At 48.0% G+C, this 57671-nt stretch carries 48 protein-coding genes and 1 tRNA gene (2 of these 49 cut by a window edge); 12 read left to right on the top strand and 37 right to left on the bottom strand.

The window, feature by feature from the left end; all coding sequences use genetic code 11:
• From JXQ28_09475 to JXQ28_09455, 5 genes are all read right to left on the bottom strand, one after another.
• On the bottom strand, positions 1 to 71 hold the 5' end (the start) of the coding sequence (locus JXQ28_09475) for a response regulator (protein ID MBN2277963.1). 361 nt of this gene lie to the left of the window's left edge; 71 of the gene's 432 nt are visible here — the first part of the coding sequence; its start codon is at positions 69 to 71; its stop codon lies off the left edge, out of view.
• A 51-nt stretch (positions 72 to 122) separates the two neighbouring features.
• Positions 123 to 797 (bottom strand): hypothetical protein, encoded by a 675-nt coding sequence (locus JXQ28_09470; protein ID MBN2277962.1) that lies wholly within the window; start codon positions 795 to 797, stop codon positions 123 to 125.
• Positions 794 to 1159: a response regulator gene (locus JXQ28_09465; protein MBN2277961.1), complete on the bottom strand. Its 366-nt coding sequence runs from the start codon at positions 1157 to 1159 to the stop codon at positions 794 to 796. The genes JXQ28_09470 and JXQ28_09465 overlap by 4 nt, the downstream gene beginning before the upstream one ends.
• Positions 1160 to 1161: 2 nt before the next feature.
• Entirely contained in the window at positions 1162 to 2889 is a 1728-nt protein-coding gene (locus JXQ28_09460) for a two-component sensor histidine kinase (GenBank protein MBN2277960.1), read from the bottom strand.
• A gap of 80 nt (positions 2890 to 2969) precedes the next feature.
• Positions 2970 to 4196, bottom strand: a complete 1227-nt coding sequence (locus JXQ28_09455) for a response regulator (GenBank protein MBN2277959.1) — start codon at positions 4194 to 4196, stop codon at positions 2970 to 2972.
• Between the two features lie 387 nt (positions 4197 to 4583).
• Between JXQ28_09455 and JXQ28_09450 the strand changes: the two genes are divergently transcribed.
• Positions 4584 to 6824: an STAS domain-containing protein gene (locus JXQ28_09450; GenBank protein ID MBN2277958.1), complete on the top strand. Its 2241-nt coding sequence runs from the start codon at positions 4584 to 4586 to the stop codon at positions 6822 to 6824.
• Between the two features lie 114 nt (positions 6825 to 6938).
• Here the strand turns inward: JXQ28_09450 and JXQ28_09445 are convergent.
• Together JXQ28_09445 and JXQ28_09440 are read right to left on the bottom strand one after the other, a co-directional pair.
• Positions 6939 to 7022, bottom strand: a tRNA-Leu gene (locus JXQ28_09445).
• A 70-nt stretch (positions 7023 to 7092) separates the two neighbouring features.
• Positions 7093 to 9240, bottom strand: coding sequence for a PBP1A family penicillin-binding protein (locus JXQ28_09440; GenBank protein MBN2277957.1), 2148 nt, complete (start codon positions 9238 to 9240; stop codon positions 7093 to 7095).
• Between the two features lie 230 nt (positions 9241 to 9470).
• Between JXQ28_09440 and JXQ28_09435 the strand changes: the two genes are divergently transcribed.
• The 3 genes from JXQ28_09435 to JXQ28_09425 are packed head-to-tail and all read left to right on the top strand — an operon-like array spanning position 9471 to position 14030.
• A complete protein-coding gene (locus JXQ28_09435; protein MBN2277956.1) occupies positions 9471 to 10691 on the top strand; it encodes a tyrosine--tRNA ligase in 1221 nt (406 codons plus the stop codon).
• Between the two features lie 37 nt (positions 10692 to 10728).
• Positions 10729 to 12336: a tetratricopeptide repeat protein gene (locus tag JXQ28_09430; protein MBN2277955.1), complete on the top strand. Its 1608-nt coding sequence runs from the start codon at positions 10729 to 10731 to the stop codon at positions 12334 to 12336.
• Positions 12333 to 14030, top strand: coding sequence for an Ig-like domain-containing protein (locus JXQ28_09425; GenBank protein ID MBN2277954.1), 1698 nt, complete (start codon positions 12333 to 12335; stop codon positions 14028 to 14030). The genes JXQ28_09430 and JXQ28_09425 overlap by 4 nt, the downstream gene beginning before the upstream one ends.
• A gap of 31 nt (positions 14031 to 14061) precedes the next feature.
• Here the strand turns inward: JXQ28_09425 and JXQ28_09420 are convergent, their stop codons facing one another.
• The 5 genes from JXQ28_09420 to JXQ28_09400 form a co-directional block, all read right to left on the bottom strand.
• Complete coding sequence (locus JXQ28_09420; protein MBN2277953.1) at positions 14062 to 15048, bottom strand: zinc-dependent alcohol dehydrogenase family protein; 987 nt, start codon at positions 15046 to 15048, stop codon at positions 14062 to 14064.
• Positions 15049 to 15199: 151 nt separating this feature from the next.
• Positions 15200 to 15793 carry an OmpA family protein gene (locus JXQ28_09415; protein ID MBN2277952.1) on the bottom strand — a complete coding sequence of 198 codons (594 nt, stop codon included), beginning with the start codon at positions 15791 to 15793 and terminating at the stop codon, positions 15200 to 15202.
• Between the two features lie 100 nt (positions 15794 to 15893).
• Positions 15894 to 16697, bottom strand: a complete 804-nt coding sequence (locus JXQ28_09410; GenBank protein ID MBN2277951.1) for a carbohydrate ABC transporter permease — start codon at positions 16695 to 16697, stop codon at positions 15894 to 15896.
• Positions 16694 to 17557: a sugar ABC transporter permease gene (locus tag JXQ28_09405; protein MBN2277950.1), complete on the bottom strand. Its 864-nt coding sequence runs from the start codon at positions 17555 to 17557 to the stop codon at positions 16694 to 16696. The genes JXQ28_09410 and JXQ28_09405 overlap by 4 nt, the downstream gene beginning before the upstream one ends.
• On the bottom strand, positions 17554 to 18795 hold the full coding sequence (locus JXQ28_09400; GenBank protein MBN2277949.1) for an extracellular solute-binding protein: 1242 nt from the start codon (positions 18793 to 18795) through the stop codon (positions 17554 to 17556). The genes JXQ28_09405 and JXQ28_09400 overlap by 4 nt, the downstream gene beginning before the upstream one ends.
• A 68-nt stretch (positions 18796 to 18863) precedes the next feature.
• Here JXQ28_09400 and JXQ28_09395 point away from each other — a divergent pair, with 68 nt between their 5' ends.
• From JXQ28_09395 to JXQ28_09360, 8 genes are all read left to right on the top strand, one after another.
• Positions 18864 to 19745, top strand: coding sequence for a hypothetical protein (locus tag JXQ28_09395; protein ID MBN2277948.1), 882 nt, complete (start codon positions 18864 to 18866; stop codon positions 19743 to 19745).
• Positions 19746 to 20363: a hypothetical protein gene (locus tag JXQ28_09390; protein MBN2277947.1), complete on the top strand. Its 618-nt coding sequence runs from the start codon at positions 19746 to 19748 to the stop codon at positions 20361 to 20363.
• Positions 20363 to 21169, top strand: coding sequence for a hypothetical protein (locus JXQ28_09385; protein MBN2277946.1), 807 nt, complete (start codon positions 20363 to 20365; stop codon positions 21167 to 21169). Before JXQ28_09390 ends, JXQ28_09385 begins: the two co-directional genes overlap by 1 nt.
• An 8-nt stretch (positions 21170 to 21177) precedes the next feature.
• Complete coding sequence (locus tag JXQ28_09380) at positions 21178 to 21783, top strand: hypothetical protein (protein MBN2277945.1); 606 nt, start codon at positions 21178 to 21180, stop codon at positions 21781 to 21783.
• A gap of 143 nt (positions 21784 to 21926) precedes the next feature.
• Positions 21927 to 22694 carry a DUF72 domain-containing protein gene (locus JXQ28_09375; protein MBN2277944.1) on the top strand — a complete coding sequence of 256 codons (768 nt, stop codon included), beginning with the start codon at positions 21927 to 21929 and terminating at the stop codon, positions 22692 to 22694.
• 55 nt (positions 22695 to 22749) lie between these two features.
• Entirely contained in the window at positions 22750 to 23679 is a 930-nt protein-coding gene (locus tag JXQ28_09370) for an ATP-binding cassette domain-containing protein (GenBank protein MBN2277943.1), read from the top strand.
• On the top strand, positions 23679 to 24980 hold the full coding sequence (locus tag JXQ28_09365) for an ABC transporter permease (protein ID MBN2277942.1): 1302 nt from the start codon (positions 23679 to 23681) through the stop codon (positions 24978 to 24980). Before JXQ28_09370 ends, JXQ28_09365 begins: the two co-directional genes overlap by 1 nt.
• Complete coding sequence (locus JXQ28_09360; GenBank protein ID MBN2277941.1) at positions 24962 to 25924, top strand: D-alanyl-D-alanine carboxypeptidase; 963 nt, start codon at positions 24962 to 24964, stop codon at positions 25922 to 25924. Before JXQ28_09365 ends, JXQ28_09360 begins: the two co-directional genes overlap by 19 nt.
• Positions 25925 to 26214: 290 nt before the next feature.
• On the opposite strand, the gene JXQ28_09355 is transcribed toward JXQ28_09360, so the two are convergent.
• From JXQ28_09355 to JXQ28_09235, 25 genes are all read right to left on the bottom strand, one after another.
• On the bottom strand, positions 26215 to 28707 hold the full coding sequence (locus JXQ28_09355) for a leucine--tRNA ligase (GenBank protein MBN2277940.1): 2493 nt from the start codon (positions 28705 to 28707) through the stop codon (positions 26215 to 26217).
• A gap of 91 nt (positions 28708 to 28798) precedes the next feature.
• Complete coding sequence (locus tag JXQ28_09350; protein ID MBN2277939.1) at positions 28799 to 29524, bottom strand: polysaccharide deacetylase family protein; 726 nt, start codon at positions 29522 to 29524, stop codon at positions 28799 to 28801.
• Positions 29525 to 29600: 76 nt separating this feature from the next.
• The gene (locus JXQ28_09345; GenBank protein ID MBN2277938.1) at positions 29601 to 30887 is read right to left on the bottom strand and encodes an insulinase family protein; all 1287 of its coding nucleotides are present in this window, start codon (positions 30885 to 30887) and stop codon (positions 29601 to 29603) included.
• A gap of 27 nt (positions 30888 to 30914) precedes the next feature.
• Entirely contained in the window at positions 30915 to 32996 is a 2082-nt protein-coding gene (pnp, locus tag JXQ28_09340; protein MBN2277937.1) for a polyribonucleotide nucleotidyltransferase, read from the bottom strand.
• Between the two features lie 20 nt (positions 32997 to 33016).
• On the bottom strand, positions 33017 to 33286 hold the full coding sequence (gene rpsO / locus JXQ28_09335) for a 30S ribosomal protein S15 (protein ID MBN2277936.1): 270 nt from the start codon (positions 33284 to 33286) through the stop codon (positions 33017 to 33019).
• A gap of 14 nt (positions 33287 to 33300) precedes the next feature.
• The gene (locus JXQ28_09330) at positions 33301 to 34230 is read right to left on the bottom strand and encodes a bifunctional riboflavin kinase/FAD synthetase (GenBank protein MBN2277935.1); all 930 of its coding nucleotides are present in this window, start codon (positions 34228 to 34230) and stop codon (positions 33301 to 33303) included.
• Positions 34227 to 35165: a tRNA pseudouridine(55) synthase TruB gene (gene truB, locus JXQ28_09325; protein ID MBN2277934.1), complete on the bottom strand. Its 939-nt coding sequence runs from the start codon at positions 35163 to 35165 to the stop codon at positions 34227 to 34229. The genes JXQ28_09330 and truB overlap by 4 nt, the downstream gene beginning before the upstream one ends.
• Positions 35152 to 36132, bottom strand: a complete 981-nt coding sequence (locus JXQ28_09320) for a bifunctional oligoribonuclease/PAP phosphatase NrnA (protein ID MBN2277933.1) — start codon at positions 36130 to 36132, stop codon at positions 35152 to 35154. Before JXQ28_09320 ends, truB begins: the two co-directional genes overlap by 14 nt.
• Positions 36119 to 36487 carry a 30S ribosome-binding factor RbfA gene (rbfA, locus tag JXQ28_09315; protein MBN2277932.1) on the bottom strand — a complete coding sequence of 123 codons (369 nt, stop codon included), beginning with the start codon at positions 36485 to 36487 and terminating at the stop codon, positions 36119 to 36121. The genes JXQ28_09320 and rbfA overlap by 14 nt, the downstream gene beginning before the upstream one ends.
• Positions 36488 to 36497: 10 nt before the next feature.
• Positions 36498 to 36779, bottom strand: a complete 282-nt coding sequence (locus JXQ28_09310; protein MBN2277931.1) for a DUF503 domain-containing protein — start codon at positions 36777 to 36779, stop codon at positions 36498 to 36500.
• Positions 36780 to 36789: 10 nt separating this feature from the next.
• Complete coding sequence (gene infB / locus JXQ28_09305; protein MBN2277930.1) at positions 36790 to 39006, bottom strand: translation initiation factor IF-2; 2217 nt, start codon at positions 39004 to 39006, stop codon at positions 36790 to 36792.
• Between the two features lie 16 nt (positions 39007 to 39022).
• Positions 39023 to 40435, bottom strand: coding sequence for a transcription termination/antitermination protein NusA (gene nusA, locus JXQ28_09300; GenBank protein ID MBN2277929.1), 1413 nt, complete (start codon positions 40433 to 40435; stop codon positions 39023 to 39025).
• Between the two features lie 13 nt (positions 40436 to 40448).
• Positions 40449 to 40889 (bottom strand): ribosome maturation factor RimP, encoded by a 441-nt coding sequence (locus tag JXQ28_09295; protein ID MBN2277928.1) that lies wholly within the window; start codon positions 40887 to 40889, stop codon positions 40449 to 40451.
• A 93-nt stretch (positions 40890 to 40982) separates the two neighbouring features.
• Entirely contained in the window at positions 40983 to 42704 is a 1722-nt protein-coding gene (locus JXQ28_09290; protein ID MBN2277927.1) for a proline--tRNA ligase, read from the bottom strand.
• Between the two features lie 131 nt (positions 42705 to 42835).
• Positions 42836 to 43408: a serine acetyltransferase gene (locus JXQ28_09285; protein MBN2277926.1), complete on the bottom strand. Its 573-nt coding sequence runs from the start codon at positions 43406 to 43408 to the stop codon at positions 42836 to 42838.
• A gap of 45 nt (positions 43409 to 43453) precedes the next feature.
• Positions 43454 to 45907, bottom strand: a complete 2454-nt coding sequence (locus JXQ28_09280; GenBank protein MBN2277925.1) for an AsmA family protein — start codon at positions 45905 to 45907, stop codon at positions 43454 to 43456.
• Between the two features lie 75 nt (positions 45908 to 45982).
• Complete coding sequence (locus tag JXQ28_09275; protein MBN2277924.1) at positions 45983 to 46663, bottom strand: metal-dependent hydrolase; 681 nt, start codon at positions 46661 to 46663, stop codon at positions 45983 to 45985.
• A 64-nt stretch (positions 46664 to 46727) separates the two neighbouring features.
• On the bottom strand, positions 46728 to 47828 hold the full coding sequence (gene mnmA / locus JXQ28_09270; GenBank protein MBN2277923.1) for a tRNA 2-thiouridine(34) synthase MnmA: 1101 nt from the start codon (positions 47826 to 47828) through the stop codon (positions 46728 to 46730).
• Between the two features lie 60 nt (positions 47829 to 47888).
• The gene (gene nifS / locus JXQ28_09265) at positions 47889 to 49055 is read right to left on the bottom strand and encodes a cysteine desulfurase NifS (protein ID MBN2277922.1); all 1167 of its coding nucleotides are present in this window, start codon (positions 49053 to 49055) and stop codon (positions 47889 to 47891) included.
• A 99-nt stretch (positions 49056 to 49154) separates the two neighbouring features.
• Positions 49155 to 51065, bottom strand: a complete 1911-nt coding sequence (locus tag JXQ28_09260; GenBank protein MBN2277921.1) for a BamA/TamA family outer membrane protein — start codon at positions 51063 to 51065, stop codon at positions 49155 to 49157.
• Position 51066: 1 nt separating this feature from the next.
• Complete coding sequence (locus JXQ28_09255) at positions 51067 to 54591, bottom strand: translocation/assembly module TamB domain-containing protein (protein ID MBN2277920.1); 3525 nt, start codon at positions 54589 to 54591, stop codon at positions 51067 to 51069.
• Positions 54575 to 55285 carry a hypothetical protein gene (locus JXQ28_09250; GenBank protein ID MBN2277919.1) on the bottom strand — a complete coding sequence of 237 codons (711 nt, stop codon included), beginning with the start codon at positions 55283 to 55285 and terminating at the stop codon, positions 54575 to 54577. Before JXQ28_09250 ends, JXQ28_09255 begins: the two co-directional genes overlap by 17 nt.
• A gap of 147 nt (positions 55286 to 55432) precedes the next feature.
• Positions 55433 to 56134: a zf-HC2 domain-containing protein gene (locus tag JXQ28_09245; GenBank protein MBN2277918.1), complete on the bottom strand. Its 702-nt coding sequence runs from the start codon at positions 56132 to 56134 to the stop codon at positions 55433 to 55435.
• The gene (locus JXQ28_09240) at positions 56091 to 56696 is read right to left on the bottom strand and encodes a sigma-70 family RNA polymerase sigma factor (GenBank protein MBN2277917.1); all 606 of its coding nucleotides are present in this window, start codon (positions 56694 to 56696) and stop codon (positions 56091 to 56093) included. Before JXQ28_09240 ends, JXQ28_09245 begins: the two co-directional genes overlap by 44 nt.
• Before the next feature lie 99 nt (positions 56697 to 56795).
• A protein-coding gene (locus JXQ28_09235; protein MBN2277916.1) for a DUF401 family protein crosses the window boundary here: on the bottom strand, positions 56796 to 57671 show its 3' portion. 345 nt of this gene lie beyond the right edge of the window; the window shows 876 of its 1221 coding nt (coding positions 346-1221); the start codon falls outside the window, past its right edge; the stop codon is at positions 56796 to 56798.

Genomic DNA, 57671 nt, shown 5'->3' with positions numbered 1-57671 from the left:
TCGATTCGCGCGGATAGAACGTCGCGAAAATCCTGCTCATCATCAACCAATAATACTCTGGCTTTTGCCATTTGTATCTCCCCGATAAAATTAATTACGCATATACTACCGGCCGAAGGATATCAATCCTTCAGTCCCGGAATTAATATTTTTATTTTGGTCATATTGTCTTCGAATTCAAATTGCACATTACCCCTGAGATCGTCAACCAACATATTGATATGTTCGATCTCGCCCCGCTCGCCGCCGAATCCTTCCGGTCCGTGTATTTCTATAAGGGCCATGTTATCCTCACGACCGATTTGTATCTGCACCGCATCATTCTTGCCGGAAGCGGCCAGAATCCGTTTTACAACCAGGTAAACAATCTGCTGGACAATAAACGGATTGCCTTTGATTTCCATGGGTTCATTATAGAAATCAATTTTAATCTCCGCGCCTTTGATTTTGGCCAGCCGATCAATCAAAGAAGTGAGATTCTCGAGCAAGTCGTTGAGTTCGAAAGCAGTTGTCGGGTAATCGGCACTGTGGGCAAATCGGTTGAGGCGTTTGATAATTTTGATTCCGCGCTCGGTTTGTCGAGCGATCTTTTCTGAAACGCGCTGGAGCTGCTCCTCGGTTATCGGTCGTCCCTGGATAGCCCCGACCAACAGGTCATCCAGAAGGCCGGCCGACTGGTCAATAATCGAAATGACATTGTTCAACTCGTGAGAGACCGAGGCCGTTATAGCGCCGAAAAAGGCCACGGCATCATGACCCGGTTCGGTTCCATCGATGGCGTTTCTATCATGAGTCATTTCGATTCGACCGCCTCCCGCATCTTTTTGACAAGGATATCAAGATCAATCGGTTTCGGTAAATAATCAAAAGCCCCCCGGGGAATATCTTCCATATTCAATGGCGAACCATGACCGGTGATCAATATAATCGGCGTATCCGGGTGTTCCTTTTTGATTACTCTCATGGTCTCCAGACCGCTTATTCCGGGAAGTTTCAGATCCAGGATAACCACATCATATTCCTTTTCGCGCATTTCCTGGATCGCCGTCGCACCGTTAAGACTGTAGGCGGCATCAATACCACGATACTGAAGCCTTTCAACCAGCGTGGTGACCAGTTCTTCTTCATCATCGACAAGCAGGACTCTGAATTCGGCCATAATCACTCCTGAAAGGCAACCCGCCGGCAGAGGCAGGGCAGTTTAACGACGAAACTCGTACCTTTTCCGAGTTCGCTGTTCACATTGATATTTCCACCAAGCTTTTGCACGATATCGAGAGTAATCGACAATCCCAAACCGGTTCCGAATTTTCCTTTGGTTGAATAAAATGGTTCGAAGATATGGCGAAGATTATCCTCGGATATTCCCATACCGTTATCGATAATGGTTACGGCGATCTCCTTTGATGAACATGGCGCCGCCGAAACATCGATATTGCCTCCGTCATCAACGGCGGCCAGGGCGTTGCTGACGATATTCAAGAAAACCTGTTGCAGCTGGCCGCGATCGCTTTCGATGGCCGGCAGATTTTCCGGGAAATTCAAGCTGATATTCAGATTACGATGGTTTATTTCACTCTGTTGAAACCCGACAACTTCTTCGAGTAAAATCTTGAGATCGACAACCTCGAAATTATCATCCATACGCTTGGCAAAACCCAGCAGGCGGTGTGTGACTTTGCTGCATCGTTCAACGGAACCGATAATCGACTCGGCCAATTTGGTCACCTTTTCCTTATTGGGGAAATTCTCGGTATGATGAGCCAGATCTTTGAGGAGTCCGGCTTTCTCATTGATAATGGCCAGGGGATTATTGATTTCATGCGCCACTCCGGCCGCCATACGTCCGATGGTGGCCATTTTATTGGTATATTCGATATTATGAAATATCTTGGCCCGCCTTTTATCCAGTTCTCTCAAGCGCTTGACGGTATGACTGGATCCGTATATTACCGCTGCCAGGATCAGGGTAACACTCAGAGCCAGGAACCACAACAGCCCGGTGCGGCGGTAAAACCAGTGAAGAAACGGGTTTTCCCGTTGTTTGATGACCATGAGGATAAAGGGAGAATCCCCAATAAAAGCATAACCGGAGGTCAGCCATTTACCGTTTTCATGGTACTCATCGACAACTTCGCGATGCCGGAAACGCTCCGGGACTCTAATCGACACCTTATCCAGAACATTGCCATAAAAACGGGATGCGGTCTGGAGAATCCCTTCCTGGTTAATTATAAAAGCATCCGTATTTTTTTCGAGGTCGAGAGAATATATCAGTCGATTGACAAGTTCCATATCGATGGTGGTTCTTATCACATAGAAGTCACCCTGTGGTTTTTCGTGTTTGAAGGCGATAATAAAATGGGGGAGATTCCGATGTCCCAGGAAGACATCGCTTACGTAAACGCCCCTGACCAGGACTTCGTTGAACCACTGCTGATCCTTGTATTTCTTGCCTCTCAGATCGTACGGGCCGACATAATAATTCTGATCACCATTGGATTCGATCAGGCCAATATCGACAAAACCGCCGAAAGCGTTTTTAAGATTCTGAAGAGCCGATTTCAATCCCTCCTGACTGCTCAACTCCTCATAGGAACGCTCATCGATCATTAATGAGAGAGCCGAGCGCCGCTCCTGAATGACGAATTCAAGAGTTTTCTGAGTATTACCCAGGACTCTCGAGATGGCATACATCGTTTCGGCGTGGTAAGCATCCTGATCCTGGTAGTAATTGATTATGACCAGTACCGCCAGGGGGATAAGCGCAACCAGTGAGGTCAGGATTATCGAGAGACGTTTCAACCTCCGGTACCGGGGAAGTCCCCCGGACGCCGATAAATCCTGCGATTCCAGTAATATCTCCGGATTATCGCCCGAAAGAGTCATAAAAATCTTTCCTTCAAACAGCCAGTTATTTCCATAAATAAATCAAGGCCGCCATTGATTGCCCCGGTTTCCAATCGGTTTTATTCTTCCTTGCTATTCGCACCCGATCCGGCAAGTTTCTGATAAGCCTCATTCATAACCTGCGCCAGAACATCGATGTTAACCGGCTTTTGCAGATAAGCAAAGGCTCCCAGTTCCTCGGCCATTTTTTCTTCCCGGTCCGAGCCGTGACCGGTCAGAATAATTACTTCCACCCGGGGATGATCACGTTTGATACGCCTTAATACCTCGATACCGTCAATGCCCGGCATCATCAGATCGAGGACCATGACATCGGGCGCATCTTTGCTGACGAAATCAAGAGCCTGTTCGCCGTCATACACCACCGATGAGGCGATATTCCGGGTTTGCAGTCTTTCCGAGAGAGTATGCACGAATTCTTTTTCATCATCAACCAGAAGAACCTTGGGAGGAACCTCGATATTCGCCCAGGGGTTGACCGCCGAGGCCTTGAAATCCGGGCCTATTTTCGTTTGAACGTCATTAACGCCGCTGACTTTGCCGGTGATTTTTTTCAATTCCTGTTCATATTGTTTCATGCGGACGACTTCCTTATTGATGGTCAGGATAACCCGCCCTGTTTCAGAAAATACATCGACATCGTGGCCCTCTTCGGTCAGGGCCAGATTGACCCGGGCGGATAAAATGAAGTCGCGGGCCATCTGCGTCGATCTCTCGTCCGAGGCCACCTGATCGCTCCCGGCGTGTTTTATAATCGTCCCCACCGCCTGATCGATATTCGAGGAATGCATCGGAATAACAATATCGTACAGGTTTTCGTCGTACGGTTCCCGGTTGTGAAGGAAACCGGTCCACTGAAGGTTGAGATTGTCATTTTCATGGATGAGTTTTTCGGCCGTTTTCTCGGACAGCGAATGCTTAAGCATGGCCTGTTTGATACGGTAATCATGATTGGCAATAATACAAATTTTTAAAACATTCGGAATGTGGGCAGGAAACAGATGGGTCGCAAAGCCGAAGAAAACCTTGTTATCCTCGGCCATTATTTCACTGAGAACGACCTTGAGGCAGGCGATGTGTTTTTCTCTGGCCCTGGTAAAGCGGTTGAACATCGGTACCGGGCCGTTAATCGATTTCAGGAGTTTTTCTTCGGGTATTTCGAACCTTTGCGCCGTTCTGGTCAATAGCTCCTTTTCAACGAATTCATAACCAAGGGTTACGGCTGTTTTCCCGGCAATGATATCGGCCTCGCAGAAGGAGCCGCCGAAGATTGCAATAATAGCCAATACGGATATCCTCCGTTTATATTCTCAACAATAATTTCTTTTATAAAATAACATGACCACACCATTTGGACAAGCTTATATGTAAGCTATGTATTAACAACAGGCACGGCAAGTCAAAAATTTATAATACGCCCGTGATATTTTCGATAAAAACCATGAATCCGTATAAGCAAATAAGTCTTGCAATAGTCCGGTCAATCTCATAACTTGGCCTTGTTGGATATATGGCTGATAATAAAAATCTCATTTGATAAAGACTGCTGAAATTGCGGTTTTGTAAATGGGTGGTTTTGTTCTGGTAGGGGGGTATATGGGCGGGACGCACCACCGATAAACTTTATGCCTGGTAGAGACAAGAATAACGAAATGAGAGGCCGGGCGGCCAATATACTCTCTGTCCTGTTTCCCTTTCTCAGGTGGTTCAAGAATTATAATACCGGTAGTCTTCGGGCCGATTTTATTTCCGGTTTGACCGTCGCGCTGGTTTTAGTTCCGCAATCGATGGCTTATGCACAGCTGGCCGGTCTGCCGGCCTATTATGGCCTGTATGCTGCCTTTTTGCCACCCCTGATAGCCTCCCTTTTCGGCTCCAGCCGCCAGCTGGCCACCGGCCCGGTTGCGGTGGTTTCGCTTATGACGGCGGCCACGCTGGAACCGCTGGCGACGGCGGGAAGCGGGAGTTTTATTGCTTATGCCATTTTACTGGCCCTTCTGGTTGGCCTTTTCCAGTTTATGCTGGGCGTATTCAGACTCGGATTGGTGGTCAATTTTCTCTCCCACCCGGTGGTCAATGGTTTTACCAATGCCGCCGCGCTGATTATCGCCACTTCTCAGCTGTCGAAGTTATTCGGCGTTTATGTCGATAATGCGGAACATCATTATATGACGGTCTATAATGTTATAAAGGCCACCATATCATATACTCACTGGCCGACCCTGGCCATTGCCATTCTGGCTTTTGCCGTAATGATAAGTCTGAAGCGGTTTAATCCGCGCATTCCCAATGTGCTGGTTGCGGTTCTGATCACAACAATCATTTCCTGGGCGATTGGATATGAGTATAATTACCGAACCGATATCGGACATATTGAGGATAGCAGGGCCATTGAGACAATCGGGGATTTTAATAGCGCGGTTGCCAGGATTAATGAGAAGAGCGAAAGGCGAGTCCAACTCGGAACTGAATGCGAACAGATCGGGGAACGTTACGGGCTTCAATCGGTCGAACATGTGGAGCTTCAAAATAGACTATGTTTGCTGAACCTGGAAATCGAGGAATCCAAAGGCGATGCCCGCTGGCTTCGGGAAAAGCTGAGAGGAATGCAATTTCTCGCGACCAGGGGTATCGGCGACCAGTTGGAGTTTCATAATCGCGGTAATGCGCAGGATAATCTGGAATATGACGGAAGAATCTGGAGAATTAAGGTCGGAAATAATCCGATTGATACCAATGCGGTGTTTTTCATGGGCGGCGGGGCCGTTGTCGGTAATATTCCGCGAGGCTTGCCCGGCTTTAAGATCCCCCAATTCAACTGGAGTATTGGCCTTAATCTTTTTCCGATGGCGATTATTATATCGCTGCTGGGCTTTATGGAAGCAATTTCCATCGCCAAGGCCATGGCTTCGAAAACCGGGCAAAGACTTGATCCCAATCGGGAATTGATCGGGCAGGGGCTGGCCAATATGGTCGGTGCCTTCAACCAGAGTTATGCGGTGTCAGGTTCGTTTTCACGGTCGGCCGTCAATATCCAGGCCGGTGCGGTCAGCGGGCTCTCCAACGTTTTCAGCAGTATGGTGGTGGTTCTCACTCTGCTTTTCTTTACGCCTCTTTTGTATCATCTGCCCCAGGCGGTTCTGGCGGCAATTATCATGATGGCTGTGATCGGACTGGTCAATGTCAAAGGATTTGTACATGCCTGGAAGGCCCAGAAATATGATGGTGTCATCGGCATTATCGCCTTTATTTTCACTCTTGTTTTCGCACCGCATCTCGACTATGGCATTATGATCGGGGTCGGGTTGGCCTTGATTCTTCATCTGCTCCGGGGCATGAAACCGGATATCGCCATGCTGTCCAAGCATCCCGACGGTTCCTTCCGGAACCGGCGCCGATTCGGGCTGGCCCAGTGCCGGCATATCGCCCTTATCAGATACAACGGCTCTCTTTTCTTTGCCAATGTCAACTACCTGGAGGAGCAGTTACTGGATAGAATTACCGCTATGCCGGAACTGAAACATGTTATTCTGGTTGGCAATGGAATCAACGAACTGGATGCCTCGGGAGAGGAAATGTTGTCTTTGCTGGTGACCAGGATGCACGAGCTGGGGTTTGATTTTTCGTTGAGCGGGTTGAATGATTCGGTTATCGATGCCCTCAAACGGACCCGTCTGTATGAGCGAATAGGGGAAAGGAATTTCTTCCGAAATGCCACCAACGCCGTGGCCGCGGCATATGAAAAGGCTCATGCCGGTTCGGATGAGAATCCGTGTCCCCTGATCGAAGTCATCAAGGTTAAGCCGACTCTTGATTATGAACTGGATAAATCCGAATCTATTTTATACCGGGCTTATAAATTCCACCGGGGTATCTGGAAGGGTGAACGACCCCGAAAAAACAATTCCGAATAAATCCAGGACGAGTTGTACCAGCCCAAATCATCAATTAAATGGCGCGGTATTATCTTTTAAAATCACTGGAACGCTGCCGTTGCCGGTTATCCTGAATTGCTTAAACTGAATTTATGCCGGAGGTCGGACTTGAACCGACATGATGTTGCCATCGGGGGATTTTGAGTCCCCTGCGTCTACCAGTTTCACCACTCCGGCATATCACAAAAACCAAATATAGCGATCCCCATAAGGCTGTCAAGATTTATCTAAGTGATGATTCCCGGGCCTAGAAATTGTAAATGTCGGACGTATCCTCGGGGTTCAGGAAATTGTTTTCCTCGGTTCCCGGCCCGACATAAAGACCCTTGGAGGGGTGAAGCGGACAGGTTTCCTGGGGGACACTCTCGGTCCGAAAAACCTCGCGCCGAACATTGACACATCGGTCGGTCGCCAGTTTCCCCGATTCCAGACATATATCGACGAATTCGATTCCTTCCGGTACCTCGAAATCCATAATCGGCAGGGAATCATGAGCCGCTTTCATGATTCCCGTCCAGATCGGCAGAGCGTTGGTCGATCCGGTCTGGTTTCTGCCAATCGAGGTTTTATCATCGAATCCCACCCACACTCCGGTGGTAATCTGGGGAGTATATCCGATAAACCAGTTGTCGCAGAAGTTATCCGAAGTTCCGGTTTTTCCTCCGGCCGGGCGGGTAAATCCCCGCCATCGGACTCCTCGTCCAGTACCGCTTTCGATTACCGACTGCATCATGTTAACCATGATATAAGCGGTTTGGGCGGAAAGAACCTCTTCCTTCTGGGCAATGGTATTATCCTCAATTACATTGCCGTAACGGTCATAGATTCGCGATATCAATCGGTACGGCACTTTGATCCCGCCATTGGGAAATACCGTAAATGCCGAGACCATCTCAATCAAATGGACGACCTCGGTTCCGATGGCCAGGGATGCGACCGGCCGCAGGGGGGTAGTGATACCCATCTTATGGGCATAGAAAATCGCCTGCTCCGGCTTGATACGCAAAAGTAGTTTAATAGCCACCAGATTACGTGAAAGTTTGAGACCGTCACGGAGCGTCATTTCGCCAAGGAATTTATTATCGAAATTGTGTGGACGCCAATCTTTGGTTCCGGGAATTTCCAGTTTGATGGAGTTGTCATAAAAAAGATCGCTGGGATTGAAGCCATTATCCATAGCGGCTGTATAAACGAATGGTTTGAATGAGGAACCGGGTTGAAGGAGTGACTGGGTGGCCCGGTTGAATTTAGTCATCTCAAAAGATTTGCCGCCGACCATTGCCAGGACATTACCGGTGGCATTATCGATTGATACCACCGCTCCCTGAATCTGCTTGTATATCCGGGTGGAATCGGACATGCTGTCGGTAGTGTCCGGGATGACTATGGTGTAAAAGGGATTATCCAGACCGTAGGTACGTTCAATTCGGGCCTGGATGGAATCAAGGCGTTCCTTAACCGCCGCTTCGGCCGCCTGCTGAAGTTTCCAATCCAGAGTGGTAACGACTTTCAAACCGCCGGAGTACAGGACCTCATCGCCATATTTATCCTGAATATATTTCCGAATTTCCTCGGTGAAATATGGGGCCTTACCCAGTTGCTCTACCGGGGGCGAAATATGAAGCGGTTCGGACCGAAGAGAATCGTATTGTTCTTTGGTAATACCACTATTGGAATAATAAGCATACAAAATACGGTTGCGCGCGGTTAACGATTTATCGGGATTATTAAAGGGCGAATTGATGGTCGGCCCTCGCAACATACCCAGCAGAATGGCGCAATCATTGATTGTCAGTTCATCGACATTTTTATCGAAAAAGGCCCGGGCCGCCGCCGATATTCCATAAGCCCGGTGAAAATAATACTGATTGAGATACATCTGGATAATTTCTTCTTTGGAATAAGTCCGTTCCAGCTTGATCGCGGTCAGAGCCTCCTTGAATTTTCGTTCCAGAGTTTTATCACGGGTCAGGAAAAGCATTCTGGCCAGTTGCTGGGTTATGGTCGAAGCTCCGCCGGCCTCGATATTCATATGAGCGAGATTCTTCAATGAGACTATTAGCAACCGGCGGGGATTAAGGCCCCAGTGATTGAAAAAATCCCGATCTTCAACCGCCAGCAACATATCGACCATTTGTTTCGGAATCTGGTCATAAGGTATCAAAACCCGGTTTTCGTTGAAATATTCCTGAAGAAGCGTCCCATCAGCAGAATAAATCTTGGTTTTCAGGGATGGTTCAATATTATGCAGGCGTTCGAAAGAGGGGAGATCTTTCTGGTAAATCCTGATAGTCCGATATGAGACAATTGCGATAAAAACACAGATAAGAATTCCTATGATAATCAGGGAATTTCTGATGGATTTCTTATTGATGGTTTTTTTCGTAACATTCATATTCATTGGCGTTATAATTTGCCCTTTTTATGAATCAAGTCAAGCAAAAAGACCTGATCCATTACGGTCTTAAAAGTGTATTTATGTGTTATACAACAATTTGCCTGACAGCGGCGCAAAATATTAGTCCTTGCCTTTTATCGATGATTTATTTATTCTCGTAAGAGGCTGGAAATAAATGCCTTAACTGAAATCGAAGGAGACCGATAACATTAGGAAAAGACATAATAATGCTAAGCGAATTCGAAAAACAATTTGAAATAATTGCGCGCGGTGCGGTCGATATCCTCCCCGAGGAAGAATTCCGGCAGCGCCTGAAAAAATCCATCAACCAGAATAAACCATTGCGGGTCAAACAGGGATTCGATCCCACAGCGCCTGATATTCATCTTGGCCATACCGTCGGAATCCGCAAACTGAAGCAGTTCCAGGAACTGGGGCATACGATAGTCCTGATAATCGGCGATTATACCGCCATGGTCGGCGATCCCTCGGGTCGTTCCGCCACCCGCCCCAGACTATCCTACGATCAGATAGTGGCCAACGCCGAGACGTATCAGCAGCAGTTTTTCAAAATTCTCGATAAAAATAAGACGGAAATCCATTATAACGGCGACTGGTTCAAGAAAATGGATTTTCAGGAAATAATGGAATTGACCGCCAAATTCACCGTGGCCAGGATGCTGGAGCGGGATGATTTCGAGAAGCGGTTCAAATCCAATGTTCCCATATCTATTCATGAGTTGCTTTATCCTCTGATGCAGGCGTATGATTCGGTGGCCATCAAGGCCGATGTCGAAATCGGAGCCACCGAACAGAAATTCAATCTCCTGACGGGGCGCGAAATCCAGCAGGACTACGGTCTGGAGCCGCAACTGGTTTTGACCATCCCCGTTCTGGTCGGAGTCGATGGTCACAACCGCATGTCCAAATCCCTGGGCAATTATATCGGTATCGATGAAGCATCGGGCGATATGTTCGGGAAAGTCATGTCGATTCCGGACAACCTGATATATTCTTATTTCGAGCTGGTTACCGATGTCCCAACCGATAAGCTCAAAGAAATCAAAGAGGCTCTCAGAAATGATACGGTTAATCCCCGTGACCTCAAGATGGAACTGGGCGAAACCATTGTCGGTATGTACCATTCGCGCGATGAAGCGATTCGGGCCCGGGACGAATTTATCCGAATGTTTCGGCATAAGGAACTGCCCGATGAGATTCCCGATTTCGATTGCCGATCCTATGGAGGCAAAGTCTGGATAATCAAACTCCTGACCGATTCCGGTATGGCTTCTTCCAATGGCGAAGCCCGGCGTTTGATAAAGGGAGGCGGCGTCAGCCTGGATAATGAAAAAATTTCCGATGAGAATCTGGAGATCATTATCGGAGATGATATGCTTCTCAAGGTGGGAAAACGAAGGTTTTTAAAACTGCGATGCCCGAGCTGATTGGAACCAATCGCCTGCGCGGGATATTATAATATATATGAAATATAAATTTATCGTCATATTTTTGTTATTTCCGGTACTGATGGTTGCCGGATGCGGCGGCGGCAGGAATATCAAAGGAATAAATGAACGGGAATTCCCGCAGGCGAATCTGCCCGATCATTATTCCGTGAGCGCCGCGGCATATAATTATTTCGTCAATGGCTCAATTTTTGAAATGATGGGTGAGATACAGATGGCCAACCGGCAATATGCCGAAGCTTTGAAACGTCAACCGGAATCTCGGGAAATCCGCTACGCTTATGCATCAACTTTCATGAATATGCGACTATTCGATCAGGCTATCATCGAAGCCAACAAAATTCCGGATAAAGATGTTAAAATCTGGTCTCTTATGGCAGATTGCTATCGGATGCTGGGAATCAAGGATTCGTCCATGCTGGCCTACGGTCAGGTTCTCGATCAGAATCGTGACAATATTCAGGCCTACTATCGTCTGGCTACTTATTATCAGCAGGACAGCAATATCGATTCCGCTCTCTGGGGATTTGAAAATATCGCCAGGATTTCACCTTCGAGCATTGTCTATTTGCAACTGGCTTCCCTTCAGATACAAGCCGGAAATCTGGACAAGGCCGAAAGCAGTTATTTGGAATCAATCAGGCAGGATGCCAGTGAAGAAAATATCCGCGCTTATCTTGGTCTGGCAACCCTGCTGGAGAGCCGGGGTGAGTTTGAGAGAGCGAAGGAATATCTGGAAAAGGCCGAAGATTTATCGCCACAGGATCTGGTTATAAAAGAAAAATTGCTGGATTTTTATCAGGAAGGCAACGATTTCCCCAGGGCTATTGATAAAGCGCATGAAATCCTGCAATACTCGCCCGATAATACCGGTATGGCCCGCCGATTGGCCATGATTTATTTCGAGGCCGATAGTATTAATCAAGCCGATTCCATTTTCACCGTCCTGATCGATAATGGCGAACAGAATCTGGTGGATTTTTATTATTCCGGCCGGATTGCCCTGATTAATGAGGACTTTGGACGGGCCAAGGCCGATTTTGCCCAGTTGACTATTCTGGCCGATTCCGTGGTGGATGGTTGGTTGAGTCTGGGATTGGTTTATCGTCTCCAGGATTCGGTCGATCTCGAATTAGCCACATACAGCTCCGGTATGAAATATGTGAAAAATGGATCCGATTCGGCGCGCCTGCTGTTTGCCGAAGGAGTGACCTGTGAACGCCATAACCGTTTTGATTCGGCGGTCGAGGCTTTCGAAAAGGTGATTGGCCTTGATCCCGACCACAGCCCGGCTCTGAATTATCTGGGTTATATGTTGGCTGATAAGGGGATACGTCTGGATTATGCCCGGAAATTGATAGAGCGGGCCCTGGAAATTATGCCGGATAATGCGGCCTATCTCGATAGCTATGGTTGGGTGCTTTACCGGCTGGGCGATTATGACCAGGCCCTGGAACAGCTTTTAAAAGCCTACCAATCCGAAAAAAACGATCCGGTGGTGACGGAGCATATCGGAGATGTCTATGCCGCCATGGGTGATCGAAAAAACGCCGCCCTGTACTGGAACCTGGCCCTCGACCTTGATCCCGAAAACCGGAATCTGAAGGAGAAACTCGAGCAATGAAAATCCGGCGATGGATCGCCATCGGATTGATACCTCTTTGTCTTTTGCCGCTGGTGATTAACTGCGCCAAGGTTATGGCACCGCCGGGCGGACCGGAGGATAAAACCGGTCCGGTCGTTCTGGAGACCTGCCCATCCGGCAATACCATTGGCGTTATCCCCGATAATAAAATCAGTATCCAATTTTCCGAAGGAATTGAGAAAAAAACTGTTGCCGGAGCCATTTTCATTTCACCTCGATTCGATGGCCCCCTGGAATATAAGTGGAAGAAAAACGATCTTATTATCACCCTGCCGGATTCCTTTGCCCCGGATATCACTTATGTCATTAATGTCGGGGCGGAAATCACTGACCTGCGCAAAAATAAAATGGATAACTCTCATATCTTCGCCTTTTCAACAGGGGAACAAATCTCCTCGGGCAATATTAGCGGGAGAATATTCCAGGGGGGGAATCCAGTATCGGGAATGACAGTCGGCCTATATCAGGCCTTCGAATCGCCTGATTCCATCCGGTTTGATTCGACCTATGCACCGTACTTGACAATATCCGGCAAAACAGGCGAGTATAAACTCGATTATCTTCCCGACGGGCAGTATTTTGTTCTGGCTTTCGACGATAAAAACCGGAACCAGTTGTTCGATTTCGGCAAAGAATCTTTTGGAATTTCGGATCGCCCGGTATCATTTCGGCCGGAATCAAGGCAGGAGATAATCGATTTTAACCTGATCGAACAGGATACCTCAAAAGTCTCGATTGTTTCAATATCCCTCACCGATGAAAATTTGATTAAAGTCAGATTCTCAAGGAATATCCCCGGTCATCTGATATATGACAACCTCGACCGGATTTTTCTTATTCCCGCCGATTCACTCCTGACGCCAATTAATCCTCTGGCCGTCAAGGAGAACAAAGACGAGAACTTTTCCACTTTTAATTTCTTTTTCCGGAATCTTCAAAATGGAGAGTATCGGTTTGAAATGTCCGGCGATAAGTGGGCTTCTATTTCCGGAGGAACCGAGATCACCGGCAAAACCATGACCATAGAACTTAATGTCGATAACAAGCCGCCGAAGATAGAATCCTTTTCGCATCAGGATAAAACAGTTTTCGCCGATGACAGCATCCTTACTTTCTCGTTTTCAGAGCCGATTGAAAGGATTAATAATAATGACAGCCAGATTACCGTTATAGATCTCGATAGTACCACCTATGCCTGTCGGTACCGGTGGCCGGATGCTTTTAATCTCGAGTTAACGGCAGGGGGGCTGAATGGCGGCAGGAAATATTCGGTAACCGTCGATGAAACCGTATTCAGCGATTATGCCGGTAACCTTATGGGAGATTCGCTCAGCCAATATGGCTTTTCTACTTATGATCCGGATTCTCTGGGGACCATTTCGGGATCGGTGAGAATCAATACGGCCCTGGAAAGCCAGGGATCGAAATATTTGATCTTTACTTCCCAGCAAAAGGTAATCCTGAAACAACGTTTCACCGGATCAGCCTTCAGTCTCAATATCCCGCCGGGGAATTATATTATCTCTGGTTTTCTTGACAGGAACGAGAACGGTAACCTTGATTTCGGAAGTCTTTTCCCGTTCAGCTATGCCGAAACTACGGCCCGGTATCCCGATACGGTCAGGGTCCGGGCTCGTTTTGAGACTGCCGGGGTAGAATTCGAATTCCGATAAGGACTGCCTATCGGTTTATCCCGCTTATTTATCAGTCCGGTACAATCACAGCCGCACCATTGAATCTACCCGCTCGCAAATCATCGAGAGCCTCGTTTACCCGGCGCAGAGGATAGGAATGAACCTCGGTTTCAACCGGCACTTTCGGCGCGACAGCCATAAACTCATCGCCGTCGCGGCGGGTCAGATTGGCCACCGATTTTATCTGGCGTTCGCCCCAGAGAATCGAATAGGGGAAAGAGGGGATATCGCTCATATGAATACCGGCGCAGATAACCCGTCCGCCCCGGGCAACTGCCTTCAATGCCAGCGGAACCAGCTCACCCACCGGGGCAAAAATGATGGCGGCATCCAGTTCATCGGGTGGTGTGTCCTCCGAGGCACCGGCCCATACCGCCCCCAGTCCGCGGGCAAAGATCTGGCTCGATTCGTCTCCGGTCCGGGTGAAAGCCAGAACCTCGCGCTTTTGATGACGCGCCACCTGGATTAAAATATGGGCGGCCGCGCCGAAACCGTACAATCCGATACGGTGTGCATCTCCGGTCATCCGGTAAGCGCGGTAACCGATCAGGCCGGCACACAGAAGCGGCGCCGCCTGCAGGTCGGGATAGCCCTTGGGAACCGAAAAACAGAACTGCTCATCGGCAGTACACATCTCGGCAAAACCGCCGTTGATCTGGTATCCGGTATATCTAGCCAGACCGCACAGATTTTCCTGTCCCGAACGGCAGTAGCGGCATTCTCCGCAACTGGAACCCAGCCATGGTACCCCGACTCGATCACCGGGTTTGAATCGCCGGCAATCCCGTCCGGCCCCGATTACCGTGCCAACAATCTGATGACCCGGAACGATCGGCAGGACCGGTTCGGTCAGATCGCCATCGACCACATGCAGATCGGTTCGACATACTCCGCAGGCATGAACCTTTATCAGGAGTTGATTTGGTGCGGGCGCGGGGTCCGGCAGATTTGTTTCTTTCAGCCTTTCACCCTGTTTTTCAAGTATCATTGCGCGCATGAATATCCGCCTTTGTATTATTTCAATGGTTTACGATCAGTGTTTTCAAGTTAATGACTGATAGTTTATTTGACAATCGGTAGTATTAAAAAATGGAATAAAAAAACGGGATCGATTTTCCGACCCCGTTGAAATTCGCAGGCGGTGAAAATTACAATTCACCCCACAGCTTAAGAACCACGCGACGATTTTTGGCGTTGGCATTTTTCTCATCGGGCATCGCCACCGGCTTGGTTTCGCCGTAGCTGACAGTGTACATACGATAAAGAGCCGCGCCGTACTGGTCGGCAAGAAACCTCTTGACCGATTCTGCTCTTTTCATGCCCAGGACCATGTTATAGGAACTGGTTCCGGCTTTATCGGTATGTCCGGCCACTTCGAGAAGCGATTTGGGATAATCAATCATCTTTTGTCCCAAACCCTCAAGATTATCCTTGGACAACTGAGTCAGGACGAAGCTGTCGAAATCGAAATTGACAACGCCTTCCCAGATAACCTGATAATTCTCAAATCCCTTTGCTTCGTTGAGAGCTTTATCGGCTTTGGCGGAAATCTCGGCGGTGGTTGTCTGAAGTTTCTTGATCTCATCGGAATTCATCACCGCCTGGGCTTTCACCTTATTGATATCGGCATCGACTTTGGCCTGCATTTCCGTCATTTTCTCGTCAACGTAACCTTTGCTGGCACATCCCGAAATCAGGAACGCCGCCACTGCCGCCAGAAGCAGTAATAATCTAAGCCTCATACGTTCTCCCTTTCCTTATGTTACAAATGTTTACTTCAATTTGGCTTATGATATAAAGATAATTGATATTGAAGTCAAGCTCAAAATAGACTTTTTTGGTTCACTGTTTGATGGCTCCGGCGGTGATGCCGGAAACAATCTGTCTTTGAAAGAAGAGGAAAATAACCAAAACCGGGATAACCGCAAGTGCCGATCCGGCCATCAAATGCTGCCAGTCAATCGCCTGATGACCCTGGTATAGAGCCAGCCCGACCGGTAGAGTCCGCACCGAATCGGAACCCGTCAGAATAAAAGGAAACAGGAACGAATTCCAATTAGTCAAAAAAACCTGAATAGCCAGAACCGCCAGGGCCGGTTTGCAGAGAGGCATAACTACCCGTAACAGAATATGAAATTCCCCGGCGCCGTCAATACGTGCCGCCTCCTCCATTGAGGATGGAAGAGTGTCAATATACTGCTTTATAAGAAAAATCCCGATAGGATTGACCAGAAAAGGCAATATCAGGGCGGCATAGGTATCATATAAGCCAAGATGAAACATAAGAAGGTAAAGCGGTATAATTAAAATATGAGCGGGGATCATCAAGACCAGAATCACCGAATAAAACAGGATGTTTTTGCCGATAAATTTGAATCTTGAAAAGGCATATCCGGCCATAAAACAAAACAGAATATTCCCGCCGGTTACGATCATACCGACGACTGTTGAGTTAATAAAATACTTTAACATATTGCCGGAAGTAGCTATATCATAATATATTGACATTGTAATTGATGGGCCGATCAGGTCTTTCGGGGTAAGGCCGGAGCCGGTCGGAAGAAGTGAAACCCTGAACATCCAGAAAAGCGGAAAAACCATTACCAACAAAATGGCGATCAATAATAAATATCTGAGGATTTTCATTGAATCCCCCGTTGCTTTAATAATCCCAGTTGCACCACGGAAAACACGGCGATGATAAAAAACAGAATATAGGCCGCGGCTGAAGCATAACCGAATTCGAATCGACTCAAGCCGGTCTCGTAAATAAAATAAACGGCTGTTGAACTGCCATAACGCCCCCTTGTCATGACAAATATTTCAATGAAAACCTGGAAGGATTTAATGGTGTTGATGACTATAATAAAAAGCAGGACCGGTTTTAACAAGGGCAGGGTGATACTGAAGAATTTCCTTCTGGCACTGGCTCCTGCCACCTCCGCCGCCTCATATAACTCCTCGGGAATCGATTTCAAGCCCGCCAGGAACAGCAACATATAGTATCCGACCGACATCCAGATATCCATGGCCATTATAGCGGCCAGCGAAGTCCTATTAGACAGCAGAAACCCGTTCTCCGGCGGGGAGATTCCAAGCATATCGGCCAGTAGATACAGGTAACCGTCCCGCGAATAAAGATTGCTAAAAATAAGGGCGATAACGACCAGCGAGGTGATCGAGGGCATGAAATAGCCCGAGCGGAAAATTGTTCGGCCGGGGAAGTTTCTGTTCAACAATAAGGCGAAAACCAGCGAGATAGCAGTGGTAATCGGAATTGTCCCCAGAACGAAAATAAAAGTGTTTTTCAAGGCGGTAAGGAATCCCTGATCGGAAAACAGCCGGATATAATTATCAAAGCCGACCCAGTCGAAGGTCGGTTTCATCAATCTGTAATCTGTAAATCCGAGAACCAGCGAATAGAGAAGAGGAAACAGCCAGAATGCCAGCAGGATGGTAATCCACGGCGATGCAAACAGGTAGCCGGCTAACTGGCGCGATTTCATTCTTCAAAAATCAATTTTTTTATCTTCTGGTTTGCCTCATAGAGCGATTCGGCAATCGGGGCATCATTAAAAAGAACATCTTCGAGAGTCGTCTCAATAATATCCTCGATATAAACCCAGTTGGGCGTGGCCGGAGTCATCTCCGAAAGACTCAACTGCTTGATAAATGTCTGCAAATTAATATCGGAGGTGAAAAACTCATCGGATGCCGCACTTTTGCTTGAGGGACTGGCCGAATAATTGGCTTTACAGAAAAGAACCTGGTTCTCCGGTGAGGCAAGATACTTAATAAAATCTATGGCCGCGGCTTTGTTTGGCGATGATTGACTGACCGCCAGATATTCGCCTCCGGCAAAGCTCTTACCCGGGAATTTGGGGCCCGGAATAAAAGTGGTGACGAAATTAATCTTCGGTTTTTCGTTTTTTATCCGCTTTAATAACCAGTCGCCGGATATAATCATGCCGATTTTGCCATCCAGAAAGGCATCCTCAAGCCGACGCTGGGTGTCCACCAGGGAACAACTATCGGTCAGTTCCTTATAAAATTTCAGGGCCGTGTAGGCCTTGTCGCTGGCGAAAACGACATACTTACCATCTTTGCTGACAATCCGCCCATCGGCCGCCCAGAAAAACGGCAGGAATTTCTTGTACAAGCGATGTTTCTCGGCGGCATTGGAACCGAATCCATGAATACCTTTACCCAGCGAATCGATTTTATAACAGGCCTCTTTCATTTGATCCCAGTTGAGGGGGACATAATTTTCGTCAAGACCGGCCTTTTGAGTCAGATCCTGATTTATGAATAACACTCGCGTTCCCAGAATCCAGGGGAAAGCGTATATTGAATCATTCCAGATTCCCGGGGACCAGCCGATATAATCAGCCGTATCGGTAATCACGGACAGGCCAAGATCGGCCAGTTTGCCGGCTGAAGAAAATTCCGCCACCCAGTCGGAACCAAGTTCGACTATATCCGGGGCAGATCCCGATGAAAAAGCAATGACGATTTTCTCATGGCCGTCAGCCCAGGTCAAGTCCGTAATGTTTATTTTAACATCAGGGTGAGCTGTTTCATAATCGGCCACCATTTTTTCGATGGTCGGCCTGATAGCCGGATCGGTCCAGAATTGCCACCAATCCAGGGTGACTTTATCCGATGTTTTATTTTTGCCGGTGCAGCCAAAACTGATCATGACCGCCAGTATTACAATAACTGCGAGTAGTATTAGTTTTTTCATAGTCCGAGGATATCACTCCCTTTGATTGATGTCAAGTCAAACTTTTTGTTGATCTTGAAGTTCGGTTATTGTTAACTCTATTTGTGTTTACCAAGCTACGATATCGCCGGTTATTAATCCAGATTATTCTTTTCGGTTTGGTTTTCGATGTTGCCTTGGCCGTCGAACCGAATTCTGATCCCGGCTGGCTGAAATATGAAACCATTCCCACCCTTCTGTTTTCCATTATCTCGCTTATTATAGTCTTATATGCCATCTGGTGGGTAAAGTCCGGCAGAAAATTCAATATTCGCGAAATTCCCGGCCTGAGGGCGGTTGAGGAGGCCGTCGGACGGGCTACTGAAATGGGTTCATCCCTTCTATATACCCCCGGCTATGGCGGCGATATTCAACGTCCGACTACCATAGCCTCCATGAATATTCTTTCTACGGTCGCCGAAAAGACGGCCGAATATGATTGCCGACTGATCTATCCGACTCACGACCCGGTTATAATGGCCGTGGCGCAGGAAGTGGTCCGCGAGGGTTGTATAAAGGCCGGTCATCCCGATCGCTATCGACCCGATGATATATTTTATATTTCATCGTCTCAATTCGGCTATGCCGCGGCAGTGGATGGTATTATCAGCCGCGAAAAACCGGCTTCGATTTTTCTGCTGGGGACATTCGAAGCCGAATCACTCATTTTGGCTGAAACCGGGAATTCTATCGGGGCAATTCAGATAGCCGGAACCGATTCGACCATTCAGCTGGCCTTCTTCATTGTTGCCTGCGATTACACCCTGATTGGTGAGGAGCTTTTCGCCGCCTCGGGTTACCTGTCGCGAAATAAAGAAATTCTCTCCTCGGTCAAGGCCCAGGATATCATAAAGATCGTTATTGCTGTCTTTGTCATTTTGGCGACTATCTGGGCAACACTGGACCCGTCCTCGACATGGTGGAGGTTTTAGGTGAAAACCAAAATACCACTGGCTGTCTGCCTGATTTCCGGGGTGATTATGTTTGTCCAGTATTTTTTATCTCATCCAGTGGCGATCTCGATTTATAGCAGTATCCTGGACTGGTGGCAGATAATTTTCGCTTTTACGCTGTTTATTGGGGTGGCTGGTTTTATAAAAATCAACCTGCAATCCATCAGCCGGAAAAAGGACCGGCCCTACCGATTGATTGCCCTGTCGGGCCTGATCCTGATGCCTGTTCTGGCTCTGATCGGCGGGACTGAATTCGGTTCGCCGTTTCTTTGGGCTTTTGAAAATATGCTGGCTCCGCTACAGGCCACCGTTTTTTCACTTCTGGCTTTCTTTGTCGCCTCAGCCTCATACCGGGGGTTCCATGCTCGTTCCATACCGGCGGCCATCCTTCTGGTGACAGCGGTCATTGTCCTTATCGGTCGGGTTCCGATTGCCGAGATGATTTCCGAATCGTTTCCCAAAATAACCTTCTGGGTGCAGAATTATCCTTCGATGGCCGCCCGGAGGGCCATCCTGATCGGAATCGGTCTGGGTTCCATGACCACAGCTCTGCGGGTTATCCTGGGAATCGAACGAACTTATTTGAGCGGTGAGTGATGAATCGACTTAAGATCAGATGGATTATTTTCGCGGGATTGGCCCTGGTTATTATTATTTCATATATTATTCGGATTGATCTTGATACTAAACCATCGCCTCTGGTACAGAAATCATATGATTATATTGAGTCTCTCCCGGAATCCACGGTGGTCATGTTCTGTTTCGATCATGAGGCTTCGTCGCTGCCTGAGATAAAACCGATTGCGCTGGCCATGTTACGTCACGCTATCAGGAAAAATCTCAAAATTATCGGCCTGTCCACCTTTGCCGAGGGAACCGCCATCGGTTATATGCTGATGACAAAAACGGCTCAGGAGTATGGCCGGGAATACGGTCGTGATTATGTCTTCCTTGGTTTCCGTCCGCAACATATTTCGGTTTTTCTGGCCATGGGTGAATCGATCAGCCATGCCTTTCCACTCGATTATCTCGGCAACAGAGTTGATACCATCCCCATGATGCGGGCAGTCGATAATTATGATGATATCGATATGGTCATCTCCATTGCCGATGGTGATCGGACCACCCAGTGGGTGGAATACGCCGGGGCCCGCTATCATCAGAAAATAATGGGTGGGATTACTTCGGCCATGATAACCTCGTACGATCCCTATCTGGCCTCAGGTCAACTCTATTCGGTGGTTGGGGGACTGGTCGGGGCGGCCGAGTATGAAATCCTGCTGGGGACGCGCGCGGCCGGGAATCGCGGGATTCTGGCCCAGACCTCGGCTCATATATATGTGATTGCCATGATCATAATCGGTAATATTGTTTATTTCAGGATGCGGAAGGGGAGAGGCTGACAGTGGAAATGGGTGTTCTCATTGCCGGTATTCTGACTTTGGCTATATATTCGTTCTTATATCGCGATAACCCGTTTTACCGGGCGGCTGAATCATGGCTGATCGGCCTATCAATCGGTTATATCCTGGTTATCAACTGGCAGAAAGCGGTAGTTGGACTTCTCCTGGTGCCGCTGTTTCAGGATGGACACTTGTGGCTGATTATTCCCCTGGTCCTGGGGCTTCTGATGTTTTCGCGTTTCACCGGAAAATCATCATGGTTGTCGAGAATTCCGATTGCCTTCATGATCGGGACCGGGGCCGGGGTAGCGATTCCGGCCATGCTTTATGCCCGGACTCTCAAGCAGATGTCGGCCACGGTGATGCCTCTTTGGGATGAGGGCGGATTTAATTTCGAGGCGCTGGTGGTTATGATTGGATTGATCGCGACTCTGGCTTATTTCTATTTCAGCCGTGAACATAAAGGTCCAATGGGAAAACTGGCCAAACTGGGCACTTACTTCCTGATGATTTTCTTCGGGGCCACTTTTGGATATACGGTCATGTCGCGGATGTCGACTTTCATCGGACGGATAGATTTCCTGCTGACCGATTTCCTGCATATACTGTCATGATTTGTCCCAAATGCAAAATAAAGATGGTCGAGCAGAAACGTTCGTTTCATAAACAGCGTAAATGGATTTGTCCCCGATGCGGCCGGGTCCGTTTTCAGGAAAGTAAAAAACCAAAATGATAATAGATTTTGGTCGGGAATATTATGGAAATAAAGATTGGCACATCGGGATACAGCTTTGATGACTGGAAAGGAGAATTTTATCCGCCCGATATCAAAAAAGGTAAAATGCTCGATTTTTATGTCCGGCATTTTAACACCGTAGAAATCAATTCGACTTACTATCGTATCCCGCATCCAGCTGTCATGGCCAATATCGAAAAAAAGACCCCGGCCAATTTCGAATTTATAATCAAAACTCCGGATACCCTGACTCATCGTCGGCAGGATATCGAGAAAGCCATTCCAGCCTTTAACGACAGCATTCGTCCGATAGCTGAAGCCGGTAAGTTAAAGGGCCTGCTGGCCCAGTTTCCCTTCTCTTTCAAATATTCGCCCGATAATCTGGCTTATATCACCGATTGTCGGGAACGCTTGAAACCATATTCGCTATTTGTCGAATTTCGCCACGACAGCTGGGTTAACCGGGTGATGTATGATACCTTCAAGGCCGGGGAGATCGGTTATGTGGCGGTTGATGAGCCGCAGTTGAAGGGTATGCTCAAACAGGATCTCTTTAACACCACCGATACCGCCTATATCCGTTTACATGGACGCAATGCGGAAAAATGGTGGACGGGCGGACCGCTTCGTTATGATTATAATTACAGCCCCGAAGAACTTCGGGAATGGAAAGAGAAAATAAGCAAGCTGGAGGGCAAGGCGGGAAAGGTTTTTATTTTCTTCAACAACTGCCACCTGGGACAGGCCGTCAAGAACGCCCGGGAGATGATACAACTTTTCGAGTCTTAGATTTTTGTTGACCGGACTGGAAATATTTCGGATTATTGCCATCTATTGAGGCTATATGGGCGAATATCTACGTTTGGAAAATATTAGCAAAGCCTATGATGGCAAGATGGCGGTCGATAATCTAAGCCTGTCGGTTTCCCGCGGTTCAATTTACGGCATTATCGGACCCAACGGGGCCGGTAAAACTACCACCATTAGAATGATTATGGATATAATTGCGCCCGATTCCGGGCGAATATTAATCGATAGCCATAAAATCGGCGCCGATTTTCAAAATATGGTTGGCTATTTACCCGAGGAGCGGGGGCTATATAAAAAAATGAGCCTGATCGAGGTTATCACTTTTTTCGCTCAATTAAAAGGTTTTCCTCGAAAAAAAATCATGGAGTCGATCGATTCCTGGCTCGAGAAAATGTCACTACTGGAGTATAAGGAAAAGAAGGTCGAGGAACTTTCCAAAGGGATGCAGCAAAAGCTGCAGTTTATCACCACCATGATTCATCAGCCCCGGCTAATTATTCTCGACGAGCTGTTTTCCGGGCTCGACCCAATCAATATCGAACTTATTAAGGATATTCTCCTTGAGGAAAAGCGTAATGGTACTACAATTCTCTTCTCCACCCATGTGATGGAGCAGGCCGAGAAGTTGTGTGATTATATCTGCTTGATCAACGGTGGCAGGAAGGTACTTGATGGTCGGCTGGCGGATGTTAAATCCAGATTCGGGACTAATTCCATTCAGATTGAAATTGAAGGTGATGGCGGCTTTGTTTCGAATATCACGGGAGTCGATAGGGTTATCGAGTTCAACAATTATATCGAATTAAAACTGGATGATAAGGCCGATTCTCAACAAATTTTAAATGAAATATCCGGCCGCGTTAAAATCAGACGATACGAAATTATGGAACCATCGCTGTACAATATTTTTATCGATGTGGCTGGAGGAAAACCAGGAGAATTTCCCGAGCCGGAGGAGAAGTGATGTCCAAGTTGTGGATTGTTATCTCCCGTGAATATGCTCAGGTGGTTAAGAAAAAATCATTCCTGGTCGGTATTTTTCTTACCCCGATATTCATGATTATGGTAACCATTTTACCGGCTCTTCTGGCGCAGAAAAAATCAAGCAGTACCGAAAACATCGCCATTATAGATTTAGATAATCAGGGAATAGGGGAGAGATTTCGAGAAGTATTGGCCGAATATAAAATCGATGATGGCAGACCGGCATATGATGTCAGGGAGATCTATTACGCTGATCCCCAAGATTCCTCCGGAATAGCCTCGATTCGGCGGGAGCTTGATTCTCTGATTAATGCCAAAGAGTTGAAGATGTACCTTGTTCTGAATCGGGGGATTGAGAATAATGATTCATGCATTATGGTGGCCAAGTCTTTCGGGTTTGTGACCGGTTCTCGTCTCGATCGGGGTATTTCCAGGATTCTGGCAGGCCGAAGACTGGAAAAATCGAATATCAATCTGGCCGTGGATTCGGTTTTACACCTGGCTCGTAGTGTTGAATTTACCATGGAGGCGCCGGGGGGGAAGAAAAGAGATTTTCTGACACTCTATTTGGCCGGGATTGTGTTTGTCATGATCATTTTCATGACCGTGATAGGTTATGGTCAGATTTTAATGCGGGCCGTTATCGAGGAGAAAAATTCCCGGATAATCGAAGTCCTGGTTTCTTCCATTTCACCGTTTCAGTTGATGGCCGGAAAAATAATCGGGATGGGCCTGGCCAGCCTGACCCAGCTGGGAATCTGGATTTTAATCGGGGCGGTCATTTATAATTTCAAAGGCACATTGAATATTAATGCCGATATATCCGGAGTCATTTTTAATCCGGTTCTGATTGTCTATTTTGTTATTTACTTAATTCTGGGGTATTTGCTGTTTTCAACCCTTTTTGCTTTCATCGGATCGATAGTCAATTCCGACAAAGAGGCTCAGAATTTCATTTTCCCGATTACCATGATATTGTTGCTGCCGGTCCTGATTGCCATGAATGTTGTCCAGGAACCGGATTCCACTCTGGCTACGACCCTATCATTGATTCCTTTTTTCACGCCGACCATGATGATTCTTCGATTGAATATTATCGGGGTGGATCATTTCAGCTTTTCGGAACCGATCATTTTTCAGGCCACTCTTGGGGTGATCCTGACGATAATAACAATATTGATAGTGACCTGGATCACTTCACGGGTTTTTAGAATAGGAATTCTGATGTACGGCAAACGACCGACTTTGCCGGAAATTTTAAGATGGATGAGGTACAAATGAAATCATACCGGATACATAGAAAGCCGGGCGTAATTATTATGTCGCTTCTGGGGCTGTTTGCCCTTTATTTGATAATCGAAAACGTGGTTGTCAAGGTTTCAGAATCAAAACCGGTTTTTGATATTCCTCAGCTTAAAAAGTCAGCCTGCTTCGATTTTGAACTGCCGGACAGTAATATTTCGCGGTCATTGTATCTCAATCTTAAATCAGCCATAGCCATTGACAATAAATCCAAAGAAGTCCTCTATTGCTATAATGCCGATGAAATCCGGCCGATTGCCTCGATTTCCAAACTCCTGACGGCTATGGTAGTTCTTGACCATTACCGTCCCGACAGCGTTCTGACCATAACCAGGGAAGACGGTCGAAGTTCGGCCCGTTCATTATTTCGGGTAGGGGATAAGGTCAGAGCCGGGGATTTGCTCCATGCCGCTCTTCTGCAATCGGATAATCGAGCCGCCAGAGCACTGGCTCGTTCGGTGGCCGGAAATTATGAAGATTTCGCGGACCTAATGAATAAAAAGGGCGACGAAATCGGTTTAAAAGACACCAAAATGTATGAGCCTACCGGACTTGATGAACGCAATCGCTCGACTGCGGCTGATTGTGCGCGTCTAATCAATGCCGCTATTTTGAATTACCCCGAAATCTCGCGTATTACCAGTCTCAAGAAATACACTATTACTCCGGTTAATCGTAAACGATCCAAAAGACTGGTCAATACCAATAAAATGGTTTTCTCCAAATACCGGGTCAAAGCGGGTAAAACCGGATACATTATCAAATCGGATTACTGCCTTGCGACCATATTGGAAAACGGCGCCGGCCGACAGGTTACGGTGGTTGTATTAGGGGCGCCGGGACCGCAAACCCGTTTTCGTGAGGCCCGCCGTCTGGCCAATCATGCTTTCCAACGGCTGCAATCGCTGGCTGATTCAAATTAAAGGATTACTTTAAAAACGGGACCGATTGAAGGGTATTCTAGGCTACGATAATTTAAATATTACCGCCACATCAGTTTGAGAATAGGATATGGGACGTTGGGGATTTTGTTTTGGCTTTACGGGATAATAGCCCAAGATATTTTGCTCGGGTCATATAATGGTTAATGAATAAAGGGAATAACAGACAGGGGAAACATATAATACTAACAATGCGGTGTCTCTAAAGATATATTATGTTAACTTATATATTGATTCTACTATCCTTCTGCCATAATCAGTATAAGTTCTTCTTATTTTACAATCAGGTTTAACAGGCGATTTTGAATATAAATCTCTTTAACAATTCTGCCATTATCCGTGTAGTTCTTTACACGCGGCAACTCCAGAGCCTTGGCCACCACTTTTTTCTGATCAGTGTCTCTTTTGACAACCATATCGGTCCGAAGTTTACCATTAATCTGAATAGCAATGGTCACATTATCAAATTCAACCGAATTGGGATCGAATTCGGGCCATCTCGATTTAACCACAAAACCCTCACCACCACAAATCTGCCACATTTCCTCGGCCAGATGCGGTGCCAGCGGCGCTATTAGTTGAATGGTTTTCAGAATGATATAATCATTAAGATTGTCATTATTTATTTGTTCCGATTTATAGGCCGATTCCAATTCCATAAGAGCCGCAATCGCCGTGTTGAACTGAAGACGATCAATATCCTCGCTGACTCTTTTTATGGTCTGGTTCAGTTTGGTATATATCTCGCTTTCATAGGTCGTCATATTATCGGATTTAAAGTATGACTTTAAGTCCGGTTTCGAGCCGCGATAATATCCGGCCAGCGGGAAGAAACGGTTTTTAACGAATTTTTCCATTCCCACCAGGCCTTCTTCGGTCCAGATAACTTCCTTTTCAGCCGGGGCCGTGAAAAACATCCTCAAGCGGGTTATATCAATCCCGCGACTGTCCATCAAGTCAATCGGTGAAACCACATTGCCTTTTGATTTCGACATGACTTCGCCTCGAGCATCACAAACCATGCCCAGATTAAACAGCTCCCGGGCCGGTTCTTCATCGTTCACCCAGCCCAGATCCTTAAGGAATTTCTGGAAGAATCGGAAATAAATCAAATGGCCGGTGGCGTGGGTAATACCTCCGATATATTTATCGATAGGCATCCAGGCCGCGGCTTTCTGCTTGCCAAATGGCTCCCGGTCATTGTTGGGATCGGTGTAGCGCAAATAATACCATGAGGAACAGACGAAAGTATCCATGGTATCGGGGTCGCGCTGAGCCTTTCCTCCGCATGACGGGCATTTGACATTCATATAGGCCGACACATCTGCCAGCGGCGAGCGCCCTTTGGGCAGGTAACTTTCCACCTCGGGAAGCAGAACCGGCAGGTTTTTTTCCGGGACCGCTACCGGACCGCAATGGTCACAATGAATAATCGGGATAGGTGCGCCCCAGTAGCGCTGGCGCGAAATCAGCCAGTCGCGCAATTTGTAATTAACTTTACCGCGGCCAAAACCATTTTGCTCGGCAAAACGGGTGATTTCTTCGATAGCCCTTTTTCCCGCCAGACCATTGAATTTATCGGAATTGACCATTACTCCGTATTCGGTATAAGCATCAGTCATTTCATCAAGGTTGAGAATGGTATTTTTGTCCGGGTGAATGACTATTTTTATCGGGATATTATATTTTCGGGCGAAAAGGAAATCCCGGCTGTCATGAGCCGGAACGGCCATAACCGCCCCGGTGCCATATCCGGACAGAACATAATCGGCCACCCAGAGCTGAACCCGCTCACCATTGTAAGGATTAATGGCGTATTTACCGGTAAAGACCCCGTCTTTATCATCAGTAACGGCCACCCTTTCTATCTCCGAGCGCATCATCACCTTACGCCGATATTCCTCGACTTTTTCTTTATCTTCACCGGCAAGATTAAGCTCATCCACCAAAGGTGATTCCGGGGCGATTGCCATAAAAGTAACCCCGAAAATAGTGTCCGGGCGGGTGGTGAAAATCGGCAGTTTCTCGCCCGTTTCCTCAATCGTGAAATCTATTTCGGCCCCATAGGAACGGCCGATCCATTCCCGCTGCATTGTTTTAACGTTTTCCGGCCAGCCGGGAAGAGCCTCCAGGCCATCGATCAGCCGGTCGGCGTAATCAGTAATTTTGAAATACCACTGGTTGAGTTCTTTTTTCTCGACCGGCGTTTTGCACCTTTCGCACTTGCCATCGACCACCTGCTCATTGGCCAGCACCGTTTTATCTTCCGGGCACCAGTTGACCCAGCCATTCTTGCGGTAGGCCAATCCCTTTTTGAACAACTGGATAAACATCCACTGAGTCCATTTATAATAATCCGGATCACATGAAGCCACTTCCCGTGACCAATCAAATGATATCCCGGTTTTTTGCAAAGTCGCCCTCGAGACCGCAATATTCTTGTTGGTCCATTCGGCAGGATGCAATCCGCGCAGAATGGCGGCCCTTTCAGCCGGCAATCCGAAAGCATCCCATCCGAATGGATGCAAAACATCACGGCCTTTCATCATCTGGTATCGGGCAATAGCATCCCCCAGGATATAATTGCGGAAATGCCCCATATGAATGTCGCCGGAGGGATAGGCGAACATAACCAGCATGTAATATTTATCTTTATGCGGCAGATCGGAAGATTTGTAAACCCGTTTTTCATTCCAGATTTCCTGCCATTTATTCTCTATCTTCTTAAAATCATAGATTATAGGTCTTGTCGTTTCACTTTTCATTTTAAATATCCATTCTCTATTCGGCCGAAAAACCGAATGTATATAAAATCCGCCTGTTTATCAAGAATTTTCGGTTATGGCCGTGAAGTTCTTAATGTTCCCGGGTGAGATCGGAGAAACGGAAACGGTTTAGTAAAATGGTACCGCTCGAATATGAATTCATTACCGCTCCCTTTACTTTTTCGATACCGCCTAAGAAACCGCCCCCGAATTTATTTAATACCGAGTAGGTGGTATCGATGGCATAGACGGCATGTCTGGGAAGGCTGAAACCGTAACGGCTTTTTTTGAAAAACGACATTGAAAATCCCCGTTCATAGCCTGTTTCCAGGGCCAGGCTTTCAATCCTTTCATCAAAGCGCCCAAAGGGATAACTGATGTAGCGGACCTTTGTTCCGATAATTCGTTCCAGTTCTTCTTTCGATTGTTTCAATTCCAGTCGAATTAGCCTGTCTGAAATCCCGGTCAAATCGGTATGGGTCATTCCATGAGAACCGATTATAATATTATTACGCGACATTTCCGCCAATTGCTCTCTGTTAAGGTGTCTCAGGGTGCGGAAAACGGCAGAATAATCCCATGAAGCCGGTTTACCGATAAAACCGGCCGGGATAAAGATGGCCGCCGGGATTCCAAGTTCCGCCAGGATCGGGTAAACCTGCATATATATCATTTCGAAACCGTCATCGAAAGTAATGGCGACATCCCCGGCCTCTCCCCCGGATTTGATAAATTCATCAAGAGAAACAAATCGATATCCGCATCTTTGGATATTGATCAGGAGTTTTCTTAGTCGGTGCGGTTGATAATTATTCATATCCAGAATAATTTCCGGATCAATATTATGAAAAGCCAGAATGGTCATGGAATATATTATAAATGATATTCAATAATCAGGCAAGGATCGACCAATTTACCTGGTTGAGATCTTTCCGGCTGGCCGAACCAAGAGCAGTAACGGTGGCATTATTGGAATCAAATATGATTCTCGAAATTTCGATCAGATCATCGGCCGTGATGCTGTTAATAGCTTTGATGGCATCGCGAAGCGAAAAATAGCTCTCGGTCAGGGTTTCCTGGCGGCCGAGCCGATTCATCCGTCCCTGGGTCGATTCCTGTCCGAGAAGCAAACTGCCCTTAAGTTGATCTTTGATTTTCTCGATAGTCGTTCGGGATAATCTTCTGGTTTTCATTTTGTGGAATTCCCGCAACATGGTTTCCAGGGCCTCATTCAACCGCGAGCGATCAGTAGCCAGATAGGCGCCCAGGATACCGCAATCACGATAAAAATCGGCAAAGGTATAGACCGTGTAGGCAATACCTTTATCCTCTCGGATTTTTTGAAACAGGATCGATGACATCCCGCCGCCAAGGTAATTATTCAGGGCGAGGAGGGTAATGCGCCTTGAATCGGCATAGGAGATACCGGGAAAACCGACACAAATATGCGTTTGATTGGAATCATTGCGGAAAAAATCAGCGGTAAAACCGCCCGGATAAACAGCCGGCTCTCCCCTGTTTTCGCATCCGGCCGGGAAATCGAGTTTGTCTTTGATCAGATTGACCAGTTTCCGATGCGATACATTTCCAGCCGCGGACACCACCACCCGGCCGCCGCGATAATGTCTATTCATATAAGCTTTAACAATCGGACGGCTGAAAGAGCGGACAATTGCCTCGGTTCCCATAATTGGTCTTCCCAGCGATTGACCATACCAGAAGGAATTGGAAAACAACTCGTGAATATGATCGGCCGGGGTTTCGTCGATTTCCCTGATTTCTTCGATCACCACCTGCTTTTCGCGTTCAATATTGGCCGGGGTGAGAGTGGAATACATCAGGATATCGGCCAGAACATCGACCGCCTGATCCAGGTGTTCATCGAGCACCACGGCATGATAGCAGGTTTGCTCGCGTGAAGTGAAAGCGTTTAGAGAACCACCCAGCGATTCCAGCGAAAAGGCAATATTCTGGGCCGTTCGATTCCGGGTTCCCTTGAACAGCATATGTTCGATGAAATGAGAAATGCCGTTTAATTCGGCGCTCTCATCGCGGGAACCGATATCGATCCAGATTCCGATTGCCACCGAGCGGGTATAAGGAATCTTTTCCGAGACAATCCTGAGCCCATTGGTCAGGATTGTCTTATTATATAGGGCGTTCTCCCTGATAGCGGTCATATATTCTTAAATTCGCAGGACCGGGTATCAGTGATTCTTTTTCAAGATAGCCTTGCGGGAAAGTTTGACCTTTCCCTCGGGATCTATGGCAATCACCTTGACCTCGACCCGGTCACCGACCTTGAAGAAATCCTCAACCTTGGCCACATGACTGTGATCGATTTCGGATATATGTAAGAGACCGTCTGTCCCGGGGAGAATTTCCACAAAGGCGCCGAAATTGGTAATCCGGCGCACGCTTCCGTTATATATCTTATCAATCTCCGGTTCCTCGACAATCGCCTCCACCATTTCTTTGGCCTTCATGCCGGCCGCGGCATCAACCGAAGCGATCAGGACAGTCCCATCGTCGCTGATATCGATCTTGGCACCGGTTGCTTCGACGATGGAGCGAATAATCTTACCGCCCGGGCCGATAACCTCACCGATTCTTTCCGGCTTGATCTTAATGGTGATAATCCTTGGGGCATAACTGGAAAGGTTCTCCCGGTGCTGGGATATAACCTCATTCATTTTGCCCAGGATATGTAACCGTCCCTGGCGGGCCTTATCCATAGCCATGGCCATGGTCTGAAGATCGATCCCGGTAATCTTGATATCCATCTGGAAAGCGGTAATGCCTTCGGACGTCCCGGCCACCTTGAAATCCATGTCGCCGAAATGGTCCTCATCCCCGAGAATATCGGTCAGGATGATAACCTTGTCGGTTTCCTTGATCAATCCCATGGCCACTCCGGCCACGGCCGCCTTGATCGGGACACCGCCGTCCATCAACGCCAGCGAACCGCCGCAGACGGACGCCATCGAGGATGAACCGTTGGATTCCATAATGTCGGAAACGATCCGGATGGTGTACGGGAAACGCGTTTCGTTGGGAATAATCGGTTGCAGGGATCGTTCCGCCAGAGCCCCATGACCGACCTCACGACGGCTGACACCGCGAATCGGACGCACCTCGCCGACTGAAAAAGGCGGAAAGTTATAGTGCAGCATATAGCTCTTGGTCGATTCACCTTCCAGATCATCGATTCTCTGCTCATCGATTTTGGTTCCCAGGGTCATGGTCACCAAAGCCTGGGTTTGTCCCCGGGTGAACAGGGCCGAACCGTGAGTCCGCGGCAGAACGCCCACTTCGACCGTGATCGGACGAACCTCATCGGTTCCCCGGCCGTCGATTCGGAGACCTTCCGCCACAATCATCCGACGCATGATAGCGGCATCGACATCATGGATGATGGTGGCGATATCGCCTTGCTTTTCGGGAAATTCCTCGGCCAGATTCTCTTTGACTTCTTCGGAGAGTTGATGTTTTTTGCTGCGCCGTTCGTCTTTGTCGGCGATACGATTGTACTCATTCAGGCGGGTTTCAATCATCCCCGTCACGCGGCTTTTGAGAGCCTCGTTAATCATGATGGGAGTGAATTCGAATTTCGGCTTACCGCACATGGCTTTCAATTCGTCGATTTTGGCCACGATTTTTTTAATATATTGATGGCCGAATTCAAGAGCCTCGAGCATATCGGCTTCGGAGATTTCCCTGGCACCCCCTTCCACCATGGTAATCGAATTCGCCGATCCGGCGATGGTGATATTGAAATCCGATTCCTCGATCTGGGCGAAAGTCGGGAAGACGATCAATTGCTTATCGACTCGACCGACCCTGACCCCGGCAATGGTGGTGGTAAAGGGAATGTCGGAAACGACCAGGGCCGCCGAAGTACCCGTAACGCCCAAAACATCGGCATCGTTTTCAAGATCTGAGGATAGGACGATATTATGAACCTGAACCTCGTTGCGAAATCCATCGGGGAAAAGCGGCCTGATAGGCCGGTCGATAATTCTCATGGAGAGTATTTCTTTTTCGGAGGGCCGTCCCTCGCGCTTGAAAAATCCGCCGGGTATTTTTCCGGCGGCATAGGTTTTCTCGCGATAGTCAATCGTCAGCGGGAAGAAATCCCGATCTTCAAGGGGTTCTTCGCTGGCACACGCGGCCGACATGATTATTGTGTCGCCGAGACGTACCAACACCGCCCCGTTGGCCTGTTTGGCCATCTTACCGGTCTCAATGCTCAGCGTTTTTCCATCCAGTTCCAATTCAACATGATACATAAATAAATCCTTCTTCCCGGTTATCGTCTGATATTCAGTTGCGTGATTAAATGACGATAACTCTCAATATCACGATCCTTCAAATAATCCAGCAGCCGTCTTCTCTGACCGACTTTCTTGAGCATCCCGCGGCGGCAGTGAAAATCCTTACGGTGAATTTTCAGATGCTCCGTCAGCCCGTTGATTTCATCGGACAGAATGGCAATCTGGACTTCCGGGGAACCGGTATCCTTATCATGCAACCGGTATTCCGAAATGATTTGCTCCTTACGTTCTTTGTTCAGAGTCATTTTCTTTTTCTCCTTTATTCCTTCGACATTAATACATTCTTTTTATCAATTTCCAGCTGCCTGATAAGTTCCGAGGTTTCGGTATATTTACGGTTTTCCCGAATAAAGATTTCGGGATAACAGAAAATCTCCCGGTCATAAATATCCTCGTTGAAATCAAACAGATTAACCTCCACCGATCGCTCGGCGCCGGGATTGAAATTATTCTTGCCGATAAACATCATCCCGTCGAATGTCTGCTTTCCCATTTCCGCCCGGCAGGAATAAACCCCGTCGGCAGGCAGAAGTTTTCGGGAACTGACTTCCAGATTGGCCGTGGGATAACCGATTTTCTTGCCCAGTCCGATTCCGCGGATGACTCTGCCGCCGATCGGATAAGGATGTCCCAGGAGGCTTAAGGCCTGCGAATAATTATTCCCGGCCATGGCTTTCCTGATACGGGTCGATGAAATCGGGCGGCCGTCAACGATAACCGGATCGACAATCTCCAGTTCAAATGAATACCGGCGGCTCAAATTCATGAGATCGTTGATCGTCCCGGAGCGATTTTTGCCGAAAGCATGATCGTAACCGACGATTAACTTAGCCAGGTTCATTTTCTCCACCAGGTATTCGGTGGTAAATTCCTCGGCGTTGAGATTTTTCAGGTGATCGTTAAAATTGAGAACAAGAAAAGTCCCCTCGAAATATTTCGTGAACAACCTGATTTTCTCATTCAGGCAGGTCAGCAACGGAGGTGGCGAGTCCGGCGTGACCAGCACCCTGGGATGAGGCTCGAAAGTTATCGCCAGCGGCGGAAGATTACGCTTTGAAGCCGTATCGGCCAGTTTTTTCAAAATAGCCTGATGGCCCCGATGTACACCATCGAAGGTTCCGATGGTTACCACGGTTTTATGATCGTTTTTATGGAAATTTTCGATTCCTCTGATTATATTCAGACTCAATTTAGGACCCTGACATAATTAAAAAAATTGGCACCGTCATGATTTCGTAATTCACCGGAATTAATATCCGATTTGCCCACCGCCATAATTCTGCCGCCGTGATCTTTCAGGCAGATCAATTGCCCGGCCTCGAAATCACCCTGGAATTCGATTATATTGGCCCGATGCAAAGGTCGCCCGGAAACAATGCCGGCGCTAAAGGTTTCATCCGTCTTTAATGACGGGTATGACAGGACATCTTCAATAGGCCTGAGATGTTTTTTTAACGCCCCGGCCTCGCGGTAATGCTTTATTTCAGTAAGCGTTAAAGCTTCTTTTAAGCCATAGGTGCCGATCCGGGTTCGCGACAGGCGGGACAGATAAGCTCCACAACCAATTTTCTCTCCAATGTCATTGGCCAGAGAGCGTATGTAAGTTCCCTTGGAACAGGTTACCCGGCAGGTTATCAGCGGCGATATCCACCGCGTGAGACTGATATCCTTTATTTCAATTTCTTTTTCCGGCGGATTGATCTTCTTGCCTTTACGCGCCAGTTTATACAATTTCTGGCCGTCAACCTTGACCGCGGAAAAAGCCGGCACTTTCTGCCGGATAAGGCCCTTAAATTCCGAAAGAATCTTCTCTATTTCATTCGATGTCAGCGACGGAACCGGTTTCGGATTTTCATCGGGGATAATGCCCTCCGAATCATAGGTCGAAGAACGCACGCCCAGAGTAATTTCAGCCTCATAGGTTTTATCGAGATCGCCGAGGAACTGGGAGATTTTGGTGGCTCGCCCCAGGCAGATAAGCAGAAGCCCAATCGCCCGGGGATCAAGTGTGCCGGTATGACCAATTTTTTTCTGACCGATTGTCTGGCGGAGGATATCGATTACCCGGTGACTGGTCATGCCATACGGTTTATCGCATAAAAGGATTCCGTCATACTGAATCATGGACGGCCTCCTTTAAAACATTCAGAAGATCACTGGCGGCCTTATCTGCCGGCAGGTCAACAGTGTATCCGGCGGCATTGATATGGCCGCCGCCGCCGAACCCCGCGGCAATCCGGGAGACATTGATTATATCCCGGGATCTGAGGGACACCTTGGTTTGTCCCTGCCTGATTTCTTTGAGTAGTGCCCCGGCCAGAACACCCCGGCCGTACAGGGTGTACTCAGCCATCCCCTCAATATCGGCACAGTCGTATTTCGGATTCCGGAGAAGATTGTGATCGAGATTTATCAGGCAAATTCGATTATTATCGTGTAATTTTATCCTTGAGAAAACCTCGGCCGTCAAATGCAGGGTCGCTTCACTCATGGAATAGTAAATCCGGTCACAGATGCGGCGGCTGTCGGCTCCGGCCTCGATCAACAGACCGGCGATTTCCATCGTCCGGCGGGTGGTCGAATCGTAGCGGAAGCGACCGGTGTCGGTAAGTATCCCCGTGTACAGGAGAGTGGCCGTGTCGGTATCGAGAGTAAACCCGACATCAAGAAAATATTCGGTCAATATTTCACCCACGGCCGAGGCCCGGCTGTCGAGATGAACAACGTCGCCGTATCCGGTATTATCCGGGTGATGATCGATATTTATAACCGTTGTATTTTCAGTGATAAATCTTGATACCAGACCGATCCTATCCGGTCGGGGGCATTCCAGGATGATGGCCAGATCGAACACGCTTCTCCCCCGGTAATTGTCCGCATTCAGAATCTTATCGATATCCGGCAGGAAGGTGTATTTCTCGGGAATGACGCCATCGTTGATAACACTTACCTTTTTGGATAGACCAGTCAGATATCGCCTGAAAGCCAGCTGGGTCCCGATGGAATCGCCATCCGGATCAACATGGGCGGTAACCAGTATCGATTCAGCCTTCTGGATACACCGTTCTATATCTTTATTAATCGTCATCATCGCTGTCATGTTCGCTGGAAATATCGTTAAGTAATTGCTCGATCCTCATTCCCCGTTCAATGGACGGGTCGTATTTAAAACTTATCTCCGGTGTCTGTTTCAATCTTATCAGGCGGGCCAGTTGCGATCTGACCCGGTTTCGAATCCGGTCGAAATATTCCGAGGCTTCATCCTTCTGATGATCATTTCCCAGGACGGAATAATATATGGTAGCGTATTTCAGGTCATCGGTCAGAGCCACTTCGGTGAACGTCACCATCCCTTTCAAATTGGTGGCGCATTCATGTTCCAGAAGTTGCTGGACGTCCCGCAGAATCTGCTGGCGGACTCGATCCGATCTCTTGTACTGACGCATATAAACAATCCTATAATAATTCGACCCTGTAATCCATCATAATCACTTCCGGGATTGCCTCGATGGCCCGAACGATTTTAGCCAGAACCTGGTCGACGAAAATTCTATCATTGCTGACAACAGCACATCCTATCTGGGCCCTTCTTAAGCTGTCGTTGAAATTCACTTCAGCGATAGAGACATTAAACCGGCTTTGCAGTCTCGATATAAGCGGTTTGAGAATTCTTCTTTTTTCTTTAAGCGAATTCACTCCCGGGAGATTCAAATCCACCACAACTGATCCGATAACCAACCTTCACCCGTCAGCCCAATTTTTTGGCTGTTTCAACAACTTTATAAACCTCAATGGAATCACCGACCTTAATGTCGTTGAAATTTTCGATTCCAATGCCACATTCGTATCCGCTGGAAACTTCCCGTGCATCATCCTTAAATCGTTTCAGGGAACTCAGTTTGCCGATATGGACTACCCGGCCATCCCGGACCAGATGCACGGCATCATTGCGGTGGATGGCGCCTTCCTTCACGAAACAACCGGCCACCACGCCCACTTTTGGAACACGGAAAATCTGGCGGACCTCCGCCTCGCCGATAAACTCCTCGGATATATCCGGGGCCAGCATACCTTCCAGGGCTTTGCGAATATCGCTTTCTACTTCATAAATAATGGAATACTGCTTAACCTCAACCTTTTCGCGGGAGGCCGCCTCACGGGCCCGGGCATCCGGTTTGACATTGAAAGCTATTATGATAGCGTTAGATGCCGCGGCCAGAAGCACATCGGATTCATTAACCGCCCCGACGCCCTTATGGATGATGACTGTCCGAACCTGATCCCCGGCAATTTTACCCAGGGTCTCGCCCAGGACTTCCGCCGAACCATCGACATCGGCCTTGATAACCAGGCTTAATTCTTTAACCTGGCCTTCCTTGATCTGCTCATAGATTTTTTCAAGGGTAGCCCGGCCATAGCCCCGCCGAATTTCCTGTTCACGTTTCAACTGGGTTCGTTTGGTTGCAATTTCACGCGCTTCCTGGTCATCCTGAACGACGATAAAGGAATCGCCAGCCTGAGGAACGCCCCCGAGTCCTGTAATTCGGGCCGGAGTCGAAGGACCGATTTCCCGAAGCGATTGATCGCGATCATTCAACATCACTCTTACGTGTCCATAGAACGGTCCGGCGACAATCGGATCACCGACAAAGACCCGGCCTTTTTGGATAATGACAGTACAGGTTGGACCGCGACCTTTTTCCAGGTTTGATTCTACCACCACACCCTGTCCCCTGATGGTTGGATCGGCCTGGAGATCAAGCATATCGGCCTGAAGCTGAATCATTTCGAGAAGAGTGTTGACGCCCTGACCGGTTTTAGCAGAAACCTCAACCATTATGGTTTTACCGCCCCACTCCTCAGGCATCAAATTCTGGGCCGACAGCTGCTGGCGAATCATATCGGGATTGGCGGTCGGCTTGTCGATCTTATTGATGGCCACCACAATCGGAACACCGGCGGCCCGGGCATGATCGATAGCCTCAATCGTTTGCGGCATTACGGCATCATCGGCCGCTACCACCAGGACAACAATGTCAGTGATCTGGGCTCCGCGCGCCCTCATGGCTGTAAAAGCCTCGTGACCGGGAGTGTCAATGAATACAATTCGTCCGTTCGGTGCGGCGACCTCATAGGCTCCGATATGCTGGGTAATGGCCCCCGCTTCGCGGGCGGCAATATTGGTTTTCCGGATAAAATCAAGTAATGATGTTTTGCCATGATCGACATGGCCCATTACCGTTACCACCGGTGCCCGCCTGGCCAGATTTTCTTCGACTTCTTCCTCGCGCGCCTCAATCCCGATCTCCTCTTTTTCTTTGATGCTGAAACCGCATTCCAGGGCCAGAGTCTCGATTGTTTCCATATCAAGGCGCTGATTGATTGACGCCATCAGACCCAGCTTGAAACAGGTGGCGATTAATTCCGCCGGTTTGATATCCATGGCCTTGGCCAATTCGGCCACCGTCATGAATTCGTTGACTTCAATGACGTTTTCATCAACGATTACTTCGGTTCCGTCGGCTTTCCTCTTTTTATATTTTTTGGTCCTTTTACCGCCACCCATGGTAGCCATGGTGGCCCGGAAACTTTTCACCACCGCTTTTTTATCGACCCGACGGGCGTCTTTGCTTTTCTTCTTTTTCTTGTCGAATTTCTTTTTTTTGCCCTTGTCATGTTTTTTCAGGGCGCTGGAGAGTTTGGCCAGACGTTCATCCAGCGTTTTCCCGACCGTCTCCGGACCCTCTTTTTTGATCTGTCCTTTGGGCTTTTTCTTTTGCTCAATATCCTTTTTCGCCGCTTCTTTTTCGGCCGCAAATTTCCTCTGGATAGCCAGCAACATCTCATCGGTGGCTACCGACATATGCGATTTGGGCTGGAAATTGAGTTCTCGAAGTATCTTCAGGAGGGCATTCGAGGATATTCGATAGAACTTGGCAATTTCATATATTCTTTGTTTAGGCATCAATATCCCTCCTGGTCTAATTATCCTTGGCTTCCTCGATTATTGCATTCTCATCGGAACCGGTATCATCATCACCGGATTCCACCGCCCCGCCGCCGGCCTCATCAACAGCTCCTGCTTCATTCTGCTCCTCGGCCGCCATTTCCTGTTCCAGTCTCTTTTTTTCCTTGCGTTTGGCTTCAAGTTCCGCAACAAAGGAGCGTGCTTTCTCCAGAAGTGATTCGGCCGTTTTCGGTCCGATCCCGTCCAGTTTCGTCAACTGCTCTTCACTGGCCCGGGCCAACTGCTGAACCGTATTGATATCAGCTTCTACCAGCCGTTCTTCGATCTTGGTTCCGATCCCCTCCAGGCTTCCAACCGGAACCATCTCCTCGGCTTCGCGACGCTTCATCTCATTATAATCGGTTTCGGACATGATATTTATTTTCCAACCGGTCAGTTTGGAAGCCAGCCGTGCATTCTGACCGGCCCGGCCGATCGCCAGCGAAAGTTTGTCATCCTCGACCGCAACCGTCATGGCCTGCTCGCTGATGAAAATATCTATATGCACCACCTTGGCCGGGGCCAGCGCCCGGGTGACAAACAATTCCGGATTGGAAGTATAGGGAATTATATCAATTCGCTCATTATTCAATTCCCTGACAATCGACTGTACCCGGACACCCTTGATTCCGACACAGGCGCCAACCGGATCGATACGTTCATCGGCCGAATAAACCGCTATCTTGGATCTTTCCCCGGGTTCACGGGCGATTGCCCTGATCTCGATCACCCGCTCGAAGATTTCCGGGACTTCCAGTTCAAACAGACAACGCAGGAAATCATGGCTGACCCTCGACAGAATGACCTGTGGTCCTGAAAGCGATTTCTGGACATCCAGTATCAACGCCCGAATACGGTCGCCCTGGCGATACTTTTCGCGGGGGATTTGTTCCTTGATCGGTAAAATAGCCTCGGCCTTCCCCAGATTGACGATAATATTTCCCTTATCTACCTGTTGAACGGCTCCCGAAATAAGGCTTCCGACCCGGGTGATATATTCATCGTAGATTTTATCCCGTTCCGCCTCTCGTACTTTTTGAATCAGGACCTGCTTGGCGGTGGCAATGGCATTGCGGCCGAATTCCTCATCGACCTCCAGAAACATCTCCATCTCATCGCCGATTACAGCCTCGTCATCGAGTTCCTTGGCATCCGTCAATGATATTTCCGTCAGATTATCGGCCACCTTTTCAACCACCTTCTTGACTGCGATCATGGTGATCTCACCGGTGGATCGGTTGAGTTTGAAGGATAAATTTTCGGCCTCGGGGTACCTCTTTTTGGCGGCCGCCAGCAGAGATTCCTCGACCTTGGAAACCACCGTGTCCAGATCGATATTTTTCTCCCGCGCAATCAGAGTCAGGGCCTCGACTATATTGTAAGACATTTATCTATCTCCGTCAAAAAATGATTTTTCCCCATTTGACCTGTACCAGATCGACTTTGCTGAGATCGTCTCCCGTTTGGATTTCCAGAAATCTGTCATCGGCACCGACCAGTTCTCCTTCCAATGAAGGAGTGGCCGGATCGATAAACTGTATCCTGATTCGTTCACCGATACGCCGGCGGAAATCACGGGCGGTTTGAAGCGGCCGATCCAGGCCGGGCGATGATACTTCAATCACATAGCCGTACCGAAAAACATTATTCTCCTCCAGGATCGGGTCGATAGCCTTGGTCAGGCGGACACAATCATCGATTGTCACCCCGTGATCGGAATCGACAAAGACTCGCAGGCGATGCTGTTTTTTGTACTGGGCCAGTTTTAACTCGACCAATTCAAACCCTTCATTCTCAATCGGAGTCGTGATTAACCCCGTTATTTTCTCCTTCAGCGACATCTTTAAATCTTCACCGTTTTAACCGGTGCCCAACTCCATAAAATAACCTTGTATTATAATAATATTGGGTTTTTAAAACAATCCTTTTTATTCTCAATTCAGCCGTTCCAGAAGAGCTTTAACCTCCTCCAAAACATGGTCCATATCCACCAGTAAAACCTCGTCGCCGCCCCGCCCTTTGAGCTCGACCTTCCCCTGTTTCAACGACTTGTCACCGATTATAACGCGGACAGGAATTCCGATCAGGTCGGCGTCGTTGAATTTGACCCCGGCCCGTTCCGGTCGGTCATCCAGCAGGCAGTCAATACCATCATTAACGAGTCGGCCGTAAATTTGTTCCGCGGCCCGTCGGTGGTCGTCTTTTTCATAATTTAGCGGGATAATTTCGACCGTATAAGGGGCAATATTTTGGGGCCAGACAATGCCTTTTTCATCATGGTACCGCTCGATAGCGGCCTGCGGCGTCCGGGTGATTCCGATTCCGTAAGAGCCCATAATAAAAGGCTTTTCAACGCCGGCGGCATCAAGAAATTTGGCCCCCAGGGATTCCGAATATTTGGTGCCCAGCATAAAAGTATTACCGACCTCTATTCCCTTGCGGGCTACCAGGCGGCCGTCGCAAACCGGGCAACCTTCCCCTTCGACGGCGTTAATTATATCAGCTACCGAGGAAGCCTTGAAATCGCGATCCGGATTAACATTGATAAGGTGTTTCTCATTTTTATTGGCGCCGACAATGATATTTTTCAGCAGGGTAACTTCGGGATCGACCACGATCGGGATTTCGGTGGCCATTCCGACCGGCCCGGCGAAACCGACCGGACAACCGGTAACCTCTTCAACCACGGCCGCCGGAGCGCTGTCAATCTCGATCGCTTTCAGGTGATTTTTAAGTTTGACCAGGTTTAATTCCCGGTCCCCGCGAATCATGGCCGCCACCGGTTTGCCATCGGCAATATAAATCAGGGTTTTGACCAACTGACTGGCTTTAACCTTCAAAAAAGCGGTAACCTGCTCGATAGTCGAGGCCCCCGGAGTATTCACCTCGGCCCGCGTCTTCATCGCGGTATCCGCAGCCGGAGGATTAATTTCCCTGAAAGTCGCTTTTTCGACATTGGCGGCATAGTCGCATTTATCGCAGAACAGGATTGTTTCCTCGCCGCCGCTGGTATCGACAATCAGCATAAATTCATGAGCCGCCTTGCCGCCCATAGCCCCGGTGTCCGACTCCACCTTGCGAGTATCCAGACCGGCCCGCTTGAAAATGGCAAAATAAGCATCGACCATCTTTTGATAGGAAACATCAAAGGATTTCTCATCCGCATCGAAAGTATAAGCGTCCTTCATGATAAATTCGCGGCCCCGCATCAGTCCGAAACGCGGGCGGATTTCATCGCGAAACTTGACCTGGATCTGATACAGGTTTATGGGCAACTGCTTATAACTTTTAAGTTCACCCCTGAGAAGGAAGGTAACGATTTCCTCATGAGTGCCGCCGAGCACCATCTCATGTAGGTGTCGGTCTTTCAGACGCATCTGTTCTTTGCCAACGGTATTATACCGGCCGGATTCCTGCCATATTTCGGCCGGATGCAAAACCGGCATAGTAATCTCGATAGCTCCGGCGCGGTTCATTTCCTCCCGGACAATATTCGCGAATTTTTCGATAACCCGTTGCATCAATGGAAGATAAATATACACCCCGGCGGCCAGTTTGCGGATAAAACCGCCCCGCAGGAGTAGTTGATGGGAGATCAGCTCGGCCTCGGCCGGAATTTCTCGTAGAGTCGGTATATATGTTTGCGTCCAGCGCATTTTAACCTCTTAAAAAATCCCAAGGAAAAAAAGTTAATCGAAAAAGATACCGGTTTATATCTTTTTGTCAATCAAAAAGATTGGGTGATGAAATGGGTTTTCGAGAGAGAGTGTTTAACGTTATTTTTTTGTCAAACGCTGTTGCGAATCGGGACCTCGGTCGGTTTCGGTTTGATACTCACCGATTCGCCGTCCAACCGGGTGATATGCCCGGGAGTGCCCACCACCGTGCAGTTATCGGGAATATCAACCATGTATAAAAAAGTATTGGCCCCGATTCGAACATCATTGCCGACCGTCAGCGGCCCCAGTAAAGTCGCCCCGGTCCCGATCAGAACATTGTTGCCGATAGTGGGATGACGTTTGCCGGTATGGTGACCGGTTCCACCCAGAGTAACGTTGTGGAATAAAACGCAATTGTCCCCGATTTGAGCCGTCTCGCCGATCACAATCCCGGCCCCGTGGTCGATAAAGAATCCCCGGCCGATCTGCGCCCCGGGATGAATCTCCACCCCGGTCAAAAACCTTGAAATCTGGGATAAAAGACGCGGGAAAAAAGGAATCCGCCAGCGGTACAACGGATGAATCAGGCGATGCATGAAAATCGCCTGGAATCCGGGGTAAAGAAGGAATTCGATATTCTTTGCCGCCGGGTCATTGCGGTAGATGCTATTTATGTCCGCGATAATCGTTTTAATAATCATAATGATTATTATTACGTATCGGCTTGATCCATCAATTGGTTAAATCTATTTCTTTTTCTTCTGCAACAGGTTTTGAAGAGCATCCACCGCTTTATCTTTAAGTTGGTCGGTGGCCTTCTCCTCGGCCGGTTTGAGATCCACCGAGAGGCTGGGTTTGCTGTAGGTACCGCCTAGCTTGAAAGGCACCTTGACCCGGCCCGTTTGGCTGTCGGTCATGAAACCGGCCAAACTTCCGACCAGGCCCGATTTGGAACTGAGTTCGGTGGTCATTTTTTCCGAAAGTAAGACATCGCCGCTGTAATTCAATGTCCCGTCGAAACCAATCGACCCGGTCACATCCCAGTCGCCGAAAGAGCTTTTAAAATTCAGCTTGTCGAATTCCACCCGGCCATTATTGACGGCGAATTTACTGGCCAGATCGCGGATTTTTTCCTCATCGACCGACTTGAAATTGAAATTCTGGGCCAGGGTGTTGATAAGATCGAAATTAACCAGTTTAGCTTCATTAAAAAGAGCATTTCCGTTCATAGACAGCGTCTTGATTATATCTTCGGGTTCCAGTCCGGCCGCCGCAAATGATCCACTCATATTCAATTTACCATAAAGATGACCGCCGAATTTAGTAAACCGGCTTAAAAAGTCATTGGCTTCAATCTGTTTGGCATCAAAGGTCCCAACGTATTTCGGATTTTCGAAATCGTTCAAATCGATTTCCGACTCTCCGGTCACCTGGCCGGTATAAACATTACCGACAACATCGGTTAATTTGATCTTGCGATCGGCAATCGTTATATCCGACGTGATATTCGTAAAATCCACCCCGGAATATACCATCGTGCCGACCCTTCCCGTCCCGCGGCCATCGATGTCCGGCAAAATAATCGGCGGCAGAGAATCGATTGGTAAATCGGCCAGATTGCTCCCCTGACCGGGTGCCACCTCGGGGAACAGCTTATCGACATTGAAGCGTTTGGATGTCAATTCAAAGGATAAAAATGGTTTCTTCGATTTCTCGGCATAACCCGGGAGAAAATACGGCAGGGCGTCGGCCAGTTTGCCCTTGAGAGTAAAATCGGTTGAGGGAAACGTCACATCGAAATTGTCGATCATAATATCCCGATTGTCGATTCGAGTCTCGAGATTGAATGATTGAATCGGTTCCGGGAGAGTGGTCGCGGTATATGAAGCTTCCCTGATATTCAGTTTTCCTGTTAATTGAATATCTGCCGGAGTTTTGATCGGACCCTTGAATTTGAAATCAAAATCCATTTTCCCGGCCAGTTTCGGTTCCCCGATTTTGGGCAAAAATGCCTCCAACCCGGCCAGGTCGATATTCCCTTTGGCCCGACCGTCGGCCTTCGGATGCTCGAAATCATTCACCCTGATATTGGCCTGAATGGTATTGTTGAGAAAGTTGGCTTGATTGATATTCAGGTCGGCACGGTTTTTGGTAAGGTTTAACGCGGCTTCTTTAAGCATCACCTCGCCGGGAAGAGCCGCCATTCCGACACTGAGACCCGACAGATCGACACTTACACCATATTGCAGAGTATCCGGGATCGTGGTGTTATAATCAATGCTTGCCTTCAAAGACAGCGGGCCGCTGATAGTGTATCCCTCAAGCATTGGTTTGTAAGCTTCGGGAACCAGGGTCAATAGGCGGTTGAAGTCGGTCTCTTCCATAGCTATCGAAATATGGGCCAGATTGAGTTCCGAGAATTTGGGTATCTCAGCGGCGGTTTTTAATACTATTCCGTTTACCTCAAGATTCGATTCATTCAGCACGATTTTATCGCCCGGCTGATCGAAGACGACGGCGTAGGGGGCACTTAATTTAATCGTTGGCAAAACCAGTGAATCGGTGGCGATATCAAGAGCGCCGATATTAATCCTGCCGGTCGCCTCAAATACCATCGGTTTCGGTGTCATCACTTTCGATTCCAAAGCAATCCCGCCGGCCGAGATAGCCATCTTTGATGAATCATCGATATAATTGCAAACGCCGTCTTTGATTTCAAGGTTATCGAATGAAATCGCCGAAACAGCCAGTTTCGATTCTTCCGGCACTTTTTCTTTTACTGCCTCAGGAGCCAGCGAATCGATAACCCCGAACTTGTAATTAATTCGTCCGTTCCGCAGTTTCTCCATATCGATATTCGGGCTGACCAGAATCAGGCGGTCCACCAGGACCTGTTTTTTCAGCAACGGCCAGAACTGCAGTTTGATATCGAGAGCTTCGGCTTCCAGAAAATAATCCTTTTTAAAACCCTCGGGATTGGCAATTCTTATCCCTTTCAAATACGCCCCGATACCGCCCCAGATTGACACGGAAATTCCATCAATCGTAACCTTTCGGTCGAGCGAGGTGGAAATTTTATCAATTGCCATCTGCTTGACTTTCTCCTTGGGGAAGAAAATCATGATTCCCGCAACGCCGACTATTACGACTGAAAGGCCTATAATTAAGGCCCACATAATTAACTTCTTGAGCTTTTTCATTTAAACTATCACTCTAAGTAGTTCGACCCCCGAAGAGACCGGGGTCGATGGTTAAATTTGAATATTCTTCGGCTATCAGGCTTCGACCGATTCGCCCGGTTTGATTATTTCCACTTTAGTCGATGACCCTTTAAGTTTTTCCGCGAATTCTTTGGGTTCGGTGGCAATGACTTCCCATGTCTTATAATGAATCGGGACCACTTTTTTCGGATGCAAAAATTCCACCGCCTTGGCGGCATCATCGATTCCCATAGTGAAATTATCGCCGATCGGCAGGAAAGCCAGATCGATTTTATTCATGTCTCCGATTAATTTCATGTCGTAAAAAAGCCCCGTATCGCCCGGGTGATACATGGTTTTTCCACCCATGGTAACCAGGAAACCGCAGGGACTACCGGTGTATTCGAGACCGTCGCCGGCCGCGGAACCATGATGAGCGATGGTCAATTTGACCCGGCCGAAAGGAAAATCGTAAGCGCCCCCGATATGCATATTGTGGGTTTTGGCGCCCTGCTTGGAGACATATACGGCCAGTTCGTTGGGGGCAATGATGGTGGCATCATTGGCCTTGGCGATCGGCACGGCATCACCGAGATGATCGCCGTGACCATGGGTAACCAGGACATAATCGACTTTGATCTGCTCTGGTTTCATTTTGGCCTGGGGATTACCCGTCAGAAAAGGATCGATTATGATATTGTGCTTACCGTCAGTGGCCATAACACAACTATGACCCAGAAAAGTGGCTTTTAACATGGTATTCTCTCCCTGAATAATTCACATTTATGAGTTAAACTAATAAGAACGCGGGCAAGTTCAACTATTTTTTTGAACTTTGTATCAGGCCCCCGCCCAACACAATATCGGCATCATAAAATACGGCTGATTGACCCGGGGTAATGGCCCTCTGAGCTTCATCAAATACAACCCGGGCCGAGTATGGGCCGACCGGGGTAACCCCCGCCGGGGCAGCCCGATGCTGATAGCGAATTTTCACCGATGCTTTGAAAGGTTCGAAGGGTTCCGATAAAGCCACCCAGTTGATATCGCTGATATCCATATTACTGCTGTAGAGTTCTTCATTACCGCCGACCACCACCGTTTCAGTTTCGGGATCCAGCCGGTTGACATAAAGCGGAGTCGGATGGGCCAGGCCCATACCTTTACGCTGACCGATGGTGTAAAAGGCGATTCCTTTGTGCTCCCCGATCACTTCCCCGCCGGATTTGACTATTTTCCCCGGTTTAAATTCTCTTCCCCGTTGTTTTTCCCATTCGGTCAAAAAGCGATGATAGTCATCATCGGCAACAAAACAGATTTCGCGTGATTCCGGACGTTCGGCATTTTTCAATTTCAGTTCCCGAGCCAGATTCCGCACTTCATTTTTCCGATATCGTCCCAGCGGCAGAATGGTTGCCGCCAGGGCATCCTGAGAAAGACCCCAGAGAGCGTAGGACTGATCGCGGCCGGGATCCACCCCCTGCCTGATAACATGACGCCTGAATTTCGGGCTGTATTCGATGGTGGCATAATGACCGGTAGCGATATAATCACAACCGATCTGACGAGCCTTGTTAAGCAGTTCGGTCCATTTCAAATGAGTATTGCAGAGAATACAGGGATTGGGTGTCCGTCCGGCTCGGTACTCTGAGATAAAATTTTCGATCACCAATTCACGGAATCGAATCGTAAAATCGAGGACATAAAAAGGAATGTTGTATCTATTGCATATCGAATGCAGGTCATTAATTGCCTCCAGTGAACAGCACCGGCCGTCGCGGTAGTTATCCCCGCCGACTTCTTCATAATCCCATAATTTCATATGGGCCGCGGCCACTTCGTAACCCTGCCTTTGAAGCAGTACCATGGTTGTTGTGGAATCGACCCCTCCGGATACAGCTACCAGAACCTTTTTGGCCATAACTTTATAAAAAAGGGTCGGTAACCCGACCCCCTCCACAATTCCTGCGATTATTTCTCATCAGCCCTTGTCGTAAAGCGGCGACATCTGGCGCAATCGCTCGATAATTTCCGGCAGAACCGAAATGGTATAATCGATGTCATCCCGGGTGGTAAAACGCCCGAGTGAAAACCGGATCGATCCCTGGGCCAGTTCCACCGGGACCCCCATGGCCATCAGAACATGCGAGGGATCAAGCGATCCGGAAGTGCAGGCCGAACCCGACGAGACCGCAATACCTTTCATATCGAGCGACAGGATAATTGATTCACCCTCGATATATTTGAAGGAGAGATTGACGGTCGAAGGAATCCGCCGTTCATCGCCGGGACCATTCAGGAAGACTTCCGATATTTTCTCCGTGATACCATCGATCAACCGCCCGGACAAATCCTTCCAGCGGCCATATTCCTCCTTGCGACATTCTTCGGCCAGTTCCAGCGCCCTGGCAAAACCGACAATGGCCGGGATATCCTCGGTTCCCGGCCGGCGTTTCTTTTCATGATGGCCGCCGTGAATGAGCGGCGTCAATCGTGTCCCGCGCCGGATATAAATAATACCGCTGCCTTTCGGTCCGTAAATTTTATGTCCCGACATCGACAGTAAATCGACCTTAAGTTCCCGGACATTGACCCTGATCTTACCCGCCGCCTGAACCGCGTCGGTATGAAACAGCGCCCCTCTCTCATGAGATAATTCGGCCAGCGCGGCGATGTCCTGAATCGTGCCAACCTCGTTATTGGCATGCATGATCGATACCAGGGAGGTGCTATCGGTCAATTTCTCTTTAAGCGAATCCGGAGATACAATCCCGAGACGATCGGTCCCCAGATAATCGGTCTGAAAACCTTCCTTTTCCAGAAATTTAACGGATTCCAGAACGGCATGGTGCTCGATGGCCGAAGTGATAATATGATTTTTCTTCTTGCGATTATTGTAGGCCGCTCCTTTAACCGCAATATTATCAGACTCAGTTCCGCCCGAGGTGAAATAAATTTCCGATGGTTCGGCGCCGATTAAGGCGGCCACTTTTTCACGAGATTCTTCGAGAGCCGTTTTGGCAACCCGCCCGAATTGATGGACCGAACTGGCATTGCCGTAATTATCTTTGAGATACGGTAACATGGTTTCCAGAACCCGGGCATCAAGAGCAGTGGTGCTGTTGTTATCGAGATATACCTGCTTCAAAACAACTCCTTAAGATTAGAAAACCAATTCAACGAAAAAGTGAATAAATATAGTCAACTTTCTCACATTGTCAAGACACTGAATAATACGAAGGGATAATCAGAAAGCGTAAAGAATCGTAAAATGATAACGGTACCCCGGTTCGATGCCTTTAACCCGCACCCGGCGGGCATAGTCGAGCCGAATCGGACCGGCGGGTGAGATGAATTGGATTCCGGCGCCATACGAAACCGCCAGGTTATTCCACTTGATATCATTGCGGTACCGATAGCCATTACCGGCATCGCAGAACAGTGATCCCCATAGTTTTCCGATGATGGGGAAACGAAACTCCTGGTTCATGATAATTATAATATCGGCTCCGACCGGATTACCCAGATCGGATTCGGGGCTCAGTTCACCCTCGGAAAAACCGCGCACTGTGTTGGCCCCGCCGATATAAAAACGGTCGTCAGTCGGGACCGGTTTTCCGTCTCTTGTTTCCTGGACAAAACCGCCCTTGAAACGGGTGGCTGAAATCCATCCCGGCCAGATTTTCTGATAACGCGACCAGCTTCCTTCCAGAAGATAAAAGGAATCGTCCCCGCCCATAAATCCACCGACATAATCGTACCGTAATGATGTCACCGATCCGCGCGATGGAATAAAGATGCTGTTTCGGGTATCACGGACAAAATTGATGTACAACTTGCGCCTGACCGAGATGCCCTCTTCCTGCCGGAGTTGCTCCTCGGCTTCGCCGCTCAAACCATAGATATTGATGTTTTCGAACTGCAGGCCCGTTACGGTTTTAAGACGATCATTAACGTACCAGGTGGTAGTTATAGAGATAAACCAGGTTTGTTTACGATATGGTTGAAGTAACGATCTGACTCCCGGTTCAAACTGGGCGGTCAGGGTAAGAGGCATGCGAATTCCCAGAAACCAGGGCTCCGTGATTCGTATCCGGTAACTGTGTTCCATGAGTCGCCATTCACTGAAAATCACAAACGAAGTCTGGGCAGTCAGTTCCAGCAGCCGTGAACGGAGGAAATTCCGTTTACCCCAGGAACCCGATAGAGACCAGATCAAGTCCTTGATAGAATCCTGGGCGGCACCGGTTTTTATGGATACATAGTGGGGTTCGCGTTCTTTGAGACTCAGGATAAATTCGGGATTCAACCGTTTCATCATACTGACCGTATCGGGATCCATACTGCTCAATCTCAATGTCAGGTAATAGCCGGTATTAAGCAGTCTCTTTTGAGATTCAATAATATCATCGCGTCGATAAACATCACCCGTCTTAAAGGCCAGTTCGCGTTGAACCAGGGATGGCCTAAAATTACTCGCCCCGGTTATCAGAACGTTTCCGAAATGCACCAGCGAATCGGATTCAATATGAAAAGTGATATCTCCGAAATTATGACTCAATGAAGTATCAATGTTAAACTCAGCGATGGCATAAGGAAAACCCTTGTTGGCCAGGACGGATTTGATATCATAGGCGGCCTGACGCAGGTTAAAAGGATTGACCGGCTTTTCGGGATTCCCGATTTTAAAATCCTTCATGATTTTGGTAAAATCGGATTGAAACATGCCACGGTTGTAGTGACCGGTGAAATTGGTCGTCCCATAGAAGAATTGTCGTCCTTCATCGATTCTTATTTTGACCATGGCGTTGGAATCAGGCGGCAGGGGAACAAAGTTTTCCTTGATCCTGATACCGAGGAATCCCTCGGATAGATATAGGTATTTGACCTCCGAAGTGTCGCGCATGATGGTCTCACGCTGGATACGGCGGGCACGGTCCGCCTTGATAGCTCTGATAATATTGGTTCTTTTGGAAAACAACACGCTCTTAATTTTCCCATCGCTGAAATAATGATTTCCTTCAATTTTAATCGAATCGATAACCGGCTTCTTGCGTTGCCAGCGAAACTGGTTCATATCCTCAAGGGTCTGCGCCCGACCTGGTACAAACCAGATTACCAGAATCACGAGAACCAATATACCGAATGGCCTGTTCAACTTAATAGTTCCAGTTAAAGTTTAAGATTAAGCGATACAGGTTATTTTCCTCAATCCGCCCTTCCATCATCAGAAATTTCTGCAACCGATACTCAAAACCGAATTCCCGCCCGGTTTCCAGAGAAAGAGATGATTTGCCGTAGATATACAGATTCGGCAAGGTATAAACCCCCAGGGTCAGTTGAGTTCCCAGGGGATCGAATTTATCGCCGTAAACCGGATCGATCTCAAATGTCTCCACGCCCAGAGTTCTTGAACCGATCCGGCCCACCTGCGATCCGACATATTCCGCCAGTCCCGCTGTCAGCCGATCGCCGATTCTCTGTTCCGTATTGGTTCCGGTCTGATAATCATTTAGAAAAATAATAGAAAGGAGTTCTTCCGTAGAGTATTGCGAACCCTCGGCTGTGGCGATTATCGGCTCTTCAAGGGTGCCGGTAACATGAACCATTAGATCAATATTGGTGGTCTCCAGTTTCTCATCGCCGGCCGCCGATGGTGCCGTTGCCCTGATCCTGGTCGATGCATAAATATCCAGGGTGGGATTGGGATATTCGATATCTTCGTAATTGATGGTCGCCCCGGGTTCGATTCGGAAAGTTCGATCGGCCCAGTAGCCTTTACCCCGAAGAATTTCCATCTGCCCGATATAACGATATTTCCCCTGCTCCCTGATGAAATTGAGATTGCCCGAGAATTCGGCATCAATATCATCATTCTTGATCCATAAATTTGAAATGGCTTCGACATTAAGATTAAGATCCCAGCTGTTTTCACTCTGGAGGGCCGAAAGGACACTCCAACCCTCATTCTCAGCGGCGAAATTCTCGCGATAAGTAAGTGCGATGATTTCGACATCGCCCTCAACCGTCGGCGGGGTCTCTCCCCTCACCGCCAGATCGGCATTGACCGATCCGGTAATGTCTCCCAGTTCATATTTTATCGGGAATTCTTTGGCCGTAATCATCACGTCATAGTCGAACCTGTCGATGGAATTAATCTGGATTATGCCGTTACCGCCAACATGACCCATGCTTCCGGAACCGTTTTCGCACATGGCCGAGAGCGAATCCAGATAAACCGTATGATTAATCATTTTCATATCGGCCCGGAGATTCTCAAGCGGTTGAACCAGGTCATACAGCTTTAACCGACCCTTGCGGATCGAAGCCTCGCCATCGATTTTAGGTTTCAGAGGGGTTCCTGTCAACTTGAACTGGGCCTTAAACTCGCCGGTCAAGTCCTCGACCTCGTTTAGAAGCAGGCTGACCAGATCGAAACGATTATCATAAATCAATATATCGATATTCTGATCATAGTCGGGGAAACGGTCATCAATACGGGCAAATGCCAGGTCCAGAGGATAATATCCGACGGCATGATAATATCCTTCCCGGCTTTTAAGAGTGACCGAATCGAATGCAACCCGTTGTTCTCCATAATCGAAATCGGCAAAAAGATTTCCCAGATTTAAACCCTGGTAACCCAGGGAATCAATCCCGCCCCGGTATTTTATCAGAGGTTTATCGAAATTCCCGCCTAGCCGGGCCTGACCGTAAATCCTGCCGGTGATATTGTACTGATCATTAAACAGGGCCACCCAGGGACCGATCTCGACACCGGCGGCCTTAATCTGAAAATTCATCGACTGATCATAATTGATTCTCCCCCGCCCATCGATATATCCTTCCTCACGATCCAGCCGTCCCTGCCTGATATCGTATCCCAGACTGTCGATCTCGATCACCATGGTATCGGCATTATGGGAATCCAGCCCGAGGATATCGACCCGGACATCATCAAGGGCCAAACATTGAGGGTAATTATAATAATCCAACTTTCCCCCGACCCGGATATCGGCGTACCTGTTGTAAGCATGGGAACTGTCGATAAAAACGTACTGAGAATCGAGGGTCATCAGCAGAGCGATAGTATCGTACGGAATATTATAGGCCGAACCATCCAGAAGGGTCATATTGACATAACCTTCCCGATCGTACAGAAATCTTCTGACATTGACATCGAATTGAGAATGCGATGAATAAAAATCATATAGCCAGAGGGAATCGGATTGGAAAATACCCTGTAAATCAGGGTTCCTGAGAAGGCCGCCAAGACGAAAATCGGCTTCCCCCCGTCCGCCCATCCTGGCGATGAAAATCTGCCCGTTGAATACCGACAGGTTTTTGAAGGCGGCATGACCGGCGATTTCGAGTAATCCGTGATAATCCATCCGGCCGCCGAAGGTAATCGTATTATCGTAATATTTGAAGACGAATGAATCATAAAATCGGAGGCTGTCGGTCGTAATGGTCATCTCCCCTATCGAATGGTGCATATGATATCGATCGAACCAGGATTCATCCAGATTGACAATAGCATCGATCAGGAGATTTTCCTTTTTCAGGCCGGAACCGGTCAAATTTATTATGCCGCTTAAATCGGAATAAAAGGTATTATTCGCCAGGTTGTCGAGATTAAAATTTTTGATCATACCGATATATTTGTACTGCTCCGGCTTCTGCCGGAGATCCAGTTGCCCGTGTCCTTCCAGGTAGCAACCTTCAAAAATATGGCCGATCAGGGTATCAAGCATGAGCAGGCGGTCATGGTACTCAAATGACATGGATAACGAATCGAATTTGCGATCCATAAAATCACCGCTTAATTCGATCCTGCCTTCAAGTTTACCGGCGCCATATGAAAAAGCGCCTCCGGCGGCGATATGACCGTTCAGATGAACATTGACAAACGAGGCAATTTCCGCGATATTCAAATGTCGGGCCTCGAATTCGCAATTGTTCTGTATGGTGTCTTCCAGAATTAAAAGCCCGTTCAGGGTGATATCGGTGGAATCGGTACTGACGGACAGGTCCTGGTACATCAAATGGTTTCCGGTAAGCGTGATCCGGCCGCTGGCCGACAGATATCCAAGCCGATCATCGGTGGATTTGAACCTGAGACTGTCTATCTGAGCCGTATAGGTTTTTTCGCGACCCCGAAACCGGGCGCCAAAAGCAACATCGCTGAAAATCAGAGTGTCATCCGGCTGAAACAGGCGCAGACTTAAATTACGCAAATTAAATCGATCGATTTCGAAATCAAGGATGGCCTCCTTTCTTTTTGATTCCGACAGCGGTTTCGGAACCAGCCATTTTCGCTCCGTTGATTGCTTGATAGTCAGGATGGCCGAATCAATTTCAATCGATTCGAAATACAAAAGTCCTCTCCAGAATCGGGAAAGAGAATATCTAATCTCAATGATCGGGACGGCCGCCATGGTATAAATAGTGGTACCGTCATCATAAATTACAAAAACATCTTCCAATTTCAGCCGGGAGTAATAATCTCCGGTTATTTCACCGATATGGACGCGGATAGGCAGATTGGCGCCGATCTGCTTTCTCAACTCGCGATTGGCCATATATTCCACCAAACCGAAATGAAAAATGGCCAGGTAAGTCGTCAGGAAAAAAATGAAGGCCGAGACTATCGGGGCCAGAAGCAGTCTATATCTGAGTTTCATACTTCTCCTGGATTCGCCGGATAACCCGATTCGCCAGTTCATGGGCGGTTTCTCCAGCCAGAGGTCTGATATCCCGGTTGATGATTCTTATCAATGGCATTTCAGCGCCGACATTGAGACTGCCAAGAATATGGGAAACAAGTTGACGTTCCCGTCGATCGACAATCAGGGCCGCCACTTCGGCCAGTTCGCGTTCAATATGAGTCATTCCGGGTCGGCAGAGGACTTTACCATATCCTTCGATGACCATCCAGCGGAAAATCTCGGGCGATACCTCAAGAAACCGTTTTCTTAAAACTTCGTAATTTTTCCCATAAACCCGTCGGCAGAGATTAATCCCCCGCTCAAACCATTCCCCGGATTCCTCCGGGGTCACCGCTTCCAGAGAACAATGCCCGGTCATATTACCTATGACCCGGTTGAAAGCCAGAGCCGCCTCGATCATTCTGGGAAATCCGAGAAAAAGATAACTCTGCAAAATGGCTTCATAAAGAGCTTCGCGATCCATACCGCGTTCATACAGACAGCCAATGGCCGACTCCGTCAAATGTTCATCGCCAACCGCAATGATTGCAGAAAACAGCGAGAGATATCGAACCCGCCGATCATCATCACCGATCGAGAGGTTGTCAATATACCTGCAAAAATCCGACCCCGTCATCATGACTTCTATTATAATTTCTTTGATGGCCAAATGCCAATATCAAACTATCTTGATTTTGAATCAATCTCCGGGTCATATCTGTTCCGGATACCCATAAAAAAACCGGGATACTGGGCGGTGCCAATATCCCGGTAACAGACATTATCGGAACTTTATCGATAGAATTATCAAAACCTCCTAACGGCTACTGCTTGCATTCTCGACTGCCGGTACCAGATTATAGGCCCGGTTCATGGTCATGCCATCCAATGGAAGTCTGATGAAAAATCCCTGATTCATCGGAAAATTCTGACTGGTTGCAAACTGGATATTATCGCGTTTGAAATCAGTCTGACTGGCCAGACTGTTCATCAGCGCCCTGATGCGGCTGGCCCGAGCCACCTGTTTTTTGAAAGCCCATTCCGAATTGACATGCTGATTTAAAACATGGTTCGATTCCGGCTGAACATATTTGTAGCGATCATCCAGACCGTCACCATCATCAGTATTATCGGCGATAATCACACCCTGATCGGGCGGGGTGTTCAAGCCCCCCAATCCGCCATAAAAAACCAGTGCGATAACCATGGTTATCGAAGCCACCGCCGGAATCAATTTAGCCCAGCCAAACAGAGGGATCCGTTTGGGTATATAGGCTTTGGTCCGCGTCTCCTGGAACCGTTCCCGGGCAATTCGATTTAACAGCTTGCTGTTAAAATCCGAGGAAACGGAATATCGAGGAAGACCGGCCGTCGCACCGGAAATTTCATTAATCAGGGCTTCCTCACGCCGGCATTCCGGACATCCATCCAGATGTTCCCGAACAGCCCTAAGCCGGCGGCCTGTCAACTCCTGTTTACAGTAGGCTGACAGGTAGGAGCGTACCCTTTGACAACGCATTATATTCCTCCATTCTCGGTCGTAATTTATCTCGAAGCATGGCTCTGGCCCGGTTAACACGAGATTTAACCGTCCCCAGAGGTATATTCATAATCTTGGCTACCTCCTCGTACGGAAGTTCCTGGATATCTCTTAAGACAAAGGCCATTTTATATTTCTCCGGCAGGGCGGTCAGGGCCGATTCTATTGCCTTGGGCATATTGGTGGGGAGTTCCATCTCCACTGCTATTTCAGCCTCTTTTCCCTGCATGTCGAAAATATCAAAGAATTTAAACCGTTTTCTCTTGCGAAGTTCATTTCTGGCCAGATTCAGGGCAATTGTATAAATCCAGGTTGAAAAACAGTGCCTGAAATCGAAGGAATCACGGTGCTGATAAACCCGAACAAATGTTTCCTGGACGATATCCTCGGCCTCCTCATGGCTATGAAGCATCCGCATTATGATATTCATCAGGCGGTCTTTATAGCGTTCCGCAATCTGGTTAAAAGCAACCATGTCGCCGCCCTGAACCTTTTTCATCAGGGCGTAATCAATATCTTTTTCAGTCTCTTTTGCTTTCACAAGCCACCCATCTTTATTAATGTTACAATCGTCGCGATTTTGAGTTCCATAAATATCATTTTTTAGTTGGCTCAGGCAACTATTCAACAATATAAGTAATCAAAAAATATGCCAGGGATACCCGATCAGGTATAAAAAAACAGCGGTCAGGAAAAGTAGCAGAAGGGGCGGGGTCAATAACCGATAGACCTTGCCCAGATGAGATTTAAAATGTTCATTGGTTAAAATCAGGCAAAAATGGGTCGGCGAGAAAATCATACCCACATAGCCGGAAACAAAAGCCAGAAAAATATTGGCCAGATTAATATCCGGCTGGTATAGAAATGCGGCCAGAAGCGGGTAGGCTAAGCCTATGAGAGCAAACAGAATACCTGTTAGTAATCCAGACAGGAACGACACCAGGATAATCATAATCTGCGGAGACAATCCCAGTTCGGCGGTCAATTTCGGAATTGATCCCACCGCTCCGGTGACCTCCAGCGCGGCCTTAAATGAGAGTACCCCGTAAACCAGGACCAGCAATCGCGGCGAAAAGGCCTCTTTGGCCACCGGGAGAAGTCTGGCCGGAGTTGGCCGCTCGATTAATAACAGCAATATCAGGGCTATCAATACGCAGAAAACCAGTTTTATTTCAAAAATGGCATGGATTAAGATGGCCAGAATAATTGGCCAGATATTTACCAATATACTAAATAGCGGCTTTATCAATTTCCCCCCGGGGCCGTTACTGGGGTCTATTTTACGGATGAAAAAGACTATTCCGATCAGGATCATAATCAGAGTCATGGGCATCTGCAAGAGCGAGACAGTCCCCACCGGGAGAGAGGTAATGGTCGCCGAGAGAATCAATCCGGGGTAAACCGGCCAGCAGAACTCAATCACATGGCGGGACCAGTAATTGACGACCGTTTTAAACTCCGGGGAATATTTCTTATCTTTTAGAACTCGACCGATCAGCGGGGCCGATAAAAGCGC

This window comes from Candidatus Zixiibacteriota bacterium, from assembly GCA_016933955.1.
In the GTDB taxonomy this organism is placed as follows: Bacteria; Zixibacteria; MSB-5A5; order GN15; family PGXB01; genus JAFGTT01.
This window is presented reverse-complemented; position numbering and strand designations above follow the sequence as displayed.

Excerpts from the sequence above, each read along its gene's own strand:
- JXQ28_09255 (MBN2277920.1), bottom strand. The coding sequence starts at position 54,591 with ATGAAACTCAGATATAGACTGCTTCTGGCCCCGATAGTCTCGGCCTTC.
- JXQ28_09465 (MBN2277961.1), bottom strand. The coding sequence starts at position 1,159 with ATGGCCGAATTCAGAGTCCTGCTTGTCGATGATGAAGAAGAACTGGTC.
- truB (MBN2277934.1), bottom strand. The coding sequence starts at position 35,165 with ATGATTCAGTATGACGGAATCCTTTTATGCGATAAACCGTATGGCATG.
- JXQ28_09295 (MBN2277928.1), bottom strand. The coding sequence starts at position 40,889 with ATGTCGCTGAAGGAGAAAATAACGGGGTTAATCACGACTCCGATTGAG.
- JXQ28_09275 (MBN2277924.1), bottom strand. The coding sequence starts at position 46,663 with ATGTTAAAAGCCACTTTTCTGGGTCATAGTTGTGTTATGGCCACTGAC.
- JXQ28_09280 (MBN2277925.1), bottom strand. The coding sequence starts at position 45,907 with ATGAAAAAGCTCAAGAAGTTAATTATGTGGGCCTTAATTATAGGCCTT.
- JXQ28_09355 (MBN2277940.1), bottom strand. The coding sequence starts at position 28,707 with ATGAAAAGTGAAACGACAAGACCTATAATCTATGATTTTAAGAAGATA.
- JXQ28_09420 (MBN2277953.1), bottom strand. The coding sequence starts at position 15,048 with ATGCGCGCAATGATACTTGAAAAACAGGGTGAAAGGCTGAAAGAAACA.
- JXQ28_09345 (MBN2277938.1), bottom strand. The coding sequence starts at position 30,887 with ATGACCGCTATCAGGGAGAACGCCCTATATAATAAGACAATCCTGACC.
- JXQ28_09285 (MBN2277926.1), bottom strand. The coding sequence starts at position 43,408 with ATGATTATTAAAACGATTATCGCGGACATAAATAGCATCTACCGCAAT.
- JXQ28_09440 (MBN2277957.1), bottom strand. The coding sequence starts at position 9,240 with ATGAATGTTACGAAAAAAACCATCAATAAGAAATCCATCAGAAATTCC.
- JXQ28_09365 (MBN2277942.1), top strand. The coding sequence starts at position 23,679 with ATGTCCAAGTTGTGGATTGTTATCTCCCGTGAATATGCTCAGGTGGTT.
- JXQ28_09410 (MBN2277951.1), bottom strand. The coding sequence starts at position 16,697 with ATGAAAATCCTCAGATATTTATTATTGATCGCCATTTTGTTGGTAATG.
- JXQ28_09430 (MBN2277955.1), top strand. The coding sequence starts at position 10,729 with ATGAAATATAAATTTATCGTCATATTTTTGTTATTTCCGGTACTGATG.
- JXQ28_09290 (MBN2277927.1), bottom strand. The coding sequence starts at position 42,704 with ATGCGCTGGACGCAAACATATATACCGACTCTACGAGAAATTCCGGCC.
- rbfA (MBN2277932.1), bottom strand. The coding sequence starts at position 36,487 with ATGCGTCAGTACAAGAGATCGGATCGAGTCCGCCAGCAGATTCTGCGG.
- mnmA (MBN2277923.1), bottom strand. The coding sequence starts at position 47,828 with ATGGCCAAAAAGGTTCTGGTAGCTGTATCCGGAGGGGTCGATTCCACA.
- JXQ28_09320 (MBN2277933.1), bottom strand. The coding sequence starts at position 36,132 with ATGATGACGATTAATAAAGATATAGAACGGTGTATCCAGAAGGCTGAA.
- JXQ28_09380 (MBN2277945.1), top strand. The coding sequence starts at position 21,178 with ATGGGTGTTCTCATTGCCGGTATTCTGACTTTGGCTATATATTCGTTC.
- JXQ28_09245 (MBN2277918.1), bottom strand. The coding sequence starts at position 56,134 with ATGCGTTGTCAAAGGGTACGCTCCTACCTGTCAGCCTACTGTAAACAG.
- JXQ28_09370 (MBN2277943.1), top strand. The coding sequence starts at position 22,750 with ATGGGCGAATATCTACGTTTGGAAAATATTAGCAAAGCCTATGATGGC.
- JXQ28_09360 (MBN2277941.1), top strand. The coding sequence starts at position 24,962 with ATGGATGAGGTACAAATGAAATCATACCGGATACATAGAAAGCCGGGC.
- nusA (MBN2277929.1), bottom strand. The coding sequence starts at position 40,435 with ATGTCTTACAATATAGTCGAGGCCCTGACTCTGATTGCGCGGGAGAAA.
- JXQ28_09435 (MBN2277956.1), top strand. The coding sequence starts at position 9,471 with ATGCTAAGCGAATTCGAAAAACAATTTGAAATAATTGCGCGCGGTGCG.
- rpsO (MBN2277936.1), bottom strand. The coding sequence starts at position 33,286 with ATGACTCTGAACAAAGAACGTAAGGAGCAAATCATTTCGGAATACCGG.
- JXQ28_09460 (MBN2277960.1), bottom strand. The coding sequence starts at position 2,889 with ATGACTCTTTCGGGCGATAATCCGGAGATATTACTGGAATCGCAGGAT.
- JXQ28_09415 (MBN2277952.1), bottom strand. The coding sequence starts at position 15,793 with ATGAGGCTTAGATTATTACTGCTTCTGGCGGCAGTGGCGGCGTTCCTG.
- JXQ28_09405 (MBN2277950.1), bottom strand. The coding sequence starts at position 17,557 with ATGAAATCGCGCCAGTTAGCCGGCTACCTGTTTGCATCGCCGTGGATT.
- JXQ28_09385 (MBN2277946.1), top strand. The coding sequence starts at position 20,363 with ATGAATCGACTTAAGATCAGATGGATTATTTTCGCGGGATTGGCCCTG.
- JXQ28_09425 (MBN2277954.1), top strand. The coding sequence starts at position 12,333 with ATGAAAATCCGGCGATGGATCGCCATCGGATTGATACCTCTTTGTCTT.
- JXQ28_09400 (MBN2277949.1), bottom strand. The coding sequence starts at position 18,795 with ATGAAAAAACTAATACTACTCGCAGTTATTGTAATACTGGCGGTCATG.
- JXQ28_09470 (MBN2277962.1), bottom strand. The coding sequence starts at position 797 with ATGACTCATGATAGAAACGCCATCGATGGAACCGAACCGGGTCATGAT.
- JXQ28_09350 (MBN2277939.1), bottom strand. The coding sequence starts at position 29,524 with ATGAATAATTATCAACCGCACCGACTAAGAAAACTCCTGATCAATATC.
- JXQ28_09375 (MBN2277944.1), top strand. The coding sequence starts at position 21,927 with ATGGAAATAAAGATTGGCACATCGGGATACAGCTTTGATGACTGGAAA.
- pnp (MBN2277937.1), bottom strand. The coding sequence starts at position 32,996 with ATGTATCATGTTGAATTGGAACTGGATGGAAAAACGCTGAGCATTGAG.
- infB (MBN2277930.1), bottom strand. The coding sequence starts at position 39,006 with ATGCCTAAACAAAGAATATATGAAATTGCCAAGTTCTATCGAATATCC.